The 56,159-nt window shown below is 71.9% G+C and carries 52 protein-coding genes (2 of these 52 running past the window's edge); 24 read left to right on the top strand and 28 right to left on the bottom strand.

All coding sequences use genetic code 11. From position 1 onward, the window contains the following. The 4 genes in view from ACIBG7_RS07435 to miaA are tightly spaced (at most 51 nt apart) and all read right to left on the bottom strand, a layout consistent with a single transcriptional unit that may run on beyond the window. Positions 1–1,443: the 5' portion of a tetratricopeptide repeat protein gene (locus ACIBG7_RS07435; RefSeq protein WP_357927409.1), read on the bottom strand. Its footprint begins 843 nt before the window's first position; 1,443 of the gene's 2,286 nt are visible here — the first part of the coding sequence; its start codon is at positions 1,441–1,443; its stop codon lies off the left edge, out of view. A 19-nt stretch (positions 1,444–1,462) separates the two neighbouring features. Beyond that, positions 1,463–2,218 (bottom strand): hypothetical protein, encoded by a 756-nt coding sequence (locus ACIBG7_RS07430; RefSeq protein ID WP_397335524.1) that lies wholly within the window; start codon positions 2,216–2,218, stop codon positions 1,463–1,465. A gap of 51 nt (positions 2,219–2,269) precedes the next feature. After that, positions 2,270–3,076 carry a diaminopimelate epimerase gene (gene dapF / locus ACIBG7_RS07425; protein WP_397335523.1) on the bottom strand — a complete coding sequence of 269 codons (807 nt, stop codon included), beginning with the start codon at positions 3,074–3,076 and terminating at the stop codon, positions 2,270–2,272. Beyond that, positions 3,048–3,944, bottom strand: coding sequence for a tRNA (adenosine(37)-N6)-dimethylallyltransferase MiaA (gene miaA, locus ACIBG7_RS07420; protein WP_397335522.1), 897 nt, complete (start codon positions 3,942–3,944; stop codon positions 3,048–3,050). The genes dapF and miaA overlap by 29 nt, the downstream gene beginning before the upstream one ends. A gap of 80 nt (positions 3,945–4,024) precedes the next feature. Here miaA and ACIBG7_RS07415 point away from each other — a divergent pair, with 80 nt between their 5' ends. Continuing rightward, positions 4,025–4,327, top strand: a complete 303-nt coding sequence (locus tag ACIBG7_RS07415; protein WP_397335521.1) for an Rv0909 family putative TA system antitoxin — start codon at positions 4,025–4,027, stop codon at positions 4,325–4,327. Here the strand turns inward: ACIBG7_RS07415 and ACIBG7_RS07410 are convergent, their stop codons facing one another. Continuing rightward, positions 4,328–4,825 carry a methylated-DNA--[protein]-cysteine S-methyltransferase gene (locus ACIBG7_RS07410; RefSeq protein ID WP_357927417.1) on the bottom strand — a complete coding sequence of 166 codons (498 nt, stop codon included), beginning with the start codon at positions 4,823–4,825 and terminating at the stop codon, positions 4,328–4,330. Between ACIBG7_RS07410 and ACIBG7_RS07405 the strand changes: the two genes are divergently transcribed. Further along, on the top strand, positions 4,824–5,711 hold the full coding sequence (locus tag ACIBG7_RS07405; protein ID WP_357927419.1) for a ribonuclease Z: 888 nt from the start codon (positions 4,824–4,826) through the stop codon (positions 5,709–5,711). The genes ACIBG7_RS07410 and ACIBG7_RS07405 overlap by 2 nt on opposite strands. 13 nt (positions 5,712–5,724) lie before the next feature. Here ACIBG7_RS07405 and ACIBG7_RS07400 read toward each other — a convergent pair whose 3' ends face one another. The 5 genes from ACIBG7_RS07400 to miaB form a co-directional block, all read right to left on the bottom strand. Continuing rightward, a complete protein-coding gene (locus ACIBG7_RS07400; RefSeq protein WP_397335519.1) occupies positions 5,725–6,390 on the bottom strand; it encodes a hypothetical protein in 666 nt (221 codons plus the stop codon). Positions 6,391–6,403: 13 nt separating this feature from the next. Next, positions 6,404–7,144: an isocitrate lyase/phosphoenolpyruvate mutase family protein gene (locus tag ACIBG7_RS07395; protein WP_397335518.1), complete on the bottom strand. Its 741-nt coding sequence runs from the start codon at positions 7,142–7,144 to the stop codon at positions 6,404–6,406. A gap of 79 nt (positions 7,145–7,223) precedes the next feature. Further along, on the bottom strand, positions 7,224–7,796 hold the full coding sequence (locus tag ACIBG7_RS07390) for a hypothetical protein (RefSeq protein ID WP_397335517.1): 573 nt from the start codon (positions 7,794–7,796) through the stop codon (positions 7,224–7,226). A 533-nt stretch (positions 7,797–8,329) separates the two neighbouring features. Beyond that, positions 8,330–9,481: a TetR/AcrR family transcriptional regulator gene (locus tag ACIBG7_RS07385; RefSeq protein ID WP_397335516.1), complete on the bottom strand. Its 1,152-nt coding sequence runs from the start codon at positions 9,479–9,481 to the stop codon at positions 8,330–8,332. Positions 9,482–9,524: 43 nt separating this feature from the next. After that, on the bottom strand, positions 9,525–10,994 hold the full coding sequence (gene miaB / locus ACIBG7_RS07380) for a tRNA (N6-isopentenyl adenosine(37)-C2)-methylthiotransferase MiaB (RefSeq protein WP_357927426.1): 1,470 nt from the start codon (positions 10,992–10,994) through the stop codon (positions 9,525–9,527). A 122-nt stretch (positions 10,995–11,116) separates the two neighbouring features. Between miaB and ACIBG7_RS07375 the strand changes: the two genes are divergently transcribed. The 6 genes from ACIBG7_RS07375 to ACIBG7_RS07350 all read left to right on the top strand — a co-directional run bounded on the left by ACIBG7_RS07375 (position 11,117) and on the right by ACIBG7_RS07350 (position 17,989). Next, entirely contained in the window at positions 11,117–11,872 is a 756-nt protein-coding gene (locus ACIBG7_RS07375) for an amino acid ABC transporter ATP-binding protein (protein WP_357927428.1), read from the top strand. A gap of 9 nt (positions 11,873–11,881) precedes the next feature. Continuing rightward, a complete protein-coding gene (locus ACIBG7_RS07370; protein WP_357927430.1) occupies positions 11,882–12,742 on the top strand; it encodes a glutamate ABC transporter substrate-binding protein in 861 nt (286 codons plus the stop codon). 62 nt (positions 12,743–12,804) lie between these two features. Then, the gene (locus tag ACIBG7_RS07365) at positions 12,805–13,473 is read left to right on the top strand and encodes an amino acid ABC transporter permease (RefSeq protein ID WP_357927432.1); all 669 of its coding nucleotides are present in this window, start codon (positions 12,805–12,807) and stop codon (positions 13,471–13,473) included. Beyond that, positions 13,470–14,363 (top strand): amino acid ABC transporter permease, encoded by an 894-nt coding sequence (locus ACIBG7_RS07360; RefSeq protein WP_357927434.1) that lies wholly within the window; start codon positions 13,470–13,472, stop codon positions 14,361–14,363. The genes ACIBG7_RS07365 and ACIBG7_RS07360 overlap by 4 nt, the downstream gene beginning before the upstream one ends. Before the next feature lie 38 nt (positions 14,364–14,401). Then, positions 14,402–16,234: a prolyl oligopeptidase family serine peptidase gene (locus ACIBG7_RS07355; RefSeq protein ID WP_397335514.1), complete on the top strand. Its 1,833-nt coding sequence runs from the start codon at positions 14,402–14,404 to the stop codon at positions 16,232–16,234. 51 nt (positions 16,235–16,285) lie between these two features. Further along, a complete protein-coding gene (locus ACIBG7_RS07350; protein ID WP_397335513.1) occupies positions 16,286–17,989 on the top strand; it encodes a protein kinase in 1,704 nt (567 codons plus the stop codon). A gap of 15 nt (positions 17,990–18,004) precedes the next feature. On the opposite strand, the gene rny is transcribed toward ACIBG7_RS07350, so the two are convergent. Then, positions 18,005–19,612, bottom strand: a complete 1,608-nt coding sequence (gene rny / locus ACIBG7_RS07345; protein ID WP_397335512.1) for a ribonuclease Y — start codon at positions 19,610–19,612, stop codon at positions 18,005–18,007. A 687-nt stretch (positions 19,613–20,299) separates the two neighbouring features. Between rny and ACIBG7_RS07340 the strand changes: the two genes are divergently transcribed. Beyond that, positions 20,300–20,647: a DoxX family protein gene (locus tag ACIBG7_RS07340; RefSeq protein WP_357927442.1), complete on the top strand. Its 348-nt coding sequence runs from the start codon at positions 20,300–20,302 to the stop codon at positions 20,645–20,647. A gap of 521 nt (positions 20,648–21,168) precedes the next feature. On the opposite strand, the gene recX is transcribed toward ACIBG7_RS07340, so the two are convergent. Together recX and recA are read right to left on the bottom strand one after the other, a co-directional pair. Then, positions 21,169–23,109 (bottom strand): recombination regulator RecX, encoded by a 1,941-nt coding sequence (gene recX, locus ACIBG7_RS07335; RefSeq protein WP_397335511.1) that lies wholly within the window; start codon positions 23,107–23,109, stop codon positions 21,169–21,171. 11 nt (positions 23,110–23,120) lie between these two features. After that, a complete protein-coding gene (gene recA / locus ACIBG7_RS07330) occupies positions 23,121–24,251 on the bottom strand; it encodes a recombinase RecA (RefSeq protein WP_397335510.1) in 1,131 nt (376 codons plus the stop codon). A gap of 187 nt (positions 24,252–24,438) precedes the next feature. On the opposite strand from recA, the gene ACIBG7_RS07325 reads away from it, so the two are divergent. From ACIBG7_RS07325 to ACIBG7_RS07315, 3 genes are all read left to right on the top strand, one after another. Continuing rightward, on the top strand, positions 24,439–24,954 hold the full coding sequence (locus ACIBG7_RS07325) for an RNA polymerase sigma factor (RefSeq protein ID WP_397335509.1): 516 nt from the start codon (positions 24,439–24,441) through the stop codon (positions 24,952–24,954). Then, on the top strand, positions 24,951–25,403 hold the full coding sequence (locus ACIBG7_RS07320) for a hypothetical protein (protein ID WP_397335508.1): 453 nt from the start codon (positions 24,951–24,953) through the stop codon (positions 25,401–25,403). Before ACIBG7_RS07325 ends, ACIBG7_RS07320 begins: the two co-directional genes overlap by 4 nt. A gap of 63 nt (positions 25,404–25,466) precedes the next feature. Further along, on the top strand, positions 25,467–25,742 hold the full coding sequence (locus ACIBG7_RS07315; protein WP_357927452.1) for a hypothetical protein: 276 nt from the start codon (positions 25,467–25,469) through the stop codon (positions 25,740–25,742). Here ACIBG7_RS07315 and ACIBG7_RS07310 read toward each other — a convergent pair. After that, the gene (locus ACIBG7_RS07310; RefSeq protein ID WP_357927453.1) at positions 25,739–25,933 is read right to left on the bottom strand and encodes a DUF3046 domain-containing protein; all 195 of its coding nucleotides are present in this window, start codon (positions 25,931–25,933) and stop codon (positions 25,739–25,741) included. The genes ACIBG7_RS07315 and ACIBG7_RS07310 overlap by 4 nt on opposite strands. 43 nt (positions 25,934–25,976) lie before the next feature. On the opposite strand from ACIBG7_RS07310, the gene ACIBG7_RS07305 reads away from it, so the two are divergent. Next, positions 25,977–26,180 (top strand): hypothetical protein, encoded by a 204-nt coding sequence (locus ACIBG7_RS07305; protein WP_357927455.1) that lies wholly within the window; start codon positions 25,977–25,979, stop codon positions 26,178–26,180. Here ACIBG7_RS07305 and ACIBG7_RS07300 read toward each other — a convergent pair whose 3' ends face one another. Further along, positions 26,181–26,672: a VOC family protein gene (locus tag ACIBG7_RS07300; RefSeq protein ID WP_357927456.1), complete on the bottom strand. Its 492-nt coding sequence runs from the start codon at positions 26,670–26,672 to the stop codon at positions 26,181–26,183. A gap of 99 nt (positions 26,673–26,771) precedes the next feature. Here ACIBG7_RS07300 and ACIBG7_RS07295 point away from each other — a divergent pair, with 99 nt between their 5' ends. The 3 genes from ACIBG7_RS07295 to ACIBG7_RS07285 are packed head-to-tail and all read left to right on the top strand — an operon-like array spanning position 26,772 to position 33,745. Further along, entirely contained in the window at positions 26,772–27,755 is a 984-nt protein-coding gene (locus ACIBG7_RS07295; RefSeq protein WP_397335507.1) for an aldo/keto reductase, read from the top strand. A gap of 12 nt (positions 27,756–27,767) precedes the next feature. Next, the gene (locus ACIBG7_RS07290; protein WP_357927460.1) at positions 27,768–28,346 is read left to right on the top strand and encodes a TetR family transcriptional regulator; all 579 of its coding nucleotides are present in this window, start codon (positions 27,768–27,770) and stop codon (positions 28,344–28,346) included. Positions 28,347–28,381: 35 nt separating this feature from the next. Then, entirely contained in the window at positions 28,382–33,745 is a 5,364-nt protein-coding gene (locus tag ACIBG7_RS07285; RefSeq protein ID WP_397335506.1) for a DEAD/DEAH box helicase, read from the top strand. 379 nt (positions 33,746–34,124) lie between these two features. Here the strand turns inward: ACIBG7_RS07285 and ACIBG7_RS07280 are convergent, their stop codons facing one another. Further along, entirely contained in the window at positions 34,125–35,210 is a 1,086-nt protein-coding gene (locus ACIBG7_RS07280) for a glutamate--cysteine ligase (protein WP_397335505.1), read from the bottom strand. A gap of 53 nt (positions 35,211–35,263) precedes the next feature. Between ACIBG7_RS07280 and ACIBG7_RS07275 the strand changes: the two genes are divergently transcribed. Next, complete coding sequence (locus ACIBG7_RS07275) at positions 35,264–36,025, top strand: phosphotransferase (RefSeq protein ID WP_397335504.1); 762 nt, start codon at positions 35,264–35,266, stop codon at positions 36,023–36,025. Here the strand turns inward: ACIBG7_RS07275 and ACIBG7_RS07270 are convergent. Together ACIBG7_RS07270 and ACIBG7_RS07265 are read right to left on the bottom strand one after the other, a co-directional pair. After that, positions 35,977–36,651, bottom strand: a complete 675-nt coding sequence (locus tag ACIBG7_RS07270; RefSeq protein ID WP_357927466.1) for a M15 family metallopeptidase — start codon at positions 36,649–36,651, stop codon at positions 35,977–35,979. The genes ACIBG7_RS07275 and ACIBG7_RS07270 overlap by 49 nt on opposite strands. Before the next feature lie 12 nt (positions 36,652–36,663). Next, entirely contained in the window at positions 36,664–37,824 is a 1,161-nt protein-coding gene (locus ACIBG7_RS07265) for an ROK family protein (RefSeq protein ID WP_397335503.1), read from the bottom strand. Between the two features lie 177 nt (positions 37,825–38,001). Here ACIBG7_RS07265 and ACIBG7_RS07260 point away from each other — a divergent pair, with 177 nt between their 5' ends. From ACIBG7_RS07260 to ACIBG7_RS07245, 4 genes are all read left to right on the top strand, one after another. After that, positions 38,002–39,345, top strand: coding sequence for an extracellular solute-binding protein (locus ACIBG7_RS07260; protein ID WP_357927469.1), 1,344 nt, complete (start codon positions 38,002–38,004; stop codon positions 39,343–39,345). A gap of 115 nt (positions 39,346–39,460) precedes the next feature. Continuing rightward, positions 39,461–40,360, top strand: coding sequence for a sugar ABC transporter permease (locus tag ACIBG7_RS07255; RefSeq protein WP_357927471.1), 900 nt, complete (start codon positions 39,461–39,463; stop codon positions 40,358–40,360). Beyond that, complete coding sequence (locus ACIBG7_RS07250; protein WP_357927473.1) at positions 40,360–41,211, top strand: carbohydrate ABC transporter permease; 852 nt, start codon at positions 40,360–40,362, stop codon at positions 41,209–41,211. The genes ACIBG7_RS07255 and ACIBG7_RS07250 overlap by 1 nt, the downstream gene beginning before the upstream one ends. Positions 41,212–41,280: 69 nt before the next feature. Continuing rightward, complete coding sequence (locus ACIBG7_RS07245) at positions 41,281–42,708, top strand: glycoside hydrolase family 3 protein (RefSeq protein WP_357927474.1); 1,428 nt, start codon at positions 41,281–41,283, stop codon at positions 42,706–42,708. A gap of 97 nt (positions 42,709–42,805) precedes the next feature. Here the strand turns inward: ACIBG7_RS07245 and ACIBG7_RS07240 are convergent, their stop codons facing one another. Beyond that, positions 42,806–43,981 carry an ROK family protein gene (locus tag ACIBG7_RS07240; RefSeq protein WP_397335501.1) on the bottom strand — a complete coding sequence of 392 codons (1,176 nt, stop codon included), beginning with the start codon at positions 43,979–43,981 and terminating at the stop codon, positions 42,806–42,808. 83 nt (positions 43,982–44,064) lie between these two features. On the opposite strand from ACIBG7_RS07240, the gene ACIBG7_RS07235 reads away from it, so the two are divergent. The 3 genes from ACIBG7_RS07235 to ACIBG7_RS07225 are packed head-to-tail and all read left to right on the top strand — an operon-like array spanning position 44,065 to position 47,128. Continuing rightward, the gene (locus ACIBG7_RS07235) at positions 44,065–45,891 is read left to right on the top strand and encodes an endonuclease/exonuclease/phosphatase family protein (protein ID WP_397335500.1); all 1,827 of its coding nucleotides are present in this window, start codon (positions 44,065–44,067) and stop codon (positions 45,889–45,891) included. Positions 45,892–45,899: 8 nt separating this feature from the next. Then, positions 45,900–46,349 (top strand): Rrf2 family transcriptional regulator, encoded by a 450-nt coding sequence (locus ACIBG7_RS07230; RefSeq protein WP_357927480.1) that lies wholly within the window; start codon positions 45,900–45,902, stop codon positions 46,347–46,349. Continuing rightward, positions 46,349–47,128 (top strand): DNA-formamidopyrimidine glycosylase family protein, encoded by a 780-nt coding sequence (locus ACIBG7_RS07225; protein ID WP_397335499.1) that lies wholly within the window; start codon positions 46,349–46,351, stop codon positions 47,126–47,128. The genes ACIBG7_RS07230 and ACIBG7_RS07225 overlap by 1 nt, the downstream gene beginning before the upstream one ends. On the opposite strand, the gene ACIBG7_RS07220 is transcribed toward ACIBG7_RS07225, so the two are convergent. From ACIBG7_RS07220 to ACIBG7_RS07180, 9 genes are all read right to left on the bottom strand, one after another. Next, entirely contained in the window at positions 47,125–47,481 is a 357-nt protein-coding gene (locus ACIBG7_RS07220; RefSeq protein ID WP_357927484.1) for a helix-turn-helix transcriptional regulator, read from the bottom strand. The two genes, ACIBG7_RS07225 and ACIBG7_RS07220, sit on opposite strands and share 4 nt — an antisense overlap. 208 nt (positions 47,482–47,689) lie before the next feature. Beyond that, positions 47,690–48,178, bottom strand: a complete 489-nt coding sequence (locus tag ACIBG7_RS07215) for a CinA family protein (RefSeq protein WP_397335498.1) — start codon at positions 48,176–48,178, stop codon at positions 47,690–47,692. A gap of 7 nt (positions 48,179–48,185) precedes the next feature. Next, positions 48,186–48,758: a CDP-diacylglycerol--glycerol-3-phosphate 3-phosphatidyltransferase gene (gene pgsA, locus ACIBG7_RS07210; protein ID WP_397335497.1), complete on the bottom strand. Its 573-nt coding sequence runs from the start codon at positions 48,756–48,758 to the stop codon at positions 48,186–48,188. After that, positions 48,755–50,158 (bottom strand): 30S ribosomal protein S12 methylthiotransferase RimO, encoded by a 1,404-nt coding sequence (gene rimO, locus ACIBG7_RS07205; protein ID WP_397335496.1) that lies wholly within the window; start codon positions 50,156–50,158, stop codon positions 48,755–48,757. Before rimO ends, pgsA begins: the two co-directional genes overlap by 4 nt. Before the next feature lie 36 nt (positions 50,159–50,194). Beyond that, on the bottom strand, positions 50,195–50,965 hold the full coding sequence (locus tag ACIBG7_RS07200) for a helix-turn-helix domain-containing protein (protein WP_397335495.1): 771 nt from the start codon (positions 50,963–50,965) through the stop codon (positions 50,195–50,197). A gap of 69 nt (positions 50,966–51,034) precedes the next feature. Beyond that, positions 51,035–53,533 carry a DNA translocase FtsK 4TM domain-containing protein gene (locus ACIBG7_RS07195; protein WP_397335494.1) on the bottom strand — a complete coding sequence of 833 codons (2,499 nt, stop codon included), beginning with the start codon at positions 53,531–53,533 and terminating at the stop codon, positions 51,035–51,037. 61 nt (positions 53,534–53,594) lie between these two features. Beyond that, positions 53,595–54,581, bottom strand: a complete 987-nt coding sequence (locus tag ACIBG7_RS07190) for a LacI family DNA-binding transcriptional regulator (RefSeq protein WP_357927493.1) — start codon at positions 54,579–54,581, stop codon at positions 53,595–53,597. Positions 54,582–54,683: 102 nt separating this feature from the next. Then, positions 54,684–55,955: a Gfo/Idh/MocA family oxidoreductase gene (locus ACIBG7_RS07185; protein ID WP_357927495.1), complete on the bottom strand. Its 1,272-nt coding sequence runs from the start codon at positions 55,953–55,955 to the stop codon at positions 54,684–54,686. Between the two features lie 58 nt (positions 55,956–56,013). Then, positions 56,014–56,159 carry the 3' portion of an extracellular solute-binding protein gene (locus ACIBG7_RS07180; RefSeq protein WP_357927497.1) on the bottom strand. 1,126 nt of this gene lie beyond the right edge of the window, so 146 of the gene's 1,272 nt are visible here — the last part of the coding sequence; its start codon lies off the right edge, out of view — the gene reads right to left on this strand; it ends in the stop codon at positions 56,014–56,016.

Below are 56,159 nucleotides of genomic sequence, written 5' to 3'. Positions count from 1 at the left end.
CTCGCGGGCGGTGTGCAGGCGGGCCAGCGTGAGGTGGCGCTGGACGTGCGGAAGCTGGGCGGCGAGCTGCTCCAGCCGCTCGTCCTGGCGGGCCTCGATGAGCAGGGTGGCCAGGTAGGCGATGTCCTCGGGGTCGGCCGCGGCCACGTCGCCGCCGTCGACCAGCAGCTTCCAGTAGATGTCGGCGCCGCGCGCCGGGTAGCCGAGGAAGCCGAGCGTGGTGGTGTGCCGGCGGGTGGCCTCCAGGTCGGTGCCGGACAGCGGCTCCAGCCAGCCCACCCACTTCTCCGGGTCGGCGTTGAAGCCGTCGGCGGCGTCGAACTGGCCGACACGCTCCTCCAGCGAGCCCTCGGGCTCGGCGGGCGGCTCGGTGGCGTCGGCGGCGGCGCGCAGCGCGGCGATCCGCTCGGCGACGCCCTCGTCGGCCCGCAGCTCGCCGGCGTAGGACTGCGCGGCGTCGGCCAGCAGCCTGGCCTGCCACACGCCCTGACGGGCCACGGCCAGCTCGCCGGCGACCAGCGCCAGCTCGACCCGGGCGCGGTAGCCGCCCATGGTGCCGAAGTAGTCGATCCACTGGCGCAGCACGCGGCCGAGCTGCCAGGTGTTGGTGATCTGCGCGGAGGAGGCGAGCTTGGCGACCGCCTGGCTCCACTCGGCGAAGACGCGCGGGTGCTCGCCGACCACGTCGAGGTCGGGCAGGGCGTCGACGGCCTCTTCCATCCGGCCGAGCTCGGCCAGGATGCGGGCGCGGCGCACCGCGTCGCGGTACGGCTTGGCCACCGGGTCGTCGGCCTGGAAGTCGACGGCCGCCTGGAGCGCGGTGAGGGCGGCGTCGGCGCGGCCGGCGGCCAGCAGGGCGCGGGCGCTCTCGGCGCCGAGCTCCCAGCTCGCCTGCTTGCCGTCGGCGCGCAGGCGCTCGACGGCGGACTCGGCGTAGGCGACCGCCTCGTCGGCGCGGCCGGCGTCGGTGAGCGCCGAGACGTACTGCGTCACCAGGCCGCAGTAGGCCAGGTGGTCGGGGCCGAACTGCTCCAGCGCGGGGCCGAGCTTGGCCAGCCGCTCGGCGGCGTAGCCGGGTGCGTCGGTGTTGGCCCAGGCCACCGCCAGCGCCTCCAGGGCGGCCGGGGTGCTCGGGCAGTCACGCACGTCCTCTCGCTCGGCGAAGGCGACCAGCGCCTCCGCGTCGCCGATCGCGACCGCGCCCTGAGCGCGGTCGCCGACGCGGCCGACCAGGTGCCAGTAGCGGGCGTAGAGCTCCAGCCAGGGCATCTGGAGGGTTTCCGCCTGCTGCGCGATGGCGGGCGCCATCACGTCGAGCTGGGCGTACCGCCCTTGGTATGCCTGCGCGGGAAGGTCTCCCAGCGCCATTGCGAGCCCGCCCTGACCCGCTTCGCCGAGCTGCTGCTGGGTGTCGCCGACCCACGACCAGATGTCCACGTCCATGGGCAGAAAGTCTGCCAGGTCAACTGGCATGCCCCAAACGCACGAGCCCGATGAGCTCGTCGCGTTCCACCTCAGAGAGCACTTCGAAGAACGGGGCCATCACGTCGTTGGTCTGCTCCTCGATCACCTTCCGGCGTTCGACCACGTCGGGAGCGGGCGCCGGGTACGGCTCCGGCCATTCGAAGAATTTCGCCATCGTCTCGCCCGCGACGTTACCGAAAGGTGTTCCGGGGTGCTCGATCGCGAGCATCGCGTCCAGCGGATGCATGCCCGCCGCGACGACGGCCGCCGCGTGCACGCCGCCGCGCAGTTCGCGCACGACGTGCATGAGCTGGGTGGCCCGCGCCGGCGCGTCGGCCGGCAGCGGTACGGCCCGCCACCCGGCGAACAGCGGCGCGCCCACCGGCGAGGCGTGCTCGACGACCGGCTCCAGCAGCTCGGCCAGCCGGGCGCAGCCGTCGAAGCCGCCGAGGTTGCGCCGCCCCCACTCCTGGCAGGCCACGGCGTAGCGGGCCACCGCCTGCTCGACCGGGACCTTGCGCCCGCCCTCCCAGCTCTCGGTGACGTGCGCGGGCGGGAAGAAGACGGCGACCGAGGTCACCACGTCGGCGTGGACCTCGCCGAGCACGCCGCAGCGGCCGCGGAAGTAGGCCTCGCGAGGACCGAGCCGGAGCTCCTCGCAGGCCGCCTTGGCCTCGCGCGAGAGCATCCACTTGCCGCCGAGCACGCCGATGGGGCCTTTGACCTCGGCCGCCGTGGTGCGGGGATCCGCCATGCCGTACCTCCTGGGGTGGGGAAGACGTCCCCAGAATCCCTCAGCAGAACATCATTCGGCAAGTTCTCCGGAGGCGATGATCACCGCCGGGCCGGCCAGGTAGCTGGTCTCGGCGGTGAGCGTCACGGTGAGCCGGCCGCCGAGCACCTCGACCGTCCAGGTGCCGGTGCTCTCCCCGGCCAGGTGGGCGGCGGCGACGGCGGTGGCCACCGCGCCGGTGCCGCACGAGCGGGTCTCGCCGGAGCCGCGCTCGTAGACGCGCATCACCGCGCGGCGCGGGCCGACCGCGTTGAGCAGCTCGATGTTGACGCCGGTCGGGAAGACCGCCGGGTCGAAGGCGGGCTGGTGGTCGAGCACGAGCTGGGTGACCGGGTCGCCGATGACGCAGGCCAGGTGCGGGTTGCCCACGTCGATGTGCAGGCCGGTGTACTCCTGGCCGGCGACGGTGGCGACGCTCTCGCCCAGCACGCGCGGCAGGCCCATGTCGACGGAGATCTCGCCCTCGGCGTCCACGCGGACGGCACGCAGCCCGCCGCGGGTGGCGATGGCGAACTCCGCCGGGTCGGTCAGCCCGGCGTCGATGAGGTGGCGGGCGAAGACCCGGACGCCGTTGCCGCACATCTCGGCCATGCTGCCGTCGGAGTTGCGGTAGTCCATGAACCACTCGGCCTGCCCGGCCAGGTGCGAGACCTCGGGTGAGACCTTGGTGCGCACGACGCGGAGGACTCCGTCGGCGCCCAGACCCGCGCGCCGGTCGCAGATCGCCGCCACGCGGGCGGCGGTCAGCTCCAGCTCGCCGTCGGGATCGGGCAGGATGACGAAGTCGTTCTCAGTGCCGTGCCCCTTCAAGAACCTCATGCGCCAAGCCTATGAGGTCCGGCGAATCGTACGGCAACCAGACCACCCTGGGGTCGCGCCGGAACCACGACTCCTGCCGCCGGGCGAAGCGCCGGGTGGCCCGGACGGTCTCCTCGAAGGCCTGCTCCTCGCTCCACTCGCCGTCCAGGAAGCGCAGCACCTGGGCGTAGCCGAGCGCCCGCGAGGCGGTGAAGCCCTCGCGCAGCCCCGGCAGCGAGCGCACCTCCTCGACCAGCCCCGCCGCCCACATGCGCTCCACGCGCAGCGCGATCCGCTCGTCGAGCTCGGGCCTGGGCACCGACAGCCCGATCTGCACGCTGGGGTAGACCGCCTCGTAGGAGGGCATCGTCGCGGAGAACGGCCGCCCGGAGAACTCGATCACCTCCAGCGCCCGCACGATCCGCCGCCCGTTGCTGGGCAGGATCGCCTCGGCCGCCACCGGGTCGGCCACCCGCAGCCGCTCGTACAGCTCCCGCGGCCCGCGCTCGGCCAGCTCGGCCTCCAGGCGGGCGCGGATCTCCGGGTCGGTGCCGGGGAACTCCAGCTCGTCGAGCGCGGCCCGGACGTAGAGCCCGCTGCCGCCGACCAGGATCGGCGTCTCGATCGTGTCCAGCAGCGGCCGGACCTGCTTCTGGTACTCGGCCACGCTGGCGGTGACGCTCACCTCCCAGATGTCCAGGAGATGGTGCGGAACCCCCTTGCGCTCGGAAAGGTCGAGTTTGGCCGTGCCGATGTCCATTCCTCGGTAAAGCTGCATGGAGTCGGCGTTGATGCATTCGCCGCCCAGCCGGAGGGCGAGATCCACGGCTAGGTCGGACTTTCCGGCCGCGGTGGGTCCCACGACGGCGATGACTGGCTGCTGGCGCACACCGATAAGTGTGTCAACGATGCGGGTATGAGTGGGACGGCGGCTCGGGGGGGCCGCCGCGAAACAGACCGGGAGAAAGCATGTCGATCTTCGACAAGGTCAAGGAGATGTTCAACGACGCCTCGGACAAGGCGCGGAACGTCCCCGAACAGGCGGCGGGCACCGCCGACGACGCCGGAGCCAGGACCAGGCAGTCCGCCGGGGGCGCCGGCTCCAAGGTCGACGGGCTGCGCGAGAAGGCGGAGGACGCCGCCAGGTCCGGCATCGACAAGGCGGCCGCCGCCGCAAGCGAGGCCACCGGCGGCAAGTACGACGAGCACCTCGCCAAGGGCGCCGACGCCGCGCGCAGGGCCGCCGACCGGATCGACGGCAAGGAAGGCTAGCTAGAGGTCCAGGAGCGTTGGCTGCAGGTACCCCTCGTGGGTCAGCAGCCAGCGCTTCGTCTCCACGCCGATCCCGCCGCTGAAGCCGCCCAGCCCGTTGCCCGCGACCACCCGATGGCACGGCACCACGATCGGCAGCGGGTTGGAGCCCATGATCGACCCGATCCCCCGCGCCGGCACGCCCGTCCCGCTCAGCCCGGCCAGCTCGCCGTAGGTGACCACCTTCCCGTACGGCACGCCGAACAGGGCCTGCAGCACCCTGCGCCTGCTCCCCGCGGTCAGCCGCCAGTCGATCGGCGTCTCGAACCGCGTCAGCTCACCGGCGAAGTAGGCCCGCAGCTCCGCCACCACCGGCGCGGTCCGTGCCGCGTCCTCGGCCACCGGCGCCTCCAGCCGCAGCCCGTGCCAGCCGGTGGCCACCAGGCCCTGCTCGGACACCGCCACGGCGAACGGCCCGACCGGCGTCTCGAGCTCCGCATATGCGACTGTGTCCATCATGTCCTCGCGTGAACTCGTCATCCTCGGCACCGCCAGCGCGGTCCCTACCCGGAACCGTAACCACAACGGATATTTTCTGCGCTGGGACCGGCAAGGCTACCTTTTCGACCCCGGCGAGGGCACCCAGCGGCAGTTGACGCGGGCCGGGCTGAGCGCGCACGACCTCACCTGGATCTGCGTCACCCACTTCCATGGCGACCACTGCCTCGGGGTGCCGGGTACGGTGCAGCGCATCGCCCGCGACCAGGTCCCGCATCCGGTGCACGCCGCCTTCCCGGCCTCGGGCGAGCAGTACTGGCGGCGGCTGCGGCACGCCGCCGCCTTCCACGACACCGCCGAGATCGTGGAGCATCCGCTGGCCGGCGAGGTGGCCGAGGCGCCGCCGCTGGTGGCGATGCGGTTGTCGCACCCGGTGGAGGCGTACGGCTACCGCCTCAAGGAGCCCGACGGGCGGCGGCTGCTGCCCGAGGCGCTGCGGGCGCGCGGCATCGAGGGGCCGGCGATCGGCGAGCTCCAGCGGGCCGGCGAGCTGCGCGGGGTGCGGCTGGAGGAGGTCAGCGAGCCGCGGCGGGGGCAGAGCATGGCCTTCGTCATGGACACGCGGCTGTGCGACAACGTCTTCGCCCTCGCCGACGACGTGGACCTGCTGGTCATCGAGTCGACCTTCCTCACCTCGGAGGCGGCGCTCGCCAAGGAGCACGGCCACCTGACCGCCTACGAGGCCGGGCTGGTGGCCGCCCAGGCCGGGGTGCGCACGCTCGTGCTCACCCACTTCTCCGAGCGGTACGGCGAGGCGGACGAGCCGCGGTTCGAGGCGGAGGCGCGGCGTCACTTCGACGGCGAGGTGGTCCTGGCCCGCGACCTGATGCGGGTGCGGCTCCGTTGACCCTCGGTTCCGGTCAGGTCCAGGTCGCCACGACGTAGCCGACGCCGTAGGGCGCGGTGTCGGCGAGGACCGTGCCGGTGAGCGGCTGGTCCGCCGCTCCGGCCAGGACCTGGAGCGCGGCCCGGCCGCCGGTCCACAGCCGCTCGGCCTCGGCCGGGTCGAGCGCGGCCAGCGCGGTCGCGTCCGCCTCCGCCAGCGCCCTGACCAGCCCCTCCTGGTACGGCTGAGCCGCCGGGTCGAGATACCCGGGCGCCTTCTCGGTCAGGCACGCCGACCCGTCGGCCAGGACGAGCAACGCCACCCGCGGCCCGCGCACCAGCGAAGCCCCTAGATCGAGGCAAGACCTCGGCGGGGCGTCGAAGGCCACCTCCTGGAAACCGTCCGGGTCACGCCGCAGCAACCAGCGCCCGATGGTCAGCGACAACGGCAGCACCGGCTCGCCCGCCCCGGCCTTGACCTCCACGCCCCACGGGCGCAACGACCCGGCGGCCTGCCCGCCGTACGCCCGGGTGGTCTGGCCGCCGCCGACCACCACCAGCTCATCGTGCGGCACGGCCAGCAGGGACTCCACCGCGGCGGCGCAGGCGGCGCGCAGGCCGTCCAGCTCGGCGGCGGCGGCGCCGGCCAGTTCGGGCACGATCAGGGGCGGATGCGGGCACACTGCCGCGGCGACTAGCACGCCGACAGGCTATCTACTGGTACGGGCTGGCCCCAGACCGGATCGCGGAGATCATCTCGACCGCGCGGGCGTGCGCGGCGGCGTGCAGGCCGTGGCCGTAGCTCACCCTCGCCACCCCGAGCGTGGCCAGCTCGGCCAGGCTGGGCGTACCGGGACGGAACAGGATGTTCACCGGCCCGCCGACCTCCCGCACGAACCACCTGATCCGCTCCGCGTCGGACAGCCCGATCGGGTAGACGCAGTCGGCGCCGGCGGCGAGGTAGCGGCGGGCCCGGTCGGCCGCCTCCTCCTGGTCGGCGTCCGGGTGGAGGAAACTGTCCACCCGGGCGTTGATCACCAGGTCCGGGTCGGCGGCCCGGACCTCGGCCAGGAAGTCCGCCTGCCGGGCGGCGTCGATGGGGGCGTTGGTGCGCGGGTCCGAGTCCTCCAGGTTGCACCCGACCGCGCCCGTCTCGGCCAGCCGCTCGGCGAGCTCCTTCGGCGGCAGCCCGTAGCCGCGCTCCACATCGGCCGTCACCGGGACCCGCGCCAGGCGGACGATGCGGGCGATCGCCGCGAACATCTCAGCGGGCGGGGTGTCCTCCCCGTCCCGGTAGCCCAGCACCGCCGCCACCGCCGCGCTCCCGGTCGCAATCGCGCGGAACCCCGCGTCCTGGACGGCATGCGTGGAGGCCCCGTCCCAGACGTTGGGCAGGATCAGCGGGGTGCCGGGCACGTGCAGGGCCCGGAGTTCGGTGGCGCGTGGATCGGTCATGGGCCGAGCCTAGGAACCGCGACGGCCGGCCCCTAGAGCCACTGACGGCCGAAATCCGAAGTCCAGTCCCCGGTAGGCGTCAGCCGCAGCCGCTGGCGGCGCACTGGCCGGGGAACATGCCGCCCGGGCCGTCGGCGGGGTTGTCCTCGGCGGGCGGCGCGGACGGCTTGCCGTTCGAACCACCGGGGTCGCCGGTGTTCCCGGAGTTGCCGGTGTTCCCGGTGTTGGTGGTGCCCTTGGACCCGCCACCGGTGGTCCCGGAGTCGCCGGTGCTGCCCGAGTCGCCGGTGTTCCCGCCGGAGTCACCGGAGTCGCCGGTGTTCCCGGCGTCGCCGGTCGAGCCGTCGCCCGCCTGCCCGCCGTCCTGGTCCTCGGTGGCGTCGCCGGGCTCGTCCTGCGTGCCGTCCTGCGGGGCGCCGCTCTGGTCGGCGGCCGGGTCCTGGGTCTGAGAGACCGGAGTGGTGCCGGCGGCGGGCTGGTCGGAGCCGGACAGGGCGAAACCCAGCCCTCCGGCGCCGAGCGCCGCGACGACGACGGCGGCGATGACGATCAGCTTCTTGTTGGCGTTCGCGGCGGTCTTCCGCCGCGGCGGCCGGGGCTCGTCGCCCGGGCCGGTGAGGACGTCCAGACGCTCGGGATCGTGGCCTTCCATGGAAACAGCTCCTGCGGGTCGGATCGGGGGAAAGCGCGCCGGCTTCCGCGGGTGATGGACCACACTAGCCGCGTCAGCACAATGCTCGCGCACCAATCACGAAGGAATCACGACTTGTCGGAACTTGATCCCTTTCACCCAGGTAACCGCAGGTCGCTCCTGCCCCTGGTGAGCGCACTTTCCGTCGTCGCCCTCGCGATCCTGGGGATTTCCTGTGCGTTTCTCGGTGCGGAAAGCGCCCCTATCGATGATCGCGATAAACGATCAATTCCGCATCCGAGTTCTGGCACGGTCCATCGCTGGGCCGTTTACCTGGAACCGCCGCCCCGTCGCTGGCAGCGCCGTTTCCCGGCTCCCGTCACCGCCCGCCCGGCCGTCACGCCTGTCCCGCGTCCGCGCCCGGGCCGGCCCGCCCCGGCCCGTCCGGTGCCCCGCCGCGTGGCCGACCCGTGCGCCACCTTCGACGGCCTGCGCCGCGCTTACTGTCACCAGGTCCTGGACGCCCTCACTCGATAGCGTCCCGAAGCGGGCGGTCAGTCGAGGCTCGGCCAGGTGCCGGCGGCGTGGCAGGCGCCGTAGCCCTCGGCGGAGGCGACCACCCGTCTCCCGGCCACCCGCAGCGCGACCTGCGTCAGATCGTCCGGCTCGCGCACGCCGGCCGCGGCGGCGAGCGCGCCGGTCTCGTCGAAGACCACCTGCACCCGCGGCCACGCGTGCAGCGGGAAGACCCGGCGCACCCGCCCGGCCACCTCCGCCACGACCAGCCGGGCCAGCGGCAGCAGTTCGGCCGGCTCCTCGCTCACCACGATCACCGACACGGTCTCCCCCGGCGGCACCGCTCGTACGGCCTCCTCGGCGACCGACAGCCGTCGGACGCCGAGCACCGCCACGACGCCGTCGCCGCCCAGCCGGGCCGGCTCCGCGGTGACCGCGTCGAAGGCCGCCGGCGGGTCCCACGTCCGCTCCTCGGTCACCGCCAAGGGCGCGAACTCCAGATGCGGGGGCGCCCACCGGTCGGCCTGCCCCTGGCCGTCAAGCCCGGCCAGGCGCTCGACGGCCAGGGGCAGGCCGAACTCGTCCACGAAGCCGGGTGCGGCGGCACTCAACTGGGCGGCTCCGTGCAGCGTGGTGAGCGCGGCCTCGGCCACTCGCACCAGCCGCGGCCTTTCTTCCTGGTCCTCCCAGTCCCGTTCTTCCTCGCGCCGGGTCACCTCGGCGCGCGCCGTCCAGGAACCGGGCCCGCGCTCCGGCCGGCCACCGCCGCCCGCCGCCACCTGTTCCAGCGCCAGCCCGAGCAGGAGTGCGGCCAAGCGCATGAGCTGGGCGTACGGCCGGCGGATCCGTTCGTCGGCCTGCACCTCGGCCAGGAGGTCCATCGTCAGGCGGGGCGGTTCGGCGTCGCCGGCCAGCGGCAGCCGCTCCACCCAGGCCCTGGCGAACTCGCGCAGCGCCGCGCCCGGGCCGCCCACCTCGGGCTTCGGCCGTTCCCCGTTGTCCGCCTCGAGTTCCGCCAGCTCGGCCAGGACGGCGAAGTAGAGGGCCCGCTTGCCGGGGAAGCAGGAGTGAATCGCGTCGCGGGTCAGCTCGGCGCGCTCGGCGATGTCGTCGAGCTCCGCCTCACGGAAGCCGCGCTCGGCGAACACCGCCTTGGCGGCAGCGAGCACGCGTCTGCGGTTGTGTTCCATCTCTTCTCCCCGCGCCTGCCGCTGCCCTCTGGGCGTCAGCGGGTCAGGAGCAACCCGTGGCGACCGGCGGAAGCGGGGCCGGGCGGCCGATGGCGGGCATGCCGAGCATGACGCCCGGTCCCGACGAGGCCGGGGCGGCCTGGCGGGCGGCCCAGGCGTCGCCGGCCCGGGTGCGGCGCAGGCCCAGCACGCCGCTGTCGGCGACGAGGTGGTGCGGCGCGGCGTAGGTGACCTCGACCCGCACCATGTCACCGGGCCGCGGCGTCTCCTCGCCCACGGCGAAGTGCACGAGCCGGTTGTCCGGCGCCCGCCCGGACAGGCGGCGGGTGGCCTCGTCCTTGCGGCCCTCGCCTTCGGCGACGAGCACCTCCAGCGTCCGCCCGACCTGGGTCTTGTTCTCCGCCCAGGAGATCTCCTCCTGGAGGGCGACCAGCCGCTCGTACCGCTCCTGGACGACCTCCTTGGGGACCTGCTGGTCCATGGTCGCCGCGGGCGTGCCGGGCCGGATGGAGTACTGGAAGGTGAAGGCGTTGGCGAAGCGGCTCTGCCGTACGACGTCGAGGGTCTGCTGGAAGTCCTCCTCGGTCTCGCCGGGGAAGCCCACGATGATGTCGGTGGAGATGGCCGCGTCGGGCATGGCGGCGCGGACCCGCTCGATGATGCCGAGGTAGCGCTCGGCCCGGTAGGAGCGGCGCATCGCCTTGAGCACCCGGTCGGAGCCGGACTGCAGCGGCATGTGGAGCTGGTGCATCACGTTGGGCGTCTCGGCCATGGCGGCGATCACGTCGTCGGTGAAGGCGGCCGGGTGCGGCGAGGTGAAGCGGACCCGCTCCAGGCCCTCGATGTCGCCGCAGGCGCGCAGCAGCTTGCCGAAGGCCAGCCGGTCGCCGAACTCGACGCCGTAGGTGTTGACGTTCTGGCCCAGCAGGGTGATCTCCAGGACGCCCTGCTCGACGAGGGTCTGCACCTCGGCCAGGACCTCGCCGGGACGGCGGTCCTTCTCCTTGCCGCGCAGCGACGGCACGATGCAGAAGGTGCAGGTGTTGTTGCACCCGACGGACACCGAGACCCAGGCGGCGTAGGCGGACTCGCGCTTGGTCGGCAGCGTGGAGGGGAAGACCTCCAGCGACTCCTTGAGCTCGACCTGCGCCTCGCCGGCGATCCGGGCGCGCTCCAGCAGCACCGGCAGCGAGCCGATGTTGTGCGTGCCGAAGACCACGTCGACCCAGGGGGCCTTGCGGACGATCTCGCCCTGGTCCTTCTGCGCGAGGCAGCCGCCGACGGCGATCTGCATGCCGGGCCGGCCGGCCTTGACCGGGCGGAGGTGGCCGAGGTTGCCGTAGAGCCGGTTGTCGGCGTTCTCCCGCACCGCGCAGGTGTTGAAGACGACCACGTCGGCGGTCTCGCCCTCGGGCGCGGCGACATAACCGGCGTCCTCCAGCAAACCGGACAGACGCTCGGAGTCGTGCACGTTCATCTGGCACCCGTAGGTGCGCACCTGGTAGGTCCTCATCGCACTCTCAAGGGTAGGCGCTGCACGGCCTTGGCAAGTCCATGGATCCTTGAACCCGCTGTGATCTGATCGGTACCGGTCAGTTAGTGACCAGCGCTCTTAGGCCATCTACGTTGTCACCCATGACGGACAACGGTGACGGGGCTCCGCTGGTCAAGATGGAGAACGTCAACAAACACTTCGGGGCGCTCCACGTCCTGAAGGACATCAACCTGACCGTCTCCCGCGGCGAGGTCCTCGTGGTGATCGGTCCGTCCGGCGGCGGAAAGTCGACGCTGTGCAGGACGATCAACCGCCTGGAGACCATCGACAGCGGAAAGATCATCTTTGACGGGCGGGAGCTGCCGGAGGAGGGCAAGGCGCTGGCCGCGCTGCGCTCCGAAGTCGGCATGGTGTTCCAGTCGTTCAACCTGTTCGCGCACAAGACGATCAGGGAGAACGTGACGCTCGGCCCGGTCCGGGTGCGCAAGCTCGCGCGAGCCAAGGCCGACCAGCGTGCCATGGAGCTGCTGGAGCGGGTGGGCATCGCCAGCCAGGCGGAGAAGTACCCGGCGCAGTTGTCCGGCGGCCAGCAGCAGCGGGTGGCCATCGCCCGCGCGCTGGCGATGGACCCGAAGATGATCCTGTTCGACGAACCGACCTCGGCTCTGGACCCGGAGATGGTCCAGGAAGTGCTCGATGTCATGATCGGGCTGGCCCGCGACGGCATGACCATGGTGGTCGTCACCCACGAGATGGGCTTCGCCAGGAGAGCCGCCAACAGAGTGGTGTTCATGGCCGAAGGCCAGATCGTCGAGGAGAACACCCCCGACGAGTTCTTCACCAACGCCCGGACCGACAGGGCCCAAGACTTCCTGTCCAAGATTCTCACGCACTGAGGGGTTCAGATGAGTATTCGGCGAGTAGGCGCGGCCATCGGAGCCGCCGGCCTGCTGATCTCGGGCCTGGCGGCCTGCGGCGGCGACAAGACGTACGCCAGCGTGGTCGAGAAGGTGAAGGACGGCGGCACGATCATCGTCGGCACCAAGTGGGACCAGCCGAGCCTCGGCCTGAAGAAGGGCAACGCGCCCGAGGGCTTCGACGTGGACGTGGCCAAGGCCGTGCTGAAGGAGATGAACGGCGGCAAGGACGTCGACATCACGTGGAAGGAGTCGATCTCCGCCAACCGTGAGACCTTCCTGGGCAACGGCACGGTGGACATCATCTTCGCCACCTACTCCATCACCGAGGCCCGCAAGCAGAAGGTCACCTTCGCCGGGCCGTACGTGATCGCGCACCAGGACGTCATGGTCCGTAAGGACGACGCCTCGATCAGCCAGCCGCAGCAGCTCGTCGGCAAGAAGATCTGCAAGGCGTCCGGCTCCAACTCCTACAAGCGGATCACCGACCCGCCCCCCGACGGCCAGCTCGACCTCGACGCCACCCTCGTGGACGCGACGAACTACTCCGAGTGCGTCTCCAAGCTGAGCGGCGGCAACCTCGACGCCGTCACCACCGACGACCTGATCCTGGCGGGCTTCGCCAAGCAGGCCGGCGGCAACTTCAAGATCCTCGGCCAGCCGTTCACCGACGAGAAGTACGGCATCGGCCTGAAGAAGGGTGACAAGGCCACCTGCGAGGCGGTGAACGCCGCGGTGAAGAAGCTGTGGGACAACGGCACGATGAAGCAGCTCCTGACCACCTGGTTCGGCGGCATCGACGGCCTGAAGCTCTCGGACGCGGCCCCGCCCGCCGAGGGTTGCGCCTAGAGTCCACCCCCTGACGCGGCGGCCGGACGTTCCCGGCCGCCGCGGTCGTCGTCTGGAGCACCATGGACGAACTGTTCGAGTACGCGGGATTCCTGGCCGAGGGCTTCCTGGAGAACCTCAAGCTGGCCGCGATCTGCGCCGTGGCCTCGCTCATCCTCGGCACGATCCTGGCCGCGATGCGCGTCTCGCCCACCCCGGTCCTGCGCGGCGTCGGCACGGTCTACGTGAACGTGCTGCGGAACACGCCGCTGACCCTGGTGCTGGCCTTCTCCATCCTCGGCCTGAGCGACCAGCTCGACCTGGTCTTCTCCGAGGAGCCGCGGACCAACGCCTTCTGGATCGTGGCCCTGGGCCTGTCGGTCTACACCGCGGCCTTCGTCTGCGAGGCGATCCGGTCGGGCATCAACACGGTGCCGATGGGCCAGGCCGAGGCGGCCCGCGCCCTCGGGCTGGGCTTCTTCCAATCGCTGACGCTGATCATCCTGCCGCAGGCCTTCCGGGTCGTGGTCGCCCCGCTCGGCAGCGTGATGATCGCCATGGTGAAGAACACCACCGTGGCGGTGGCCGGTGGCTTCGCCGCCGACGTCGCGGCGAACATGCGCGAGGTCTTCGACACCACCGGCGCCTCGATCCCGATCTTCCTGGGCATCGTGGTGGCCTTCATGGCGGTCACCCTGCCCATCGGATTCTTCACCGGGTGGCTGGCCCGGAGGCTGGCGGTGGCCCGATGAGCTCGTCCGTCCTGTTCGACGCACCCGGGCCGCGCGCCCGGATCCGCAACCACCTGCTCACCGCGATCAGCCTGGTCGCGGTGGGTGCGGTGGTGTGGTTCATCTACCGCGGCTTCGACGACAAGGGCCAGTGGGACGGCAAGATCTGGGCGCCGTTCGTCGACCCCAGCACCTGGACCGACTACATCATTCCCGGCCTGCTCGGCACGCTGAAGGCGGCCGCCGCGGCGGCGGTGCTGGCGCTGGTGTTCGGCGCGGTGTTCGGCCTGGCCCGGCTCTCCGAGCACCGCTGGATCCGGATGATCGCCGGTTTCGTGGTCGAGGTCTTCCGGTCGATCCCGCTGCTCCTGCTGATCTTCTTCATCTACTTCCTGATGCAGGGCGGCGACTACACCTTCTTCGCCCTGGTGCTCGGCCTGACCCTGTACAACGGCTCGGTGCTGGCCGAGGTGGTCAGGGCCGGCGTGCTGGCCGTACCCAACGGGCAGTCGGAGGCGGCCTACGCCATCGGCCTGCGCAAGAGCCAGGTCATGCGGATGATCCTGCTGCCGCAGGCGGTCACCGCGATGATGCCGGCGATCGTCAGCCAGCTCGTGGTGCTGCTCAAGGACACCGCGCTCGGCTACATCATCGCCTACGTCGACCTGCTCAACATGGGCTTCAAGCTCATCCCGGCCAACTTCTTCGGCTCGCTGATCCCGGCCGCCATCGTGATCGGCATCATCTACATCGGGCTCAACATGGCGCTGAGCGCCCTGGCCACCTGGCTGGAGAAGCGCAGCCGGCGCAGTCGCAAGACCGCCGCTCCGCCCATCGCGCCGCCCGGCCCGGCCCTCATCGGGATGGGCCCGGCCACGCCCGGCGCGGCGGCCATCGAAGGCATGGAATAGCGAGGAACTCCGGGCGAGTTTCGGGCAGGATTCGGGCTATGTCGTTCTCCCCCTGGAGCTCGCCCCTCAGCACCTCCGACGTGGCCCGCGCGGGCCTGCGCCTGGGCTGGCCGACCGCGGCCGCCGGGCAGGTGTGGTGGACCGAGGACCGGCCCGACGAGGGCGGCCGTTCGACGATCATGCATCGGGCGGCCGACGGCACCCGCACCGAGCTGCTGCCCGCGCCCTGGAGCGCCCGCACCCGCGTGCACGAGTACGGCGGGCGGCCCTACGCGGTGACCGGCTCCGGCGCGGTCGTCTTCGCCAACCTCGGCGACCAGCGGCTCTACCTGCTCGACGGCGGCGACCCCGTGCCGCTCACCCCGGACGACGGCTGCCGCTACGCCGACCTGCTCGTCCGCGGCGACGACCTCTGGGCCGTCCGGGAACGCCACGAGGACGACGGCAAGGTGCAGCGCTCGATCGTGTCCATCCCGCTGGCCGGGGGCGAGCCGCGCGAGCACGTCACCGGCAGCGACTTCTACGCCTCGCCCACCCTCTCCCCCGACGGCCAGCTCCTGGCCTACATCTGCTGGAACCACCCGCGCATGCCGTGGAACGGCACCGAACTGCGGCTCACCCGGCTGGCCGACGGGAGCTCGTGGACGGTCAAGGGCGGGCTCGGCGAATCGGTGCTGGCGCCGCAGTTCCGCGACGACTCCCACCTGTACCTGATCTCCGACTGGTCGGGGTGGTGGAACCTCTACCGGATCAGCATCTACGGCACCTCCTCCCAGGCGCTCCACCCGGCCGAGCAGGAGTTCGCCTGGCCGATGTGGACCCTGGGCGGCCTGCCGTACCTCGTGCTGGAGGACGGGCGGCTCGCGGTCCTGCACGGGCAGGGCGACCTGCGGCTGGGCCTGCTCGACCCGGACAGCGGCGTCCTGACCGACCTCGACGTGCCCTACGACGGCTGGCTGCCCGCGCTCGCCGCCGACGGCGGCTCCCTGGTCGGCGTCGGGTACGGCCCGGCGGTCCCGACCTCGGTCGTCCGCCTCGACCTGGCCACCGGGCGGGTCGAGGGCCTGCGGCGCGAGATCGAGGAACTGCCGGACATCGCCTGGCTGCCGGCCCCGGAGCCGGTCGAGGTGACCGGCCGCTTCGGGCGGCGCGCGCACGCCTTCCTCTACCGTCCCGCCGCACCCGGCCGCAGCGCCGAGGGGGCCACGCCGTACGTCGTCTTCGTCCACGGCGGCCCGACCGCGCACACCACCACGGCGCTCGACCTGGAGAAGGCCTTCCTCACCTCGCGCGGCATCGGCGTGCTGGACCTCAACTTCGGCGGCTCCACCGGGTACGGCAGGGCCTACCGGGAACGGCTGCGCGGCCAGTGGGGCGTGGTCGACGTCGAGGACACCGTCGCCGCGGCCGAATGGCTGCTCGCGCAGGGCCTCGCCGGGCAGGTCGCGGTCCGCGGCGGCAGCTCGGGCGGCTGGACGGTGATGGCCACCTGCTGCCGCTCCGACGCCTTCGCCGGCGGCGTCTCGTACTACGGGGTCAGCGCGCTGGCGCCGCTCAACGCGCACACGCACGACTTCGAGTCGCGCTACGTCGAGTGGCTGGTCGGGCCGGACGACCCCGGCCTGTACGCCACCCGCGAGCCGCTGGCCCTGGTCGACGGGGTGAGCTGCCCGATGTTGCTGCTCCAGGGCCTCGACGACCCGGTCGTGCCGCCCGAGCAGTCCTCCGCCTTCGCCGACGCGCTCGCCGAGCGTGGCGTGCCGTGCACCTACCTGGCCTTCGAGGGCGAGTCGCACGGCTTCCGGCGGGCCGAGACGCGCACCGCCGCGCTCGCCGCCGAGCTGGCGTTCTACCAGCAGATCTTCGATTGAGGCCGCGCCCCCGCTAAGATCATTCTTCTTTACGGGGCGGGGGAGGCCTTGGTGGACGATACGCTCGGCAGCGCCTATCACTTAGTCCAGCCGCTGGGTGAAGGCGGCATGGGCGCCGTCTGGCGCGCGGTCGATCGCCGGACCGGCGAGTTCGTGGCGGCGAAGCTGCTGCATCCCGGGCTGGCGACCGATCCGGAGGTGGTGGCGCGCTTCGTCCGGGAACGGACGGTCCTGCTGCGGTTACGGCATCCGGGCATCGTCTCCATCCGCGACTTCGTCCTCGAAGGCGACCGGATCGCGATCGTCATGGATCTCGTGTCCGGCGGCGACCTGCGCGAGGCGCTGCGCCGCCAGGGCACCTTCGCGCCCGCGTCCGCCGCCGCCATGGCCGCGCAGGTGGCCGACGCCCTCGCCTACGCGCACACCGGCGGGGTCGTGCACTGCGACGTCAAACCGGGCAACGTGCTGCTCGAAGCGGGCGGCGGCGCGCTCCGGCTCAGCGACTTCGGCGTCTCACGCATCCTGCAGACCACCACCGTCGGCACCGCCACCAGCGTGGTCGGCACGCCGGTCTACATGGCCCCCGAGGTGTTGCGCGGCGAGCGCCCCGGGCCCGCCGCCGACCTCTACGCGCTGGCGATGCTCCTGTACGAACTGCTGGCCGGCCGGGCGCCGTTCGCCGGCGGGCACACGATGAGCGCCCTGCACTGCGCCTTCCACATGGCGCCGCGCCGGCTGCCCGGGATTCCGGACCCGCTCTGGGACGTCATCGTGGCCTGCTCCGCCAAGGACCCCGGCGCCCGGCCCGCCGCCGAGCAGGTCGCCCGGCAGCTCCGGGCGGCTTCGGGGGCGCTGGCGGGGGTGCCTTCGCTCGACCCGGTCTCGCGGGAGGCGCCTCTCTCCGACACCGCCGTCCCGCTCGACGGCACTCCCCTGGCCCGCCAACCGGCCGCGCCCTCCTCCTCTTCGGCCACCACCTCGCCCGGTGTGGCGGGGGCGCCGCGGGCGGGCAGGCGTCCGCCGCGCCTGCTGCTGGGCGCCGGGGCGGCCGGGATCGCGCTGGTCGCCGCGACCACCTTCGTCCTGTGGGACCGCACCCCGTCCACCGCCGACCCGGTACGGCACGCCGGCCCTGCCGCTGCTGCTTCGGTTCCGGTTTCGGCCTCGGTTCCGGTGTCGGTGTCGGCTTCGGTTTCCGTTAAGCCGTCCACGCGGAAGCCGCCCTCCACCAAGCCGGTGCGCACCCCCACCCCCCAGTCCCGGGGCGCCAAGCCCACACCCCAGCCCTCCCGCCCCGCCACCACCAAGCCGCCGGTCAAGAAGTCGCCACCCGCCGAGTCCGAGATCGCCCAGGAGCTCACCGCCGAGGCCGACGACCCCACCCCGGCCGCCAAGGAGGTCATCCGCTGCGGCGACTGGGGCCACGCCGGCCAGGGCGTCTACCTCAGCCCGTGCCTTCGCGCCGTCGAGGGCAGGCTCTACACGCAGGTCCGGATGAAGGCGCCCGACGGCTTCCAGACGGACATGGCCATGCAGGTCTTCGACGCCCACGACAACCGGGCGATCACCGTGCAGCTCAAGTGCCACGACATGCGCTTCACCCTGGGCCGCACCCAGCACGTCTGCGTCCCCGAGGGCTGGTACACCATCCCGTCAGCCGTCGCCGGCCGCCCCTACTACGTCCGCCAGCAGTGGCGCCCGCACAAGACCGCCGCCTGGCTCGGCGGCGTGGAAAGTCCCACCGTCACCCCCTAGGAGGATCAGCGGGGGTCAGCGGGCGAACTCGGTGGCCCTGGACTCCCTGACCACGGTGATCCGGATCTGCCCCGGATAGGTCAGTTCCTCCTCCACCTGCTTGGCCATGTCCCGCGCGATCACCTGCGCCTGGATGTCGTCGATCGAGTCGGGCTTCACCATGATCCGGATCTCTCGCCCGGCCTGCATGGCGAACACCTTCTCCACCCCCTCGTACGACGAGGCGATCTCCTCCAGCCGCTCCAGCCGCTTGACGTAGGCCTCCAGCGACTCCCGCCGCGCCCCGGGCCGGCTCCCGCTGATCGCATCGGCCGCCTGGGTGAGCACCGCCTCGACCGTGCGGACCTCCACCTCGTTGTGGTGCGCCTCGATCGCGTGCACCACGTCCTCGCTCTCGCCGTACCGCCGCGCGATCTCCGCGCCGATCAGCGCGTGGCTGCCCTCGACCTCGTGCGTCAGCGCCTTGCCGATGTCGTGCAGCAACGCGCACCGCTTGAGCAACTGCCGGTCCAGCTTGAGCTCGCTGGCCATGATCCCGGCGATGTGCGCCGACTCGATCAGGTGCTTGAGCACGTTCTGCCCGTAGGAGGTGCGATAGCGCAACTGCCCCAGCAGCAGCGTCAGCTCCGGGTGCATGTCGGTGATGCTGAGCTCCACCAGCGCGTCCTCGCCCGCCCGCGCGCACAACGCCTGCACCTCGGCCTTGCTGCGCTCGTAGGCCTCCTCGATGCGCTGCGGGTGGATGCGCCCGTCGAGGATCAGCTTCTCCAGCGTCAGCCGCCCGGTCTCGCGGCGCACCGGGTCGAAACACGACAACAACACCGCCTCCGGCGTGTCATCGATGATCAGGTTGACCCCGGTCGTCGACTCGAACGCCCTGATGTTGCGCCCCTCGCGCCCGATGATGCGGCCCTTCATCTCATCACCCGGCAGATGCAGCACGCTGACCACCGACTCGGCCGTCTGCTCCGCCGCCACCCGCTGTACGGCAAGCGTCACGATCTTCGTCGCGCGCTTCTCGCCCTCCTTGCGGGCCTCGCTCTCGATCTCCCGGATGATCAGCGCCGCCTCCCGCTTGGCCTGGTTGGCGATGTCCCTGATCAGCTCGGCCTTGGCCTGCTCCGCCGTCAGCCGGGCGACCCGCTCCAGCACCTTGCGGCGCTCCTCGTCCACCTGGGACAACTCCGTGCGCCGCTCGGCCAGCTCCGCCTCGGTCTCGGCCAGTTTGCGCTCGCGTTCGCCCTGCCGCTTGGACTCCTCGTCCAGCCGTTCCTCGCGCTCGGCCAGCCGCTTCTCGCGGCGTTCGAGGTCGGCGCGCAGTTCCTTCAGCTCGTGCTTGAGCGTCCGGCTCTCCTCCTCGACCTCCTGCCGGAGCCGGGCCGCGCTCTCGGCCGCCGCCTCCGACCTGCGCAGGATCTCGTCGGCCTCCGACTCGGCCTTGACCCGGATCTGCCCGGCCTCCGCCCTGGCCAGCGCCAGCTCGTCGTCCACCTCGGCCAGTTGCTCAGCCGACGGGCGCACCACCTTCGGCGTCGCGGTACGCCTGATGACCAGCACCAGTGTCGCGATCGTCACGAACGCCAGCAGGAGTACCGCCATGGTCAGCACCACTACCGCGTCCATATCGGCGCTCCGCCCTCCTCGCGCTCACGCTCACAGCGCTGCTGTGCCCCTGCATCGCTCGCTCAGCTACTGCCTTGCCACGGGAGGGGTCACCTGCACGGCGCGGACAGCCGGGACGGCGTCGACACCAGGACGGGACTGCACCCAAGGCTGAACAGGCGCCGACTGCCTGAGCCGACACCTCGCCCCGCCTCGATCGATCACGTTCGTTCGTCCGTAGTTCACCGGTATGGCAATCCGCGCGTCGCGGAGTAACTCCTCACTGCCGTCGAGGTTATGCGTCGAAGTGGTAACGAGCAAGCAAAGACTGGCTGTCAAGCGTGTCCCACTCGACGGTCCGTCCCATTCGCCCGAATCTCTCGGCCACAACGAGCAAAACCCTTGCCTGGACGGCTTTTCCCAACGTTTGACCTGATGAAACCGCTCCATGGGAAAGCAATTTCGGCCCCGACCACCCTTTCCCCTGCCCTTGACCGCCCTCACCCACGACTCGACCGAGCCAACCGCCCCCTCCCGGTCGAGCTCCGGTTGGGGCACACCCCCTCTTCCTCGTCGCCCTGCTCCCCCTCTTCCCGCCGGATCGCTCCCCTTGTGCCTGTGCCGCACATCGCACACACATCGCGGACATATCAACCCGCCTCCCCAGGATGGAGCTCACAAGAAAGCACCAGCTAGGGAGCGTCCCCGATGTCCACCACCGCCACCGTCGTCACCGTTCTGGCCGCCCTCTGGGTGGGTTTCTCCGCCTTCTCACTCCTCCGCCGCGCCGAGTGGGTCGTGAAGCCGCTGACCGACTACGGCGTCCCCAGCACGTGGTGGCCCTGGCTGGGCGCGGCCAAGGCCGCCGGCTCCATCGGCCTCCTGATCGGTTTGTTCGTGCCGATCATCGGCATCCTGGCCGGGATCGCCCTGATCCTGTACTTCACCGGCGCCATCGTCACCGTGCTCCGCGCCCGCTCCTACTCGACCGTCGTCTACCCCGTGCTCTACCTGGCCCCCGTGATCGCCGCCCTCACCCTCGGCCACCTCGCCTGACCACCCCCACGCCTGCGCCAGCTCCCCACACCAAGCAGCCACCGCCCCGAACCCCCACCCTGCTGGACCCTCCCAGAGGAACCCACCGAAGCAGCGAGCCAGAGATGTGGGGCTGGCGCAGCAGCTCAAGAGACAGCACCGAAGCCGACAGAGGGCCGCACAGCAGCGCCGGCGCAACACCAGCCGACGGCCGCGGCCCTCAGAACGGACGCCGGACCGGAGCACACAGGCCGACGTGCTGCAGGCCCTCGAAGGGCATCCCAAGCCGAAACCAACCCTCGCCCCACCCCCGGGTCCCGTCCGGCACTGGTCCTCACCCCACCCCCGGTCTCCGCCCCGGCCCCGGTCCCCGTCCCGGCATTGGTGGTCTCCCTGCCGGCACTGGTCCCCGTCCCGTGCCGGCCCTGGTCCCCGTCCCGTGCCGGCCCTGGTCCCCGTCCCGTGCCGGCCCTGGTCCCCGCCCCGTGCCGGCCCTGGTCCCCGCCCCGCGTCCGGTCCTCGTCCCGGCCGCGGGCCTCGTCCTAGGAGAAGTCGTCCTCGACCTCGACGCCTTCCTGCTCCAGCGCCTCCCGAACCACCCGATAGGCCAGCCCCGGCGCGTACCCCTTCCGAGCAAGCATCCCCGCCAGCCGCCGAATCCGGACCTGGGACTCAAGCCCCCGCGTCGACCCGAGCTTCCGCTCAACCAGCCGCCGAGCCGTCTCCAGTTCCTGGTCGGGATCCAGCCGTTCGACGGCCTCGTTGACCGTCTCCCCGTCCACACCCCGGTGCCGCAGTTCGGCCGCCAGAGCCCGCTTGGCCAGCCCCCGCCCATGGTGCCGGGACTCCACCCAAGCCTCAGCGAAGGCCTCGTCGTTGATCCACCCCAACTCGGTGAACCGGTCGAGCACGACGTTGGCGACCTCCTCGGGCACCTCCCGCTTCCGCATGGCCTCCGCGAGCTGCGCCCGCGTCTTGGGCGCCATGGCCAGCAGACGGAGCGCGATGTTCCGTGCCACAGACTCCGGATCCGCCGGCGGCCCTTGCGCCGCCCCCGAACCCGGATCCGGCCCGTCCCCGTAGCGCCCGCGCCCCTTCTTCCGCGAGTAGCGGCCCTTCCCCCGCCCAGCCCGCCGCCGCTCCCCACCGTCGTCATCAAACAGCCCACCGCCCGAGCCCCCCGCCGCCCCGAACGGCTCACCCTCGAACAGCCCTCCGCCACCCGAACTCCCCCGCCCGCCCGAATCGGCTTGCACCCCATCAAACAGCCCGCCCCCCTGGCCAGACTCGCTGCCGAACAGCCCACCGCCGGTGTCGGGGCTGGGCGGGGTGGGCTCGGTAGCCGGGGTGGGCTCGGGCTCCGGGGTCGGCTCGCTGAATAGACCGCTGCCCCAGTCGTGGCTGGCCGGAGTCGGGTCGGGCTCCGGGGTCAGCTCCCTGAACAAGCCGCCGCCCTCAACGTGGCTGGCCGGAGTCGGGTCAGCCCCCGAGGTTGTCGGCTCGCTGAACAGGCCGCTGCCCTCATAGTGGCGGGGCTCGGTCGGTTGGGAGTCGGAGGTCGGCTTGCTGAACAGGCCGCCGAAGGGAGCCTGTTCGAAGGGGGCCGGTTCGAAGGGAGCCTGTTCGAAGGGGGCCGGTTCGAAGGGGGCCGGTTCGAAGGGGGCCGGTTCGAAGGGAGCCGGTTCGAAGGGGGCCTGGCCATCGGTGTCAGGGTCGGCCCGGCGGGGACGCTTGCCGTACTCGGTGCTCTTGGAGCGGCGCGCGCGCTTACGACCACGGGTCTCGGAACCGTCGTCCCCGGACGCCAGACCGGAGAGCGGGCCGCTGCCGTCGTCTCCCGAGCCCAGGCTGAAGAACGGGTGCCCGTCCTGGCCGGAGTCGAGCCCCTCCTGGGCAGCCGGAGCCCACCAGGAGCCCTCGTCCGCAGCCGGGGACGACGACGAGGTCACTGGTGAGGAAGCGGCCTCGAGTGGAGACGCGGCCTCAGGTGGGGAGGTGGGCCAGGCAAAGGTTGCCGATGAGTCCAGGGCCTGAGGCTGGGCCTCGCCACGGGTCTGAGCCGAGCTCGACGTCTGAGCTGTACCCGAGGGGCGAGCTGTACCCGAGGGCTGAGCCGTACCCGAAGGCTGAGCCGGGTAGGAGGTGTCGGTCGGGTCCGGGGTTTGAGATCGGGAGGACGGGTTGCGGCGGCGGCGCTTGGTGGGGTGTTCGGCGGGGTCGGGCCAGGCACCCCAGTCCCGCGGGTGAGCTGGGGAAGGGGCAGAGCCTGGCGAGGCAGAGCCGCCCGGCGAGGTGAGCTCGCCGGAGGGAAGAGAGTCGCCCAGCACAAGAGGGTCGCCGGGGGTAAGGGAGTCGCTCGGTGTGGGAGGGTCGCCGAAGAGCCAGGGTGGGGCGTCGGCTGGGTCGGAGTCGCTCCAGCCAGGCGGCGATGGCCGGGCGCGGCGGGCGCGCCCGGGGTCAGGCCGGCTCTTCGGCTCGTTCATACGCCGAGCGCTCAGATGTCACCGGGCTTCGGCGCGGCGGCGGCAGCAGCGGCCGCCGCGGCGGCGCGGGAGCCACGGCCGGACGGAGCCGGGGCGGCGGCAGCCGGAGCGGGAGCGGCAGGGGCGGCGTCGGCGGGAGCGTCGACCCGCGGGCCGACACCGAGCTTCTCCTTGATCCGCTTCTCGATCTCGTTGGCGATGTCCGGGTGGTTCTTCAGGAAGTTACGCGCGTTCTCCTTGCCCTGGCCGAGCTGGTCGCCCTCGTAGGTGTACCAGGCACCGGCCTTGCGGACGAAGCCGTGCTCGACGCCCATGTCGATGAGGCCGCCCTCACGGGAGATGCCCACGCCGTACAGGATGTCGAAGTCGGCCACGCGGAAGGGCGGGGCCATCTTGTTCTTGACGACCTTGACGCGGGTGCGGTTGCCGACCGCTTCGGTGCCGTCCTTGAGCGTCTCGATGCGGCGGATGTCGAGGCGCACCGAGGCGTAGAACTTCAGCGCCTTGCCACCGGTCGTGGTCTCGGGCGAGCCGAACATGACGCCGATCTTCTCGCGGAGCTGGTTGATGAAGATGGCGGTGGTGGCGGTGCTGTTGAGCGCACCGGCGACCTTGCGCAGCGCCTGGGACATGAGGCGGGCCTGGAGGCCGACGTGGCTGTCGCCCATCTCGCCCTCGATCTCGGCCTTGGGCACCAGGGCCGCGACCGAGTCGATGACGATCAGGTCGACCGCGCCGGAGCGGATCAGCATGTCGGCGATCTCGAGGGCCTGCTCACCGGTGTCGGGCTGGGAGACCAGGAGGGCGTCGGTGTCGACACCGAGCTTCTTGGCGTATTCGGGGTCGAGCGCGTGCTCGGCGTCGATGAAGGCGGCGATGCCGCCCCCGCGCTGGGCGTTGGCCACGGCGTGGAGGGCGACCGTCGTCTTGCCGGAGGACTCGGGGCCGTAGACCTCCACGATCCTGCCGCGCGGGAACCCGCCGATGCCGAGGGCGACGTCGAGGGCGATCGAGCCGGTCGGGATGATCTCGATCGGCGCGCGGGCGTCGTCGCCGAGGCGCATGACGGAGCCCTTGCCGAATTGACGCTCGATCTGTGCGAGGGCAGTCTCAAGGGCCTTCTCGCGGTCGTTGATAGCCATGGGATCTCCCCTTGGAGGATCGTGGTCCGGTCAGTCGTGAGAAAGCTACGGCCTGCGACCGACAATTTTCCGCCGGACCTCGGTCCGGGTGGCTTCATAGTAGCCGAACGGCTGTTCGATCTCATCCGAACGCGAACCTGGCGTGTCCGCTCCGCGACTGTACCGGCGTGGACGACGAGGGAGTGGGATGGACAACGAATCGCTGGTGCTCAGGTGCCGTCTGGGCGACCGGGCCGCGCTGACGGAGCTGGTCAGGGCGTGGCACGAGCCGGTCCTGACCTACGTGCGCCGGATGCTCGGCCCCGGGCGCGCCGACGACGTGACCCAGGAGGTCTGGGTGGCGGTGGTGCGCGGGCTGCCCCGGCTCAAGGACCCGGCGCGCTTCGCGCCGTGGCTGTTCACCATCGCCCGGCGCGCGGTGGCGACCCGGCTGCGGGCGGAGTACGGCGAGGCCTCGCTCGACGCCGGGGCCGAGCCGCCTGCCGTACCGGACGGGACGGAAGCGGTTCTCGACCGGGTCGAGCTGTTCGACGGCCTGGCCGCGCTGCCGCCGCGCGAGCGGGAGATCCTCGCCCTCTTCTACCTGGAGGACCTGTCGCTGGAGGACTGCGCGGAGATCTGCGGCATTCCGCTGGGAACGGCCAAATCCCGGCTGCACCGGGCACGCGGCCTGCTTCGTGGACAACTGGAGGAGAAGCCATGAAAGACGACGAGATCATCGCGCTGGTGCGGGCCGAGTCGAGCCCGTGGCGGCGGCTGCGCGGGACGGTGGCGCTGCTCGGCGGGCTGGTGGGCGGGACGTTCCTGGTCACGCTGTGGGCGACCGAGCCCGGGCCGCTGCCGGACCGCACCCGGCTGGTGTTCGCGCTGCTGGCCTTGATCTGCGCCGGTTGGACGGCGTTCGGGGCCTGGTCGGTGCTCGGGCCGCGGCCGCTGTTCGCGCTGGACGGGCTGGTCGCGGGCTGGCTGGCGCTGGCGGCCTCGCTGGCGACGACGGCGGTGACGGTCACCGTGGCCGCGGACCGCGGCACCGGGCTGGCCGTGGCGATCGCGGCCGGAGCGCTGTTCATCGGAGCCTCGGCGGCGATCACCGTCCGGGCGCACCTTCGCTTCCGGAAGATCGTGCGGGAGCTGGCCCGACACCGGGACTAGACATTCCCCCACAATGCTCCCGCCCTGTTGCCATGGCCGTGACCTGGGGAGATCCTGAAAGGTGTGGCGAGCACCTACACCGAGGAACGGCGCGGCCATCTCCAGGCGCTGGCCGAACTGCTCCCCGATCACGGCCTGGTCGGCCGCATGGTCGGCGGCCACGATCCGGTGCTGTGGGCCTGGCACCCGAGCACGGGCCGCCAGACGCTGATCTTCGCCACGCCCACGCAGCGCGGGTGGCTCTTCCTGTGGTCGCCGGGCGGGCAGGGCAGCGCGGAGGATCTGGGCGGCACCGCCACGGCGATCAAGACGGTGCTGGCCCAGGAGCCCGACGACTAGGTGAGCCGGCTGGAGACGTTCTCCACCTGGCAGACCGCGCGCCAGATCTCCTTGGCGCCGATGCCGTCGGCCAGCGCCTGCTCGACGGTCCGGCCGCCGAGCGGCGCCAGCACGTAGTCGCGTGCCCACGACTCGGCGTAGGCGTCGCCGAAGTGGGCCCGCATCCGTCTCCAAAACTCAGTCAGGCGCATCAGCCAAGTATCGAACCACCGCCGGAGTGGGTAGGACCGGGCCATGGCGAAATCCCCCAAGAAGTCGCAGCCATCGCCCCCGAAGTCGGCCAAGAACCGGACCGGCCGGGCCAGGCGCCGCCACCTCGACCTTCTGATGCGGCAGGCCGTACAGAAGGAGAAGGCGGAGCGCTCCGAGCGGCACGCGGGTCTCCGGCGGGAGCCGCGGGCGGGCGTCGATCGCTCCAGGCGCGCTTCGCGCCGCTGATCACAGCACGCGCGAGCCGTACATCTCACCGAGATGGTCGGCGAGCAGCTCCAGCCGGGCGCCGTCGGGGTCCCTGAAGTAGATGGAGGCGCCGCTCTCGATCTGGTGCGGCACGCCGGCCATCTCCAGCTTGCCGCGCAGCCGTTCCCAGGTGGCCGGGTCGACGGAGATCGCGATGTGGTGCAGGCCGCCGAGCACCTCCTGGTAGGGGCCGAGGTCGAGGCCGGGGAAGTCGAAGAAGGCCAGCAGGTTGCCGTTGCCGAGGTCGAAGAAGAAGTGGTTGCTGCCCTTGTAGTCGCGGTTCTCGAAGATCTCGGTCAGCGGGAATTCGAGCAGCTCCTGGTAGAAGCGGACGGTCCGCTCGACGTCGGAGGAGAGCAGGGCGAAGTGGTGGAGGCCGCGTGCGCTGCTCGGGGGACGGTGGGGAAGGAGGTACTGCTGCTTGATGTGCTCACGTTTGGCGGCGACGGCCGCGTAGTCGATCTCGCTCACCTGGGGTTCACCTCACTTCCTCATATCTCCCGCGGCATGGGACTCAATCCTCGCTGACAAAGTTTGAAATCTGTCAGTCCATAGTCCATACTCGGGGCTATGGAACTTCGCACCCTGGGCAAGAACCAGGTCTCCGCGCTCGGCCTCGGCTGCATGGGCATGTCCGATCTGTACGGCCCGGCCGACGAAACCGAGTCGATCGCCACCATCCACGCAGCCCTGGACGCCGGGGTCACCCTGCTCGACACGGGCGACTTCTACGGAATGGGGCACAACGAGCTGCTCATCGCCAAGGCCCTCGAAGGCCGCGAACGGCCGCAGATCAGCGTCAAGTTCGGCGCGCTACGCGACCCCGCGGGCGCCTGGCTGGGCTACGACGGCCGGCCCGCGGCGGTCAAGAACTTCCTCGCGCACAGCCTGCGCCGGCTCCGCGCCGACCACGTCGACGTCTACCGGATCGCCCGCGTCGACCCCGCGGTCCCGATCGAGGAGACCGTCGGCGCGATCGCCGAGCTGGTGTCGGCCGGATATGTCCGGCACATCGGCCTGTCCGAGGCGGGCGCCGACACCATCCGCCGGGCGCACGCGGTCCATCCGATCGCCGACCTGCAGATCGAGTACTCGCTGCTGTCGCGCGGCGGCGAGGACGAGATCCTGCCCGCCTGCCGCGAGCTCGGCATCGGGATCACCGCCTACGGCGTGCTCTCCCGCGGCCTGCTGAGCGGCCACTGGTCCCCCGCGCGCGAACTCGCTCCCGGGGACTTCCGCTCGGTCAGCCCGCGCTTCACCGGCGCGAACCTCTCCCACAACCTCGCGCTCACCGAGGCCCTGCGCGACCTCGCCGGAGCCCGTGGCGTGACGGTCGCGCAGCTCGCCATCGCCTGGGTGCTCTCGCGCGGCGCCGACATCGTGCCCCTGATCGGCGCACGCACCCGCGAACGGCTCGCCGAGGCGCTCGGCGCGCTCGACCTCGCGCTCACCCCCGCCGACCTGGCCGCCGTCGAGGCCGCCGTGCCCGCGGGCGCCGCGGCCGGCTCGCGGTACGGCGAGGCCCAGATGGCGCACCTGGACAGTGAACACTGAGAAAATCGGGACATGACCGACGGCGTGCTGACCCGCGAGCAGATCCTGACCACCGCTCAGGAGGTGCTCAGGCGGTACGGCCCGGCCAAGGCCACCGTCGTCGACGTGGCCCGCGCCCTCGGGGTGAGCCACGGCAGCGTCTACCGGCACTTCCCGAGCAAGGCCGCGTTGCGCGAGGCGGTGACGCAGCTCTGGCTGGAGGAGTCGCACGCCGCCCTGGCCGCCGTCCCCGCCGGACCGGCCCCGGACCGGCTGCGCGCCTGGCTGAGCGCCCTGTTCGCGGCCAAGCGCAAGAAGGCGTTCGACGATCCCGAGCTGTTCGCGACCTACCTCGTGCTCGTCGGCGAGTCCAGCGCCGTCATCGACGCGCACATCGCGGACCTCGTCGGGCAGCTCACCGAGATCATCTCCGACGGGGTACGGCAGGGCGTGTTCCGCACCGACGACCCGGCGGTGTCGGCCCGGGCGGTCTTCGACGCCACCAACCGCTTCCATGATCCGCAGTACGCCCCCGAGTGGTCGGATCCCGGCATCGACCAGCACTTCGAGGCGGTCGTGGCGCTGATCTCCCGTGGCCTGTCCGCCGGCTGACCGATTCTGTCGGTCGGCGAGGGCACACTGTGGGCATGACCTCGCTCGACCGGTTCAGCCCGATGGCGCAAGAGTGGTTCCGCAGCGCCTTCGCCGCGCCCACGGCGGCGCAGGACGGCGCGTGGGAGTCCATCGCGCGCGGTGACAACACGCTGGTCGTGGCGCCGACCGGGTCCGGCAAGACGCTCGCCGCCTTCTTCTGGTCGCTCGACCGGCTGGCCACCACGCCGTCGGAGACGAAGTCGTGCCGGGTCCTCTACATCTCGCCGCTGAAAGCGCTCGCCGTCGACGTCGAGCGCAACCTGCGCGCGCCGCTGGCCGGGCTCAAGCAGACCGCGCGGCGGCTGGGCGAGCCGGTGCCGGAGATCTCGGTCGCGATCCGCTCCGGCGACACCTCGGCCGAGGAGCGGCGGCGCTTCGCCAGCAAACCGTCCGACATCCTCATCACCACGCCCGAGTCGCTCTTCCTGCTGCTCACCAGCCAGGCGCGCGAGGCGTTGCGCGGCGTCGAGACGGTGATCGTCGACGAGGTCCACGCCGTCGCCGCGACCAAGCGCGGCGCGCACCTCGCGCTCAGCCTCGAACGGCTCGACGCCCTGCTGGAGCGGCCGGCGCAGCGGGTGGGGCTGTCGGCCACGGTCCGCCCGGTCAGCGAGGTGGCCGCCTTCCTCGGCGGCACCCGCCCGGCGACCGTCGTGCAGCCGCCGTCGGACAAGGTCATCGAGGTCGAGGTGGTCGTCCCGATCGAGGACATGACCGAGCTCGACGCCGCGCCGCCGCCTTCCGGGGCCGAGTTCGAGATGGCCGAGCCGGCCCGGCGGTCGATCTGGCCGCATGTGGAGGACCGGCTCTTCGACCTGATCGAGGAGCACAGTTCCACCATCGTCTTCGCCAACTCCCGGCGGCTGGCCGAGCGGTTGTGCACGCGCCTCAACGAGCTGGCCTTCGAGCGGGAGCAGGGCCTGGAGGCGATCGACCTGTCCGTCTGGGAGACGCCGCCCGGCTCCGGCGAGCCCGCCCGGCCGCCCAGGGAGGACAAGGGTGTGCGCGGGCCCGGCGCCCGGCGACCGCCCGCCGACATGATGGCGCAGGCCGGCGCGGCCAAGGGCGCGCCCACTGAGATCGTCCGGGCGCACCACGGCTCGGTCTCCAAGGAGGAGCGCTCCCAGATCGAGGAGGCGCTCAAGTCGGGCCGCCTGCCGGCCGTGGTCGCCACCTCCAGCCTGGAGCTGGGCATCGACATGGGCTCGGTCGATCTGGTCGCCTGCGTGGAGGCCCCGCCGAGCGTGGCCAGCGGGCTGCAGCGCATCGGCCGGGCCGGGCACCAGGTGGGCGCGGTCTCCCGTGGCGTGATCTTCCCGAAGTACCGCGGCGACCTGATCCAGACCGCGGTCGTCGCCGAGCGGATGAAGAGCGGCCAGATCGAGGAGATGCGCTACCCGCGCAACCCGCTCGACGTGCTGGCCCAGCAGATCGTGGCGATGACCGCGCTCGACGAGTGGACGGTCGACGAGGTCGAGGCCCTGGTCAAGCGGGCCGCGCCCTACGCGACGCTGCCGCGCACCGCGCTGGAGGCGACGCTCGACATGCTGGCCGGGCGCTACCCGAGCGAGGAGTTCTCCGAGCTGCGGCCTCGGGTGGTGTGGGACCGGGTGACCGGGCTGCTCCAGGGCCGGCCCGGCAGCCAGCGGCTGGCGGTCACCAACGGCGGCACCATCCCCGACCGCGGGCTGTTCGGCGTGTTCCTGGTCGGGGAGAAGGGCTCGCGGGTGGGCGAGCTCGACGAGGAGATGGTGTACGAGTCGCGGGTGGGCGACGTCTTCGTGCTGGGCGCGAGCTCCTGGCGGATCGAGGACATCACCGCCGATCGGGTGCTGGTCTCCCCCGCTCCCGGGCAGCCGGGCAAGCTGCCGTTCTGGCACGGCGACACCCAGGGGCGGCCGGCCGAGCTGGGGCGGGCGATCGGGGCCTTCCTCCGCGAGCTGTCGAGCGAGGGCGCGGAGAAGAAGACCGGGAAGCCGGGAGGGTCCGGGACCTCCGGGAAAACCGCGGCCACCGGTAAGCGTGCGAAGGCCGGGGCCTCTGCCGAGGGCGGCGGCCCCGGTGACGCGGTGGGGCGGTTGCGGGCGGCCGGGCTCGACGACTACGCCGTGGGCAACCTCCTGGCCTACCTCGGTGAACAGCGCGAAGCCACCGGATACGTGCCGGACGACCGGACGCTGGTGGTCGAGCGGTTCCACGACGAGCTGGGCGACTGGCGGGTCGTCATCCACTCCCCGTACGGCGCGCGGGTGCACGCGCCCTGGGCACTGGCGATCAACCGGCGGCTGCGCGAGCGCTACGGCCTCGACGTGCAGGCGGTGCACTCCGACGACGGCATCGTGCTGCGCATCCCCGACACGCTGAGCGAGCCGCCGACCGACGTGGCGGCCTTCGACGCCGACGAGATCGAGCGGATCGTCACCGAGGAACTGGGCGGGTCGGCGCTGTTCGCCTCGCGGTTCCGCGAGTGCGCGGGGCGGGCGTTGCTGTTGCCTCGCCGGACGCCGGGGAAGCGGTCGCCGCTGTGGCAGCAGCGGCAGCGGGCGGCGCACCTGCTGGGGGTGGCCTCGCAGTACGCCAGCTTCCCGATCGTGCTGGAGACCATGCGCGAGTGCCTCCAGGACGTCTTCGACGTGCCCGGCCTGGTGCAGCTCATGCGCGACATCGCCGCGCGGCGGATCCGGGTGGTGGAGATCGAGACCTCGCAGGCCTCGCCGTTCGCCGCGTCGTTGCTCTTCCACTACATCGGCGCGTTCATGTACGAGGGCGACGCGCCGCTGGCCGAGCGGCGGGCGCAGGCGCTCGCGCTCGACACCGCGCTGCTGGCCGAGCTGCTCGGGCAGGCCGATCTGCGCGAGCTGCTCGACCCCGACGTCATCGCCGACTGCGAGCGGGAGCTGGCGCGGCTCGACCGGCCGTTGCGTGACCGGGAGGACCTCGCCGACCTGCTGCGCTCGCACGGCCCGCTGCTCGCGGCCGATGTCAGCGTCCGCGAGGGCGACCCAGCCTGGCTGGCCGAGCTCGAACAGGCCCGGCGGGCCATCCGGGTGCGGGTGGCCGGCGAGGAGCAGTGGGCCGCCATCGAGGACGCCGGCCGGTTGCGCGACGCCCTCGGCGTGCCGTTGCCGGTGGGCATCCCGCACGTCTTCCTGGAGCCGGTCGCCGATCCGCTCGCCGACCTCGTGGCCAGGCACGCGCGCACCCGTGGCCCCTTCACCTCCGGCACCGCCGCGGCCCGCTTCGGCCTGGGCGTCGCGGTGGTGAGCGACACCCTGCAGCGGCTCGTCGCCTCGGGACGGGTGGTGAGCGGTGAGTTCCGGCCCGGCGGGCGGGGCGAGGAGTGGTGTGACGCCGGGGTGCTGCGGATGATCCGCCGCCGGTCGCTGGCCGCCCTGCGCAAGGAGGTCGAGCCGGTCTCCGCGGAGACCCTGGCGACCTTCCTGCCCGCCTGGCACGGCATCACGGCCTCGACCTACTCCGGCGCGCGCGGCCCCGACCAGGGGTACGGCGGAGCCGCTGCCGCCGGCGGTGTGGACGGTCCTATCGGTTCCGGAGGGTACGGCAGAGCGGACGGTCCTGCCGGTGTCGGCGGACACGAGTACGGCAGGGCCGGCGGTTCTGTCGGCGCCGGTGGGCGGGACTACGGCGGGGTGCACGGCTACGCCGGGCCGGCTGGTGCTGGTGGGCGGGGGTATGGCGGGGCCGACCTTCGGGGGGCGCGGAGCGGGGCGGCCGGGGCGGCTCGGGCGATGGATTCGCTGGTCAACGCTCTGGAGCAACTGCAAGGCGCCGCAGTGCCCGCCTCGGCCCTGGAGACGCTGGTGCTGCCCGCCCGCGTGCCCGGCTACCACCCCGCGTTGCTCGACGAGCTGACCGCCTCGGGCGAGGTCGTCTGGGCCGGCCAGGGCTCGTTGCCCGGCGGGGACGGCTGGGTGTCCCTGTACTTCGCCGACACCGCGCCCCTGCTGATGCCCGACCCGCTCGACATCACCCTCACCCCCTTGCACGAGAAGGTGCTGGAGGTGCTCGGGGGCGGCGGCGCGCTGTTCTTCCGCGGGCTGGCCGACCGGGCAGGGTCGCTCGACGACTCCGGACTGGTCGCCGCGCTGTGGGACCTGGTGTGGTCGGGCCGGGTGTCGGGGGACACCCTGGCGCCGCTCCGGGCCACCCTCGGCACCGGACGTCCCGCCCACCGCCCGGCCACCACCCGCCGTCGCCGGGCCGTCCTGCCCACCCGTAGCGGGCCGCCCACGGCAGCCGGGCGGTGGTGGCTGTTGCCCGAGCCGTCCGCCGAACCCACGCTCCGGGCCCAGGCCCAGGCCGAGGTGCTCCTGGAGCGGCACGGCGTGGTCACCCGGGGGGCTGTCACGGCCGAACGGCTGTCCGGGGGGTTCTCGGCGGTTTACCAGGTGCTCCGGGCTTTCGAGGAGAGCGGGCGGTGTCGTCGGGGGTACTTCGTCGAGGGGCTGGGTGGGGCGCAGTTCGCGTTGCCTGGCGCGGTGGATCGGATGCGGGCACTCTCCCCTCGTCTGGGCGACTCCCCCGGCTACCGCCCAACCGATACCCCCCACCCAACCGACGCCCCCCGCTCAACCGGCTTTCCCTCAATCGACACCCCTCGCCCAACCGGTCTTCCCCCAACTGACGCCCTCCCCTCGACCCTCGTCTCCGGCCCAGCCGATGGCCCCGGCCCGGCCGAAGGCCCCGGCCCGACCGATGGGCCCGACCCGAGCGATGGCTCTGGCCCGACCGATGGGCTCGAGCCGAGCGATGGCCTCGGGGTGACCGATGGGCTCGGCCCGAGCGATGGCGCTGGCCCGGTGGACAACCCTGGAGCAGGTGACGGCCCTCGTTCGGGGGGCGGTTTCGGCTCGACCGACGGCCTTCACTCGACCGACGGGGCTCGCTCAGCCGACGGGCCCCGCTCGGCTGGGGAGCCTCGCTCGGCGGCGGGTGGAGGGGGCGGATCCGCGGGGTGGTCTGGGGAGGTGCGGCGTGCTGTGGTGCTGGCTGCTGCCGATCCGGCCAACCCGTACGGGGCGGCGTTGCCCTGGCCCGCGCATCCCGGGGACGTCTCGCACAAGCCTGGGCGGAAGGCGGGTGCGCTGGTGGTGCTGGTGAACGGGTCGCTCGTGGTGTACGTGGAGCGGGGTGGGAAGACGTTGCTCTCCTTCACCGACGACGAGCGGCTCCAGCCGGCGGTGGATGCGCTTGCCTTGGCCGTCCGGGACGGGGTGCTGGGGAAGTTGACCGTGGAGCGGGCGGACGGGGAGTCCATCAACGACTCGCCTCTGGGGGCGGCGCTGGAGGCGGCTGGGTTCCATCCGACACCTCGGGGCCTTCGGTTGCGCGCCTGACCCCGCCCTAGGGGCGGCGCGGTGTGCGGCGGAAGAGTGCTCTGGGCGCGAGCAGGTCGTCACCCGGGGCAGTCTCGGTTCGATCCCGCCGGCCAGGCTGATCCCCGCAGGTTCCGCTGCGCTCGGGGGGACGGGGTCAGGGGGTTCGTCTCGCGGCCGCGCCCAGCTGATCCCGCAGATCCAGCTGATCCGCAGATCCCGAAGGTCCCGCTGACCCGGTTGAGACCGCAGGGCGTTCTGGCCGTCGGCTTCGTCGGCAACGGCCAGGTGCGCCGCAGTTGATCCCTGGCGACCTACCTGCCACCGGCCCTGCGGCGGCCGGTGGCAGGTCGCGGTGATGCTGATCGGTCTGGGCAGGACGGCGACGCGCTGTACGGGGTCAGGCGACCGTCGCCTCGATGAGGTCGTCGACGACGCCGGTGAGGCCGTTGCCCCACGAGTGCGCACGGCGCTGGCGGGTGGCGCCGGAGCCGCGCAGGATGAGCAGGTCGAGTCCCTCTTCGACGAATTCGAGGTCGCCCGCGGCGTCGAGGGCGTGCCGTACGTGGTCGAAGAGGCGGTGGGCCAGGGCGGCGGCGGGCAGGAGGTCGCCCTGGAGCAGGTCGAGGCCGGAGCCGGAGGTGCCGTCGCGGGCGGCCCGCCAGTAGGCGGCGCGGACGAGCTCGGCGGGGATGGGCGGCCCGAGGTCGCCGCGGGCGACGGCGTCCAGGGCGGTGACGACGAGGGCGCGGATGAGCCCGATGAGCACAAGGCTGTCGTTGACGTCGAGCGGCACGTCGGCGACGCGGATCTCGACGGTGGGCAGGGCCGGTGAGGGCCGGCAGTCCCAGAAGACGGTCTTGGGGTCCATGAGCGCGCCGGAGCGGGCCATGGCGGTCAGGGCCGCCTGGTAGTCGGCGTAACTGGCGAAGTACGGCGGAGCCCCGGCCACCGGCCAGCGGCTCCAGCTGATCGCCCGCCAGGAGGCGTAGCCGGTGTCGCGCCCGGCGAAGTACGGGGAGTTGGCCGCGAGGGCGAGCAGCGTGGGCAGCCAGGGCCGCAGATGGTTGCCCACGTAGACCGCGTGTTCGGGGCTGGGGACGTCGATGTGGACGTGGAGCGCGCAGATGCTGATCTCGTCGTGCAGCGCACGGTAGACCGCACGGGCGTTGTCGTAGCGGGCGCCTTCGGTGAGCGGGGCCGGTGCCACCTCGCCGAGCACCGGAATTCCGCTGGCCACGACGGCCAGCCCGCATTCGCGCGCCGCACGTGCGATCTCCTTCCTGGCGGCGCGCAGGTGGTGGCCGATGGAGATGAGCGCCGTGGTGGGCGGGGTGCGGGCCTCGATCTGGAACTTGGTGATCTCGTGGGTAAGGTCGAGTGTCCGCGAGGTCGCCGCCAGGACCTCGGCCGCCCGGGGCGTGACATGCCGGGTGGCCGGATCGACGACGAGATATTCCTCTTCGATCCCGATAAGGGGGGTCACGTACCGGTTTGTGCCCATCCAGTGCGTCAGGCGAACCCGGCTAGGCTGCGGCGGTGATTACCAGACTGGGTGAGGGATGGGACAACGTCGCCTACGACTTCGGCGGCGAGTTGATCGTGCGGCTGAGCAAGGCGCCCGACCCAGACCTGACCCGGCGCGAGGTGGCTCTGCTCGCCACCGTCGCGGCGCACGCGACCCTGCCGGTACCCGAGGTGGTGTTCGCCGACGAGAGCACCGGCTTGATCGTCTACCGCAAGCTGCACGGCGAGCCCCTGTCGGCCCCGGAACCGGGCATCGCCGCTGAGCTGGGCGAGTTCCTCACCGCCCTGCACCGCGCGCCGGTCACCGGCCAGCCGGTCCCGCGGGTGGCCACCCCGCTGGCCGAGCTGCGTGACCGGGCCGCGGCGGAGTTCCGGGAGGTGGCCGCCGAGCTGCCCGCCGCGGCCTGCCGTACCATCGAGCGCTTCCTCACGGGGCCGGTGCCGGCCGACTCGGCGTTGCTCGCGTTCTGCCACAACGACCTGGCCCAGGAGCACGTGCTGGTGCGCGCGGGCCGGGTGAGCGGCGTGATCGACTGGAGCGACGCGGCGATCGCCGACCCGGCCCGCGACTTCGCCCTCCTCTACCGCGACGTCGGCCCGGACTTCGTGGCGCGCATGCCGTACCACAACCCCACGGACGCGGGCTGGGACGAGCGGGTGCCCTTCTACGCGCGCTGCGCCCTGGTCGGCGACCTGGCCTACGGCGTGCGCACGGGCACGGCGCACTACGTGGCGGAGGCCCTGGGCACGCTCGACAGGACGGTCGGCCCGTAGAGCGCGTGCGCCGAGCCGGTGGCCAGGGCCCAGTAGCGGTCGCCGAAGGACCAGTGCCACCACTCGGTCGGGTAGTTGACCAGCCCGACCGGTTCGAGCGCGGCGGCCATGAGCTTGCGGTGCTGGCGGGCCTCGCCGGAGATGTTCGCGGCGCCGGTGTAGCAGGCGCCGTCGCTCTGCTCGGGCGTGGCGTTGAGCTCGGTGCCGAGGTCGTACTCGACCCCGTCGGGGTCACAGAGCGTGAGGTCGACGGCGGCGCCCGCGGTGTGCGGCGCGACCGCGACGGGCGCGACGTAGCGGCTGGCCGCGACCTCGATCTCCTCAGGGCTCAGGTCGGGGAAGGTCTCGCGCAGCGAGGCCGAGTAGCCGTCGAAGATCTCCTGCTGGGTGGTGATCGGCCGGTAGCCCTCGACGATCAGCAGGTGGTAGCCGTCGGGCAGCCTCCGCTCGGCCTTCTCCAGCCGGGCCAGCAGCCCGGTGCGCAGGTGGGCGTAGGCGCCGGCGGCGTCGGCCAGGCGCGTGTCCAGCCGGAGCCGGCCGCGCACGTCGGCCAGAGGCTCGCCGGACTCCGCCACCGGAACGGCGGCCACCCGAGGGTCGGAGATCAGCACGATGTCATCCCGCATGGGGATCAATTCTCACACGGTGTCGGAGAAGACCTGCTCACGGGCCTGCTCCAGCGCGGCGACGAGCGCGCCGCGCAGGACCGGATTGCCGGTGACGCCGGTGGTGACGACGCGCGGCCGGGTGGGGCAGACGCGGGCGACCGCCTGCTCGACCTTGGCCGCCAGCACCTCGCCGCCGGCGCGGCCGACGTCGCCGCTGAGCACGACGAGGCCGGGGTCGAGGACGACGGAGATGGCCGCGACGCCGACCGCCAGGCGGGTGGCGACCTCGTCGAGGTAGCTCTCGGCATTGCGCGCGACGGCGGTGCGGAGCTGGTCGGGGACGGTGCGGCCGGGCACGCCGTGCAGGGCGGCCAGTTCCTCCAGCGCGTCGTGGCCGACGAGCCGCTGGTAGGAGCCGGACTTGGGCTGGGAGACGTCGGTCGGCAGCGGCTGGCCGGGCACGGGCAGCCAGCCGATCTCGCCGGCGCCGCCGGAGATGCCGCGGTGCAGCCGGCCGCCGAGCATGACGCCGAGGCCCTGGCCGATGCCGGCCCACACGACCGCGAAGTCGTCCTGGCCGGTGGCGGCGCCGTAGCGGTGCTCGGCCAGCGCGACCAGGTTGACGTCGTTCTCTATGGTGACCGAGGCGCCGAGCGTCCGGCGGAGGTTGTCCAGCACGCCGACGTGCCAGCCGGGCAGGTCGAGGGAGAAGCGGACGTCGCCGGTGGCCGGGTCGACGACGCCGCGGGTGCCGATGACGAAGGACCGCAACTGGCCCAGTTCGATCTGGGCTGAGGCACACGCCCGCTGGACCGCGCTTTGTACGGTCTTGACGGGATTCTTGCCGTCCAATGGGTCAACAGTGATCTCAACCACGATTTTACCTGTGATGTCGGCCACACCCACGGTGATGCTCTCCGGCAGCACTTCGAGCCCGGCGACGTAGGCGCTGGAGGGCACGACGCCGTACAGCGCGGCATTGGGACCGCGCCCGCCGGCCCGCTCGCCGGCGACCTCGACCAGTCCCCTTTCCTCCAGGCGTGCCAGCAGCTGACCTGCGGTTACCTTGGAGAGGCCGGTGAGTTCCCCCAGCTCGGCCCGGGTCAGCGGTCCGACCGACAGGAGGAGCTCGAGTGCGCTGCGATCGTTCAGCCTGCGGAGCAGTCGAGGCGTCCCAGGACTCTGGACCACGGTTCGGCCCCCCTCTCGTCACGATCGGCTAACGAGTTGTTTCTTTTAAGAAAGTTTCTTGTTAGTTTAGCAGCAGTCATCCAGACTGACGATCAGCCAGGTGCGGACCCCAGGGCCCGGCACCGTTTCTGAAACGCAAACCCCCGACGCGTTTGAAGCCGGGAAGGGAGAACCCTAGTGAGGATCTCGAAGATCACGGCCACGACGGTCACCACGGCCGCCCTTGCCCTGGGTCTGGCCGCGTGTGGCGGAAGTGAGCCCGCCAAGCCGTCCGAGGCCCCGCAGGCCGGTGGCTCGTCCGCCGCGGCGACCCCCGCCGGCAAGCAGTTCGCCGGCAAGGAGCTGACGCTCTGGCGCCTGGGTGACGTCAACCCGGCCGCCAAGAAGTACACCGACGCCCTCACCGCTGCCTACACCGAGCAGTCCGGCGCCACCGTCAAGGTCGAGTGGATCCCGTGGCCGCAGGTGAACGACAAGTTCACCGCCGCCGCCGCGGGCGGCGCCGGCCCCGACGTCACTGAGATCGGCAACGACCAGGTCCCGCTCTGGCAGAGCCAGGAGGCCCTGGAGCCGGTCACCGACATCGTGTCCGCGGGCGACCAGGCCCAGATCCCGAAGAACCTGATGGGCCTGGAGACCATTGACGGCGAGACCTACGCCGTGCCGTGGGGCGGCGGCTCGCGCGCCGTGCTCTACCGCACCGACTGGTTCAAGGAGCTCAACCTCGAGGTGCCCAAGACCTGGGACGAGCTCCTCGCGGCGGCCAAGAAGATCCAGGAGGCCAAGGGCAAGGACGTCGACGGCTTCGCCTTCAACGGCGGCTCCGACGCCAACCACCTCCTCGGCGCCCTCGCCTGGACCGGCGGCGGCGAGTACGCCGTCAAGGAAGGCGACAACTGGGTCAGCAAGGTGACCGAGCCGGCCTTCAAGGCGGGCTTCGAGCAGTACACCAACCTGGTGACCAGCGGCATCTCCTCCAAGTCGCGCCTCAACCAGAACACCACCGACATCCGCACCCGCTTCGCCAACAGCAAGGTGGGCATGTACCTGACCGCTTCCTGGGACATCCCCGGCATCGAGCAGGACTCCAAGGGCAAGATCAAGAAGGACAAGCTGGCCTTCTTCCCGCTGCCCGCCAAGGACGGCGGCGAGGCCGCGTCCTTCTTCGGTGGCAACGACATCGCGGTGTGGGGCAACGCCAAGGACAAGGACCTGGCCAAGGACTTCGTGAAGTTCGCCACCACCAAGGAGTGGGCGGACCGCTACGCCCTCGAGGGCGGCCTGCTGCCGGTCTACTCCGACACCCTGGCCAAGCTCGCCGAGGACCCGGACCAGGCTCCGTTCGCCAAGGCCTTCGCCAAGGCCAAGGCCTTCCCGGCCGACCCGAACTGGACCGAGGCCAACGAGACCAAGGCCGTCATGCAGAACGCGGCGCGCCAGGTGATCGAGGGCAAGGCCACGGTCGACGAGGCTCTCGCCGCGGCCAAGAAGGAAATCGAGACGATCCTCAACCAGTCCTGATCACATGACTGACACGTCTACGCTCGCCCGGGGTGGGGGCCGACACTCCTCCTCCCCGGGTCGGGGGTCCAATCGCCGCCGCCCGGCCCGGGCGAAGGGCCTGCCCAACTGGGCGGTGCCGTACGTTCTGCTCATCCCCGGCCTGCTGGTCATCATCGGACTGCTCGTCTATCCGCTGATCCAGATGGCGATCATGTCCTTCCAGAAGGTAGGCGTGGCCCAGGTCGCCGGCAAGAAGCCGGCCACGTGGGTGGGGGTCGACAACTACACCAGCATCTTCGAGAGCGAGATCTTCTGGACCGCGCTGCGGAACACGGTGGTCTTCGCGGCCATCGCCGTCCCGCTCACGCTGATCCTCGGCACCGCCGTCGGCGTGCTGCTGCAGAAGCTCGGCCGCAAGATGTCCCTGGTCCTGATCGTGGGTCTGATGTTCGCCTGGGCCGTCCCGCCCGTGGCCCAGGGCGCCATCTGGCGCTGGCTGGCCGACGGCGAGCGCGGCATCATCAACTGGGCGCTGAACCTGCTGCCCGACTGGCTGTCGAACCTGCTGTTCGGCCGCTCCGACTGGACCGGCGAGCCCTGGCTCAACGACGCCTGGTCTATCTACATGATCCTGATCCTCTGCGTCGTCTGGGCGGGCATCCCGTTCGTCGCCGTCTCGGTCCTGGCCGGGCTCAAGGGCATCCCCAGTGAGCTCTACGAGGCCGCGAGGGTGGACGGCTCGGGCGCCTGGCGCACGTTCTGGAAGATCACCTTCCCGCTGCTCAAGCCGGTGTTCGCGGTGCTGACCGTGCTGTCGATCATCTGGGACTTCAAGGTCTTCGGGCAGTTGGTCGTCCTGGGCGGCCAGACCAACCGGGAAGCGTTCAACCTGTCGATGTACGCCGTCGCCGAGGCCTTCAAGGCCCCGCCGAAGATGGGCTCGGGCGCGGCCATCGCCGTCGTGCTCACGATCTTGCTGCTCATCGTGACCGCCGCCTACATCCGGCAGCTGTTCAAGCAGGAGGAGCTCTGATGACTCCGTACGCCCGCCGCCTCATCGGCAAGATCGGCATGAACGCGCTCGCCGTGATCGTGCTGCTGGTGATGATCTTCCCCGTGTACTGGATGGTCTCCACGGCCTTCAAGTCCAACGAGCAGATCTTCACCACGGAGTTCATCCCGTTCCCCACGGACTTCACCTTCGAGCACTTCACGAACGTCCTCACCAAGGGCGTCGCGGAGCACTCGATCTGGCTCTACCTGGGCAACAGCGCCATCGTGGCGCTGGTCACCGTGCTCATCGGCGCGGTCTTCGCCCTGCTGTCGGCCACGGCCATCGCCCGCTTCCGTTTCAAGGGCCGCACCAGCTTCCTGGCCACGCTGCTCATCATGCAGATGATCCCCGCCGAAGCCCTGGTCATCCCGCTCTTCATGAACGTCAAGCGGCTCGGCCTGTACGACCAGCTCGCCGGGCTGATCGTCACGCAGATCGCGCTGACGCTGCCGTTCGGCATCTGGATGTTGCGCACCTTCGTGGCCGCCGTGCCCAAGTCGCTGGAGGAGGCGGCCTGGATCGACGGGGCCAGCCGGTTCACCACCTTCTGGAAGGTGCTCTTCCCGCTGGTGGCCCCCGGTCTGGTGGCGACCAGCATCTTCTCCTTCATCACGGCGTGGAACGAACTGGTCATGGCGCTGTACCTGATCAACGACCCGACCAAGTACACCATGCCGGTCGCGCTGCAGTTCTTCTTCGGCCAGCGAGGCACTGACTGGGGCGCCATCATGGCGACGTCAACGCTGATGACCCTGCCCGTGGTCATCTTCTTCCTCCTCGTTCAGCGCCGCATGGTGTCCGGCCTGGTGGCCGGCGCCGTCAAGGGCTAGCCAAGGTCTCCGTACGGCTCGCGCCGCGTCCTGCCGGGGCGCGGGCCGTACTTCCTGATGGGAAAAATCATGAGTGATCGGGGGCTGCGCCGCCTTGCGGCCGGCACACTCCTGGCCGCGTTCCAGGGCACCACGGCACCCGACTGGGTGTTGCGGGCGCTGGGCGAGGGCCTGGGTGGCGTCACACTCTTCGGATTCAACGTCTCCACCCCGCCGCAGGTGAGCGAGCTCACCGCGGCCCTGAAGTCGGCCGGCGAGCCGGTCATCTCCCTCGACGAGGAGGGCGGTGACGTCACCCGGCTGGCCTATCACGTGGGCAGCCCGTACCCGGGCAACGCCGCGCTCGGCGCGGTCGACGACGTGGACCTGACCTGCCGGGTCTACCGCGCGATCGGCGCGGAGCTGGCGGCCTGCGGGATCAACCTCGACATGGCGCCGGACGCCGACGTGAACACCGCCGACGACAACCCCGTCATCGGCACCCGTTCGTTCGGCAACGACCCGGAGCTGGTCGCCCGGCACACCGTGGCCGCCGTCTCGGGCCTGCAGTCGGCGGGGGTCGCCGCCTGCGTCAAGCACTTCCCCGGCCACGGCGCGACCCGCGTGGACTCGCACCTGGCCATCCCGGTCGTGGACGTCGGCCTCGACGTGCTGCGCGAGCGCGAGCTGGTGCCCTTCCGCGCCGCGATCAAGGCCGGCACCAAGTCGATCATGACCGCGCACGTGGCCGTGCCCGTGCTGACCGGTGACGATCCGGCGACCCTGTCCCCCGCCGCGCTCACCCGCCTGCTGCGCGAGGAGCTCGGCTATGACGGCGTCGTCATCTCCGACGCGCTGGACATGCACGCGATCACCATGAGCGTCGGCCTGGCCGGCGGCGCGGTGCGCTCGCTGGCCGCCGGGGCCGACCTGCTCTGCCTCGGGCCGATCCCGTCGCAGGCCGACGTCGAGGCGGTCATCGCCGAGATCGTCCTGGCCGTGGGCGACGGGCGGCTGCCGCTGGCCCGCCTGGAGCAGGCCGCGGCCCGGGTGGGCGAGCTGCGCGCCTGGTTCGGCTCCTCGGCCGACCCGGCGGGCGACGCCGGCATCGGCCTGGACGCGGCCCGCCGTGCCGTACGCCTGTCCGGCGAGACCGCGCCGCTGGTCGATCCGCTGGTCATCGAGGTCGACACGCCCCCGACGATCGCCGTCGGCGACGTGCCGTGGGGCCTGGCCCTGCCGGAGGCCGAGACGGTGCGGATCAAGCCCGCCGACGCCGACGCCGACGAGTTGCTCGGCCGGGCGGCCGACCGCTCGCTCGTGGTCGTGGTCAAGGACGCGCACCGCTACGCCGACAGCCGCGCGCTGGTCAGCGAGCTGGTCGCGGCCCGGCCGGACACCACGGTGATCGAGATGGGCCTGCCCATCTGGCGTCCGCAGAGCGCGGCCTACATCGCGACGTACGGCGCGGCCCTGGCCAACGCGCAGGCCGCCCGGGAGCTCCTGCTCACCGCCTAGCCTCGTAGACCCTCTCCCCGGAAAGCCCCGCGTCACCTGCCGGCGCGGGGCTTTCACCATGCTCAGGAGCCTGGGATCGCTCCCAGCAAGGCCATGCTCAAGAGGTGAACAGTTCCTCGCGCGCCTGGTCGAGCGCGGCCAGCACCGCACCCCGCAGCACCGGGTTGCCCTCCACCGCGGTCGTCACGACCTCCGGCCGGATCGGGCAGATGCGGGCCACGGCCGCCTCGACGCGGGTGGTGAGCGCCGCGCCCCCGGCCCGGCACACGTCGCCGGCCAGCACCACGCGGCCCGGGTCGAGCACCACGCAGACCGCCGCCACGCCCAGCGCCAGCCGGTGCGCGATCTCGTCGAGGAACGGCTCGCCGCGCTCGCCGGCGGCCATCGCCGCCTGCACGCCCTCGCTGGCGTCGGCGACCGCGAAGCCGTACCCCTTGGCCAGGTCGGCCACCGCCTCGGCGCTGACCAGCGACTGCAGGCCGCCGGCCAGCGACGGCAGCCGCCCCGGCTCGGCCCGCACGTCCTCGGGCAGCGGCACGCCGGGCACCGGCAGGTAGCCGATCTCGCCCGCGCTGCCCGAGCGGCCGCGGTGCAGCTTGCCGTCGAGCATGACGGCCAGGCCGATGCCGCGCGAGGCCCACAGCAGCACGAAGTCGTCGACCCCCCGGGCCGCGCCGCCGGCCGCCTCGGCGACGGCGGCGAGGTTGACGTCGTTCTCGATCGTCACCTCGCGCTTGAGGTCGCGGGCGAGCGCCTCGTGGATGCCCTCGTGCCAGGCCGGCAGGTCGAAGGAGAAGCGCACGTCGCCGCTACGCGGGTCGACCACGCCGGGGGTGCCGATGACCACGCCGCGCAGCTTGGACAGGCTCACCTTGGCGCTCTTGCACGCCTTGACCACCGCGCTGTGCACCACGGAGACCGGGTCGTCGCCGTTGGGGCTGACGGTGACCTCCGCCAGCGTGCGCCCGTGGATGTCGGCGATCGCCGTGGAGACGTTCTCGGGGCCGACGTCGAGACCGGCGACGTAGGCGGAGTTGGAGACCACCGAGTAGAGCGCGGCGTTGGGCCCCCGCCCGCCCGCCTGCACGCCCACGACCTCGACGAGTCCGCGCTCCTCCAGCCTGGCCAGCGTCTGGGAGGCGGTCACCTTGGACAGCCCGGTGAGATCGCCGATCTGGCCGCGGGTCATCGGTCCTTCGCCGAGGAGCAGTTCGAGGGCCGCCCGGTCGTTGATCTCCCGTAGCAACCGCGGCACACCAGGACGTCGCTCCACCGTGAATCCCAACGTCAAATCGTTAAGGTTGCTGAGAGTTTAGCGCTCTTGCCAACAAACCCGAATGGACGTGAGGATGCCTCATGCCCGCCCTCCCGCTCGCTTTAGGCATCATCCTCCTCTTCGACGTCCTGCGGGTCTTCCTCCCGTCACTGATCACCCTGTTCGGCCGGGCCGGGGAGACGCCCGCCGAACTGATGGGCCTGTACGCCGCGCTCTGGTTCGTCCTGCCGTTCCTGGCCGCCCTGCTCAAACCCCGCTGGTCCCTGTACGGCGGAGCCGCCCTCCTCCTGCTGGCGCGCCTGGGGCTCCAGACCGGCCTGGAACAGCTCTACACCGCCTCAGCGGGCGTCACGGCGGGCCTGGTGTTCCTCTACGGCTGCGCGCGCACCCTGGACCGCCACGCGGTCGCCCGGGGCGTCTCCGGCGGCCTGGGCGCGGCGGTGCTGATCCACCTGCTGCTGGGCAACGTCGATCTGGTCTGGCGCGACGGCGTGCTGCCCTGGCTGGGCGTGCTCGCGCTCTGCGCCGCCTTCGCCGCCTCCCTGCCGCAGGCGGCGGCCTCCGAAGACCTCGCGCCGTCCTCGACGTGGTTCCTGTTCGGCCCGCTCCTCCTGCTGACCGGCATGTACCTGCTCACTCCCCCGGCGCCCGGCCTGGCGGGCACCCTGCTGCCGGCGATGTGCGCGGCGGCCTTCGTGTTCACGCCGGAACGTGTCGCCACGCTGCCCATGGCGGTGGTCTGGACGGTTCTCGGGCTCGCCTCCCTCGTCGTCCCGGCCGTCCCGTTGACCGTCTTCCTGCCGATGGCCGCCCTGACCGCGATGGCGCTGACCGCGCGGCGGGCCCGGCCCCCGGCGCGGCCCGGTAGCGCCCTGCTCGGCGGGACGCTCCTGTTCCTGGTGGCGACCTTCGCCTACTACGCCGCCTACGACCTCGACCTCGGCTTCCCCAACACGCTGGTTCCGGTGACCGTCTCCGTCGCGGTGCTGGCGGTGGCGCTGGTGGCCGCGCGCACGCCGGACACGCCGCCGCCGGCCCCCGAGTGGGTCCGGCTCGCCCTCGTCGCCGGCGTGGCGGGGCTCGTCGCGCTCACCGGCCTGCGGTCCGAGCCGCCGCTGCGGCCCAAGCAGGGCGACACCCTGACCGTCATCGCCTACAACATCCGCATGGGCTTCGGCCTGGACGGCCGACTCTCCCTCGACGCCATCGCCGACTGGGCGGCCACGAAGAAGCCGGACGTCGTCCTGCTGAGCGAGGTGGACCGCGGCTGGCTGCTGAACGGCGGTCACGACGGGCTGGCCCGCATCGCCGACCGGCTCGGGATGCGCTTCCACTTCGCGCCCGCCGCCGACCGGGTGTGGGGCGACGCGATCCTCACCAACCTGCCCGTCCAGGTCGCCTCGCACCCGCTCGGCGAGCACGACTACCCCACCGGAGCGCAGGCGCAGGCGATCGTGGTCAAGGTCGGCGAGCGCGAACTCGGCATCGTCAACACCCACCTGCAGGCGCCGCCCGGACAGGCTCCCGAGGTGGCGGCCATCGCCCGCAACCTGGCCGCCGGGCTCGACCCCGCCGCCGCGGGACCGGACTCCGGCACCCCGATGGGCGCCTCCGGCTCACCCGCGCCGGCGACGCCCCGCCCGGTGCTGCTCGCGGGCGATCTGAACATCCGCTCCGACGACGCGGCCGGGCTCAAGCCACTGCTCGGCGCCGGCCTCACCGACCCGCTGACCGCGCTCGGCGACCCGATGACCTCCCCGGCCGACCGGCCCGACCAGCGCATCGATCACCTGCTGATCTCCAAGGGCCTGACCGTGGTCTCCGCCGAGGTGCCGCGCGTGCCGTACTCCGATCATCTGCCCGTTGTGGCGACCTTGCGGCTAACCAGTCTTGACCAGGAGGGATAATCGGTTACATGCGCCTTTCCGCTCGTGTCGACTACGCCCTCCGTGCCGCCGCCGAACTCGCCGCTGCGGGTGCCGGACCGACTACCGTGGGTGAGCTGGCGAAAGAGCAGGACATGCCGCCCAAGTACCTGGAGAACATCCTGCTCCAGATGCGCCGGGCCGGCCTGGTGCGCGGGCAGCGCGGCCCTGAAGGCGGCTACGTGCTGGCCAGGCCCGCGGCGGAGATCTCGCTGGCCGACGTGATCAGGGCCGTGGACGGGCCGCTGGCCAACGTCCGCGGCGAACGGCCGGAGCACGTGGGCTACCGCGGCCCGGCCGAGTCGCTGCAGCAGGTCTGGATCGCCCTGCGCGCCTCCGAGCGGGCCATCCTCGAAGAGGTGAACCTGGAGCACGTGGCCAAGGGCGAACTGCCCGCCAGCGTGCGTGACCTGGCCGCCGACCCGGCCGCCTGGGACTGATGCCCGAGGGGGACGCGGTCCACCGCACCGCCGCCAAGCTGCGGCGGGCCCTCGACGGTCATGTCCTGACCCGTTCCGACTTCCGGGTTCCCCGGCACGCCACCGCCGACCTGTCCGGCCGGCGGGTGCTGGAGAACCTGTCACGCGGCAAGCACCTGCTCACCCGCGTCGAAGGCGACCTGACCGTGCACACCCATCTGCGCATGGAAGGAAGCTGGCAGATCTTCCCCGCCCGGGCGTGGCTGCCCCGCGGCGACCAGGTGCGCCTGGTGCTGGCCACGGCGGAGGTCCAGGCGGTGGGGATCAGGCTGGGCATGGTCGACCTGCTGCGCACGGCCGACGAGGACCGGGTGGTGGGCCATCTGGGCCCCGACCTGCTGGGCCCCGACTGGGACGCGGAGGAGGCGGTGGCGCGGCTGCTGCGGACCCCGGAACGGACCATCGGGGAGGCACTGCTCGACCAGCGCAATCTGGCGGGCATCGGCACGATCTATCGCGCGGAGACGCTCTTCCTGCGCGGCGTGTGGCCCTGGCGCCCGGTGGGCGAGGTGAACGACCTGGTCGGCCTGGTCTCACTGGCGCAGCGACTGCTGGAGGCCAACAAGGATCGGGCGGGAGCGGTGACCACGGGTGATCGCCGTCAAGGCCGGGAACGGTGGGTCTACGGCAGGGCGGGCAGACCCTGTCGCCGATGCGGAGGACGCATCAGTCGCGGGGAGATGGGAGCCAACCCACAGGAGCGACTCATCCTGTGGTGCGGTCACTGTCAGCCTCGTTAGGCGGCCACCATGTCCTTCACCTCGGGGAAGACGGAGTCGCCGAGCGAGCCGGGAACGGTCTCGGCCAGCGGCAGGCGCTCGTGCTCGGGCGCGTCGGCCAGCACGGGGGCAGCCTGGAGTTCGGCGAGCGCGAACTGGTCGGAGACCTCACGCAACACCTGAGAGAGCGGAACGCCGAGCGCACCGCAGATCGACGCGAGCAGTTCGGAGGAGGCCTCCTTCTGACCGCGCTCTACTTCGGACAAGTATCCGAGCGACACGCGCGCGAGCGTGGACACCTCACGCAACGTCCGCCCCTGCCGGACGCGCAGCCGCCGCAGCACGTCGCCCAGAAGCTGGCGCAGCAGGATCATCTGTCGCTCCCTCCCCGGAGTGGTCGTCGGCTTCACTCCACCATGCCCGATCTTCTTCTTGACTTCGTACATACTCCTCGCCGTCATCGTCGGGCGTCGCTGCTTGGCAGCCGGCTCTCGGACCTCACTCACAGCTCCACCGTACCCGTATCCACCGACACCGCGTCAGACCGTGCATCGCATGTTCGCTGGGGACGTAACACGGTAATCATCCGGAATGTTCCCCCATGTTCGCCTTCAGCACACCTTCGAGCAGATCGACGGCCTCGTGAACCGTGTCTACCCGAATACCGTCACGTGACCCATCCAAGCGCAGATCTTTACTCCAGACCCGCCCGTCAGGACCGTACACCGCGGCGAAAACGGTGCCCACGGGTTTTCCGTCCTGCGGATCGGGTCCCGCCACCCCGGTGACCGCCAGCCCGTAGCTCGCTCCGCAGGCCCGCGCGACCCCTTCGGCCATCGCCGCGGCCACGTCAGGATGGACCGCGCCCTCGCGCGCCAGCAGATCGGCCGGCACGCCCAGCAGCGAGTCCTTCAGGTCGGTGGCGTAGGCGATCACCCCGCCCCGGAAGGCACGGGAGGCGCCGGGGACGGCGGTGAAGGCGGCGCCGATCGACCCCCCGGTCAGCGACTCGGCGACCGCCAGCGTGGCGCCCTGCCGTACCAGCTCGGACAACACCCGCTCGGCGCTCACCCGCGCGTCACTCCCCTCGGGCCCGCTTGGCCACCTGGCGCAGCCGCACGGCGCGCCACACGTAGTCGACACCGGTGCCGAGGGTGACCAGCACCGCGGCGCCCATCACGACCCAGCGCAGCGGATCGGGCGCGAACGGCAGCAGGTAGAGCACGATCGCGGCGATCTGCAGCACGGTCTTGACCTTGCCGCCGTAGCTGGCCGGGATCACGCCGTCGCGGATCACCCAGAAGCGCAGCACCGTCACGCCCAGCTCGCGGACGATGATCACGATGGTCACCCACCACGGCAGCTCGCCCAGGATCGACAGCGAGACCAGGGCCGCGCCGGTCAGGGCCTTGTCGGCGAGCGGGTCGGCGATCTTGCCGAAGTCGGTGATCAGCCCGTAGCGCCGGGCCAGCTCCCCGTCCAGATGATCGGTGATCGAGGCGACCGCGAAGACCCCCAGCGCGGCCAGCCGCCAGCCCGGGCCCGGCAGGAACAAGCAGGTCACGAAGAACGGGACGAGCGCTAGCCGAATCACCGTGAGCACGTTGGCGATGTTCCACGGGCTCACCAAGCGGCGCTCGTCCCTGGTCATGGACCGGCCTTGATGCGGGCGATCAGGTCGACGCCCTCGGCGTCGACCACGACGGCCCGGACGATCTGCCCGGGCAGCAGCCCGATGCCCTGCACGGTGACCGAGCCGTCCACCTCGGGGCCCTGGTGCGCCGCGCGCCCCTCGTAGCCGCCGTCGCCGAGATCCTCCTCGATGAGGATGTCGACCTCGGTGCCGATGCGCTCCTCGGCCCGCTGGGCGGTCAGCTCCTCGGCCAGCTCGGTGAGCACGCGCACGCGCTCGTCGACGACCTCCTGCGGCAGCTTGCCGTCGAAGGTCGCCGCCTCGGTGCCGTCCTCGTCGGAGTAGCCGAACACGCCGATCACGTCGAGCCTGGCGGCCTCCAGGAAGCCGACCAGCTCGCCGAACTCCTGCTCGGTCTCGCCGGGGAAGCCCACGATGAAGTTGGACCGCACGCCCGCCTCGGGAGCCTGCTTGCGCACGGCCTCCAGCAGGTCGAGGAAGCGCTCGGGGTCGCCGAAGCGGCGCATCCGGCGCAGCACCGGGCCGCTGGCGTGCTGGAAGGACAGGTCGAAGTAAGGGGCCACGCCCTCGGTGCCGGCGATCACGTCGATCAGGCCGGGCCGCAGCTCGGCGGGCTGCAGGTAGCTGGCCCGCACCCGCTCGACGCCCTCGGTCGCGGCGAGCTGCGGCAGCAGCTTCTCCAGGGCGCGCAGGTCGCCGAGGTCCTTGCCGTAGGAGGTGGAGTTCTCGCTCACCAGAACCAGCTCGCGCACACCGCGGTGGGCCAGCCAGTCGGCCTCGGCCAGCAGCTCCTCGGGCCGGCGCGAGACGTAGGCGCCGCGGAAGGCCGGGATGGCGCAGAAGGTGCAGCGGCGGTCGCAGCCGGAGGCCAGCTTGAGCGAGGCCACCGGGCTCTCGTCGAGCCGCTTGCGCAGGACGCGCGGGCCGCTGGCGGGCGCCACCCCCGTGGGCAGCTCGCCGTGGCCGGGGATGTTGGTGGCGCCGCGCCGCTCGACCGGCGAGATGGGCAGCAGGGTGCGGCGGTCGCGCGGCGTGTGCGCGTCGTGCTTGCGGCCGGCCAGCACGTCGTCGAGCCGCGTGCCGATGTCGGTGTAGTCGTCGAAGGAGATGACGGCGCTGGCCTCGGGCAGGGCCTCGGCCAGCTCCTTGCCGTACCGCTCGGCCATGCAACCCGCGGCGATCACCTTGGCGCCGGAGTCGGCGGCGGCCAGCAGCGTGTCGATCGAGTCCTTCTTCGCCGAGTCGATGAAGCCGCACGTGTTGACGACGACGACGTCCGGGTCTTCCTCGCCGAGCTGCCAGCCGGAGGCTTCGAGGCGCGCGGCGAGTTCCTCGGAGTCGACCTCGTTACGGGCACAACCCAGAGTGATCAGGGATACGGTTCTGCGGGATGACATGGTGCCCCCTACGGTATCGGCACTCGGCCACTACCTTCACCGGGGCCTGGGTACCGAAGGTCCGAAGGACCGCCGCACCGTCTCCCCCCGCGCTCCGAGCGTGCCCAGGTTCTTGCCGTTGACCTGCAGTGAGACCGCGCCGGCGTCACCGATGAGCAGCTTCACCTCCGACGGCGCCTTCCACGTCGTGGTGCGGCCGGCCGGCATGGTCCCGGCGAAGAGCTTACGGCCCCGCGCGTCCCGCACGGTGACATATGCCGAACGCCTGGCCTTGGCCCGCACCACGACCATCGACGCCTGCCCCACGGACTGCGCCTGCGTACGGCGAGGCGGCTCCGGAGCCGGGCTGCGCCCCGCGCCGGCGGTGATGCTGGGCACGCTCGCGGCGGGCTGGATCTCGGCGGTCGGCACCTCGCCGCTGCCGCCCATCACCCGCACCACCCCGAAGACCAGGACGATGGCCAGGGCCACGCCGAGCGCCATCGTCCAGTTGGGGCCGCGCCGCTCGCGCAGCCGCACCTTGCGGTCGGCGCGGAAGACCTCGGCCGCCCTGACCGGGACCGGCACCCCGCCGTGCTGGTCCTCGTACAACTGCGCCATGGCCGCCGGGTCGAGGCCCAGCGCCTTGGCGATGCCCTTGACATGCCCCCTGGCATAGAAGTCGCCCCCGCAGAGGGAGAAGTCGTCACGCTCGATGGCGTACAGCACAGCCTCGCGGATGCGGGTGCTCGCGCTGAGCTGACCGACCGTCAGCCCTTTCTCCCGCCTGGCCTCGGCCAGCATGGAGCCAATGCTCTGCTCGTTCACTCCCCGCCCCTGACCTTGCGTAGTGAGTCACATTCAATCAGTTATCACCATGCCCAGGGGCTGCCTGGGTCATTCCCCGCGGAGATCGGCGAGCAGACCGGCCAGTTCGTCCGGCTTGACCAGCACATCGCGGGCTTTTGACCCCTCGCTGGGACCCACGACGTTCCGGCTTTCCAGAAGGTCCATCAGCCGCCCGGCCTTGGCGAAACCGACGCGCAGTTTTCGCTGGAGCATCGACGTCGAGCCGAACTGGGTCGTCACGATCAGCTCCGCGGCCTGCAGCAGCAGGTCGAGGTCGTCGCCGATCTCCTCGTCGATCTCCCGCTTGACCGGCGCGGCGGCCACGTCGTCGCGGTACTCCGCCTGCATCTGGCCCTTGCAGTGGGTGACGATCTCCGCGATCTCCTTCTCGGAGACGAACGCGTTCTGGATGCGGATCGGCTTGCTGGAGCCCATCGGCAGGAACAGCGCGTCACCCTGACCGACCAGCTTGTCGGCGCCGGGCTGGTCGAGGATGACCCGGGAGTCGGTGACCGAGGAGACCGCGAAGGCCAGCCGCGAGGGCACGTTGGCCTTGATCAGGCCGGTGACGACGTCCACCGAGGGCCGCTGGGTGGCGATCACCAGGTGGATGCCGGCGGCCCGGGCGAGCTGGGTGATGCGGACGATGGAGTCCTCGACGTCGCGCGGCGCGACCATCATCAGGTCGGCGAGCTCGTCCACGATGACCAGCAGGTAGGGGTAGGGCTGGTAGACCCGCTCGCTGCCGGGCGGCGGCACGAGCTTGCCCGCCTTGACCGCCTTGTTGAACTCGTCCACGTGCCGGAAGCCGCTGGCGGCCAGGTCGTCGTAGCGGCGGTCCATCTCCCCCACCACCCATTCGAGGGCCTCGGCGGCCTTCTTCGGGTTGGTGATGATCGGGGTGATGAGGTGCGGGATGCCCTCGTAGACGCTCAGCTCGACGCGCTTGGGGTCGACCAGCACCATGCGCACCTCGTCCGGGGTGGCGCGCATCAGGATGCTGGTGATCAGGCCGTTGACGCAGACCGACTTGCCCGCGCCGGTGGCGCCGGCGATGAGCAGGTGCGGCATCTTGGCGAGGTTGGCCACGATGGTGCGGCCCTCGACGTCCTTGCCCAGGCCCACGATCATCGGGTGGTGGTCGGCCTGCGCCACCTGCGAGCGCAGCACGTCGCCCAGGGCGACCAGGTCCTTGTCGGCGTTGGGGATCTCGACGCCGATCGCCGACTTGCCGGGGATCGGGGACAGGATCCGCACGTCGGCCGACTTCACCGCGTAGGCGATGTTCTTGGTGAGCGCGGTGACCTTTTCCACCTTGACCGCGGGGCCCAGCTCGATCTCGTAGCGGGTGACCGTCGGGCCGCGGGTGAAGCCGATCACCTGCGCGTCGATGGTGAACTGCTCCAGCACGCTGGTCAGCGCGTTGACCACGGTGCTGTTGGCCTTGGTGGCCGGCTTGGGCGCGGTGCCCTGCTTGAGCGCCGCCAGGTCCGGCAGGCTGTACGGCCCCGCCTGCGGGGAGAGCACGAGCTGCTCGACCTTGCGCGGCGCGGGGGTGGGCAGCGGCGGCTCCGGCTTGGCGTCCTTGGCCGCCGGGGCCGGCTCCTCCTCGTCGGTGAGACCGGGGACGATCTCCGGCGAGTGGTCGGCGCGCTTGTCCTCTTCCTTGATCACCGGCGTGTCGTACGGCTTCACTCCGTCCGGCAGGGGCGGACCCTCCTGCTTTCGGGTGCGCCGCCGCGGCGTCGAGGGCCGCGGCTCACCCGCGGCGCCCCGGTCGAAGAGCAGGTGCTTGAGCTCGCCCAGCCGTTCGGGGATGCGGTGCACCGGCGTCGCGGTGACCACCAGCACGCCGAAGCCGGACAGGATGAGCAGCAGCGGGATGGTGATGTAGGGCGCCAGGATGCTCATCGGCGGCGCGGAGACGATGAAGCCGATCATGCCGCCCGCCCGGGCGACGTGGTCCATCGTGTCGCCGGCCCCGCCCGACGGGTACGGCGTGCCGTTGGCGACGTGGATGATGCCGAGCACCCCGGCCAGCAGCGCGCTCCACCCGATGACCATCCGGCCGGTGTCGGCGTTCTGCTCGGGGTGACGCAGGAAGCGCCAGGCCAGCAGGCCGAGCAGCAGCGGCACCGCCCAGGCCAGCGAGCCGAAGACGCCGCGGGTGACGGTGGCGACGAAGGTGGCCACCGTGCCGGTCTGCGCCCGCCAGGTCATCGCGGCCAGCACGATCGCCCCGGCCAGCACGGCGAGGCCGACGCCGTCGCGGCGGTGCGCGGGGTCGAGCTCCTTGGCCTGGTTGCCGAGGGCCCGCGCGCCCGCGCCGACGCCGTTGGCGAGCAGCATCCAGATGCCCACGATCAGCTTGCCGATCATCGTGAAGACCCAGCTGATCGGGTCCTGGTGGGCGACCGGTCTGCGGGCCTGGCTCCGGGCCCTGGGGCGGCTTCCCGACGCCGGGGTCCGCTTGGCGGGGGTGGACCTGGCGGAGGTCGACCGCTTCGCCGGACCTTTCGATGTGCTTTTCGGCGTACGGGTGGCCATGATGCCAAAGGTACGTCGTAGACCCGGTGGAGAGCACTGAGGCTCGCCGGTTCGTCCCGAACTAGGTGGTGACGGGGCCTGTGGACTCCCGGATCACCAGGTCGGTCTCCAGCCGCGCCAGCGTGGCCGTGCGCTCCTCCCCCGCGCTGACCGCGGCCAGCAGCAGGTCGACCGCCATCCGGCCGGCGGCGGCGGTCGGCATGGTGATCGTGGTCAGCTTGGGCTTGGTGAGCCGGCCGGGCAGGCTGTCGTCCACGCCGATCACGCTGACCTGGCCCGGCACGCTGAGGCCGCGTTCCTGCAGGCCCTCGATCACGCCGAGCGCGACCAGGTCGTTGTAGCAGAGCACGCCGCTCACCCCGGACTCCACGACCGCCTCGGCCGCGGCCAGGCCGCCGCGCTCGGTCGGCTCGTTCGGGCCGAGCACTGCCAGGTCGAGCCCGAGCCCCTCGGCCGCCTCCCGCACCGCGCCCTGCAGCTCCTCGCTGGTCCAGGAGCCGGGCGGGCCGGTCAGCAGGCCGATCCTGCGGTGGCCGAGTCCGGCCAGGTGCGCGACCGACGCGCGGGCGCCCTGGCCGACGTCCATCAGCACCGTGGTCAGGCCCTTCACCCGGCGGTTGACCACCACGAAGGGCACCTCGGCGCGCAGCTTCTCGATCACCCGGTTGGACAGCCGCGGGCTGCACAGCAGCACGCCGTCGACCTGCTTGACCAGGGTCTCGATCAGCTCCTGCTCCAGCACCGGGTCCTCGTCGGTGTCGGCGACGAAGACGTGGTAGTCGCGCTCGCGGGCCTGGGCCTGGGCGGCCTTGATCAGCGGCGGGAAGAACGGGTTGGCGATGTCGGCGACGATGAGCCCGAGGTTGTGCGTGCGGCCCGTGGTCAGCGCGCGGGCCGCCCGGTTGGGGCGGTAGCCGAGCCCCTCGGCCACCGCGAGCACCCGGGTGCGCGTCTCCGCGTTCACCAGGTGCGGGGCCGAGAAGGTCCGCGACACCGTGGAGACGTGCACGCCGGAGGCCCGCGCCACATCTCTGATCGTCACCGCCACGCCGTACCTCCCGTTGCCGTGCCGTGTCCGGAGCCGTGTGCCGTCCCGCCCTGGAAGTATCCCGCTCCGCCTGCCGTACCAGAACCACGGCGGCGGCGGTGGTCAGCGGGCAAGGCGGGTGCCGCCGTCGGTCAGGCGGACGGGCTCGCCGAGGCGGATCGACTCGTTGGCGGCGGCGCCGACCAGGACGGCGCGGATGCCGTCGAGGTGGCCGGCCTGCCGGGCCAGGGGGTCGGCGGCGGGGCCGCGGAAGACGTCGTCGAGCAGGAGGCGGTCGCCGCCGCCGTGCCCGCCCGAGCCGGCCGGGATCCCGACCTCGCGCGGCGGCTCCCAGTGCGGGCGCAGCGTGAGGCGTTCCCAGGCGCCGGTGGCGTGCTCCTTGGACGCGGCGCTGGGGTCGACGGCGGCGTGCGGCGGGGTCCACTCGCGCTCGCAGACCTCCAGCTCCAGGCGGCCGGCGGTGCCGTTGAAGGCGACGCGGTAGCCCTCGAAGGGGGCGTGCGCGACCAGGGAGTAGGTGAGCAGGGCCCGGTTGTCGTAACGGACCAGCACCGCCATGGTGTCCTCGATGGTGACGCCCTCGCCGAAGACGTCCTGGTCGCGGACGTAGCCGTCCTCGTGCTCGGCGGCCAGGTAGAGGGCCTTGAGCCGGGGATCGGCGGAGATGTCCAGGATGAACGGGTCGCTGCCCAGCCCCGGCGCGCCCTGGCCGCGCGCCGGACGGCCGGGCAGGGCGCGGGCGGTGCCGTAGAAGCGCAGCTCCCCCTGGGCGTAGACGGACTCGGCGGCGGCCCCGAGCCACCAGTTGACCAGGTCGAAGTGGTGGGTGGACTTGTGCACGAGCAGGCCGCCTGAGCTGGCCTTGTCGCGGTGCCAGCGGCGGAAGTAGTCGGCGCCGTGGATGGTGTCGAGGGTCCACTCGAAGTGCACCGAGGTGACCTCGCCGATGGCCCCCTCGGCCAGCAGCCGCCGGACCTCGGAGTTGCGCGGGGAGTAGCGGTAGTTGAAGGTGACGACCAGCTTGCCGGGATTGCGCCCGGCGGCGGCGCGGATCGCCTCGCAGCCCTCGGCGTCGACGGTCAGCGGCTTCTCGACCACGACGTCCTTGCCGGCGTCGAGCGCCTCGACGACGTAGCGGGCGTGCGTGGCGTCGACGCTGGTGACCACGACCGCGTCGCACAGCTCCAGCATCCGGGCGAAGCCGTCGGGCCCGAACCTGGGCACGTCGCGGCCGATGTGCTCGGCGTAGTGGTCCATACGGGTGCGGTTGGTGTCGCAGAAGGCGACGATCTCGCCGGTGTCGCGCCAGTCGCCCAGCAGCGCGTCCAGGTACATCTGGGCCCGGTGGCCGAGCCCGACGAAGCCGTATCTCACGGTCTCTCCCCCAAGTGGCGTGCTGTACGGCTCCCGCGAGCCGTACAGCACGGGTGTGTCAGCCGGCCAGCGCGGTGTTGGCCTCGGTCAGGAACTTCTGCGCGCCCTCGTCCGGCGTGGTCTTGCCGAACAGGACCTCCTCGGAGGTGCGCTTGAGGATGTCCTCCATCTCCATCGCGCCCTTGGGCGGGACGACGGTGGGGG

The sequence above is a fragment of the Nonomuraea sp. NPDC050328 genome (assembly GCF_044459405.1).
GTDB lineage: Bacteria > Actinomycetota > Actinomycetes > Streptosporangiales > Streptosporangiaceae > Nonomuraea.
Note: the sequence above shows the minus strand (reverse complement) of the source record. Positions and strands in the feature narration are given on the sequence as shown.

Bases quoted from the DNA above. Each gene is read 5' to 3' on its own strand.
- ACIBG7_RS07320 (WP_397335508.1), top strand. From the start codon at position 24,951: ATGAAAGACGACGAGATCATCGCGCTGGTGCGGGCCGAGTCGAGCCCG.
- ACIBG7_RS07305 (WP_357927455.1), top strand. From the start codon at position 25,977: ATGGCGAAATCCCCCAAGAAGTCGCAGCCATCGCCCCCGAAGTCGGCC.
- ACIBG7_RS07195 (WP_397335494.1), bottom strand. From the start codon at position 53,533: ATGGCCACCCGTACGCCGAAAAGCACATCGAAAGGTCCGGCGAAGCGG.
- ACIBG7_RS07230 (WP_357927480.1), top strand. From the start codon at position 45,900: ATGCGCCTTTCCGCTCGTGTCGACTACGCCCTCCGTGCCGCCGCCGAA.
- ACIBG7_RS07250 (WP_357927473.1), top strand. From the start codon at position 40,360: ATGACTCCGTACGCCCGCCGCCTCATCGGCAAGATCGGCATGAACGCG.
- ACIBG7_RS07370 (WP_357927430.1), top strand. From the start codon at position 11,882: ATGAGTATTCGGCGAGTAGGCGCGGCCATCGGAGCCGCCGGCCTGCTG.
- ACIBG7_RS07415 (WP_397335521.1), top strand. From the start codon at position 4,025: ATGTCGATCTTCGACAAGGTCAAGGAGATGTTCAACGACGCCTCGGAC.
- ACIBG7_RS07395 (WP_397335518.1), bottom strand. From the start codon at position 7,144: ATGACCGATCCACGCGCCACCGAACTCCGGGCCCTGCACGTGCCCGGC.
- ACIBG7_RS07225 (WP_397335499.1), top strand. From the start codon at position 46,349: ATGCCCGAGGGGGACGCGGTCCACCGCACCGCCGCCAAGCTGCGGCGG.
- dapF (WP_397335523.1), bottom strand. From the start codon at position 3,076: ATGAGGTTCTTGAAGGGGCACGGCACTGAGAACGACTTCGTCATCCTG.
- ACIBG7_RS07285 (WP_397335506.1), top strand. From the start codon at position 28,382: ATGACCTCGCTCGACCGGTTCAGCCCGATGGCGCAAGAGTGGTTCCGC.
- ACIBG7_RS07245 (WP_357927474.1), top strand. From the start codon at position 41,281: ATGAGTGATCGGGGGCTGCGCCGCCTTGCGGCCGGCACACTCCTGGCC.
- ACIBG7_RS07295 (WP_397335507.1), top strand. From the start codon at position 26,772: ATGGAACTTCGCACCCTGGGCAAGAACCAGGTCTCCGCGCTCGGCCTC.
- ACIBG7_RS07365 (WP_357927432.1), top strand. From the start codon at position 12,805: ATGGACGAACTGTTCGAGTACGCGGGATTCCTGGCCGAGGGCTTCCTG.
- recX (WP_397335511.1), bottom strand. From the start codon at position 23,109: ATGAACGAGCCGAAGAGCCGGCCTGACCCCGGGCGCGCCCGCCGCGCC.
- miaB (WP_357927426.1), bottom strand. From the start codon at position 10,994: ATGAGGACCTACCAGGTGCGCACCTACGGGTGCCAGATGAACGTGCAC.
- ACIBG7_RS07385 (WP_397335516.1), bottom strand. From the start codon at position 9,481: ATGGAACACAACCGCAGACGCGTGCTCGCTGCCGCCAAGGCGGTGTTC.
- ACIBG7_RS07430 (WP_397335524.1), bottom strand. From the start codon at position 2,218: ATGGCGGATCCCCGCACCACGGCGGCCGAGGTCAAAGGCCCCATCGGC.
- pgsA (WP_397335497.1), bottom strand. From the start codon at position 48,758: ATGACCAGGGACGAGCGCCGCTTGGTGAGCCCGTGGAACATCGCCAAC.
- rimO (WP_397335496.1), bottom strand. From the start codon at position 50,158: ATGTCATCCCGCAGAACCGTATCCCTGATCACTCTGGGTTGTGCCCGT.
- ACIBG7_RS07290 (WP_357927460.1), top strand. From the start codon at position 27,768: ATGACCGACGGCGTGCTGACCCGCGAGCAGATCCTGACCACCGCTCAG.
- ACIBG7_RS07340 (WP_357927442.1), top strand. From the start codon at position 20,300: ATGTCCACCACCGCCACCGTCGTCACCGTTCTGGCCGCCCTCTGGGTG.
- ACIBG7_RS07360 (WP_357927434.1), top strand. From the start codon at position 13,470: ATGAGCTCGTCCGTCCTGTTCGACGCACCCGGGCCGCGCGCCCGGATC.
- ACIBG7_RS07235 (WP_397335500.1), top strand. From the start codon at position 44,065: ATGCCCGCCCTCCCGCTCGCTTTAGGCATCATCCTCCTCTTCGACGTC.
- ACIBG7_RS07270 (WP_357927466.1), bottom strand. From the start codon at position 36,651: ATGCGGGATGACATCGTGCTGATCTCCGACCCTCGGGTGGCCGCCGTT.
- ACIBG7_RS07220 (WP_357927484.1), bottom strand. From the start codon at position 47,481: ATGATCCTGCTGCGCCAGCTTCTGGGCGACGTGCTGCGGCGGCTGCGC.
- recA (WP_397335510.1), bottom strand. From the start codon at position 24,251: ATGGCTATCAACGACCGCGAGAAGGCCCTTGAGACTGCCCTCGCACAG.
- ACIBG7_RS07405 (WP_357927419.1), top strand. From the start codon at position 4,824: ATGTCCTCGCGTGAACTCGTCATCCTCGGCACCGCCAGCGCGGTCCCT.
- ACIBG7_RS07310 (WP_357927453.1), bottom strand. From the start codon at position 25,933: ATGCGCCTGACTGAGTTTTGGAGACGGATGCGGGCCCACTTCGGCGAC.
- ACIBG7_RS07410 (WP_357927417.1), bottom strand. From the start codon at position 4,825: ATGATGGACACAGTCGCATATGCGGAGCTCGAGACGCCGGTCGGGCCG.
- rny (WP_397335512.1), bottom strand. From the start codon at position 19,612: ATGGACGCGGTAGTGGTGCTGACCATGGCGGTACTCCTGCTGGCGTTC.
- ACIBG7_RS07390 (WP_397335517.1), bottom strand. From the start codon at position 7,796: ATGGAAGGCCACGATCCCGAGCGTCTGGACGTCCTCACCGGCCCGGGC.
- ACIBG7_RS07325 (WP_397335509.1), top strand. From the start codon at position 24,439: ATGGACAACGAATCGCTGGTGCTCAGGTGCCGTCTGGGCGACCGGGCC.
- ACIBG7_RS07355 (WP_397335514.1), top strand. From the start codon at position 14,402: ATGTCGTTCTCCCCCTGGAGCTCGCCCCTCAGCACCTCCGACGTGGCC.
- ACIBG7_RS07375 (WP_357927428.1), top strand. From the start codon at position 11,117: ATGACGGACAACGGTGACGGGGCTCCGCTGGTCAAGATGGAGAACGTC.